Origin of the sequence: Bacillus aquiflavi, assembly GCF_019915265.1 — a bacterium.
In the GTDB taxonomy this organism is placed as follows: Bacteria; Bacillota; Bacilli; order Bacillales; family Cytobacillaceae; genus Bacillus_BT; species Bacillus_BT aquiflavi.
Genome location: NZ_CP082780.1, coordinates 2,249,186 through 2,306,856, shown reverse-complemented (window position 1 = coordinate 2,306,856; position 57,671 = coordinate 2,249,186). Strand labels below are relative to the sequence as shown.

63 protein-coding genes, 1 tRNA gene and 2 pseudogenes (1 of these 66 cut by a window edge) are annotated in these 57,671 nt (G+C 34.8%); 50 read left to right on the top strand and 16 right to left on the bottom strand.

Features of this window, described 5'->3' with window-relative positions:
* The first annotated feature begins 27 nt into the window (after positions 1-27).
* The 7 genes from K6959_RS11170 to K6959_RS11140 all read left to right on the top strand — a co-directional run bounded on the left by K6959_RS11170 (position 28) and on the right by K6959_RS11140 (position 7,948).
* On the top strand, positions 28-492 hold the full coding sequence (locus K6959_RS11170) for a YaiI/YqxD family protein (protein WP_223088367.1): 465 nt from the start codon (positions 28-30) through the stop codon (positions 490-492).
* Between the two features lie 43 nt (positions 493-535).
* On the top strand, positions 536-2,341 hold the full coding sequence (gene dnaG, locus K6959_RS11165; protein WP_163239428.1) for a DNA primase: 1,806 nt from the start codon (positions 536-538) through the stop codon (positions 2,339-2,341).
* Positions 2,342-2,386: 45 nt separating this feature from the next.
* Complete coding sequence (rpoD, locus tag K6959_RS11160) at positions 2,387-3,511, top strand: RNA polymerase sigma factor RpoD (protein WP_163239426.1); 1,125 nt, start codon at positions 2,387-2,389, stop codon at positions 3,509-3,511.
* 512 nt (positions 3,512-4,023) lie between these two features.
* Positions 4,024-5,166 carry an acyl-CoA dehydrogenase gene (locus K6959_RS11155; RefSeq protein WP_163239424.1) on the top strand — a complete coding sequence of 381 codons (1,143 nt, stop codon included), beginning with the start codon at positions 4,024-4,026 and terminating at the stop codon, positions 5,164-5,166.
* Positions 5,167-5,477: 311 nt separating this feature from the next.
* Complete coding sequence (gene cccA / locus K6959_RS11150) at positions 5,478-5,843, top strand: cytochrome c550 (protein WP_163239422.1); 366 nt, start codon at positions 5,478-5,480, stop codon at positions 5,841-5,843.
* A 276-nt stretch (positions 5,844-6,119) separates the two neighbouring features.
* Positions 6,120-6,833: a tRNA (adenine(22)-N(1))-methyltransferase gene (locus tag K6959_RS11145; protein ID WP_223086521.1), complete on the top strand. Its 714-nt coding sequence runs from the start codon at positions 6,120-6,122 to the stop codon at positions 6,831-6,833.
* The gene (locus tag K6959_RS11140; RefSeq protein ID WP_163239418.1) at positions 6,830-7,948 is read left to right on the top strand and encodes a Nif3-like dinuclear metal center hexameric protein; all 1,119 of its coding nucleotides are present in this window, start codon (positions 6,830-6,832) and stop codon (positions 7,946-7,948) included. Before K6959_RS11145 ends, K6959_RS11140 begins: the two co-directional genes overlap by 4 nt.
* Before the next feature lie 307 nt (positions 7,949-8,255).
* On the opposite strand, the gene K6959_RS11135 is transcribed toward K6959_RS11140, so the two are convergent.
* Together K6959_RS11135 and vrrA are read right to left on the bottom strand one after the other, a co-directional pair.
* Positions 8,256-9,197 (bottom strand): 4-hydroxy-3-methylbut-2-enyl diphosphate reductase, encoded by a 942-nt coding sequence (locus K6959_RS11135; RefSeq protein ID WP_163239416.1) that lies wholly within the window; start codon positions 9,195-9,197, stop codon positions 8,256-8,258.
* Positions 9,198-9,457: 260 nt separating this feature from the next.
* Positions 9,458-10,069 carry a VrrA/YqfQ family protein gene (gene vrrA, locus K6959_RS11130; RefSeq protein WP_163239414.1) on the bottom strand — a complete coding sequence of 204 codons (612 nt, stop codon included), beginning with the start codon at positions 10,067-10,069 and terminating at the stop codon, positions 9,458-9,460.
* Between the two features lie 199 nt (positions 10,070-10,268).
* On the opposite strand from vrrA, the gene K6959_RS11125 reads away from it, so the two are divergent.
* A complete protein-coding gene (locus K6959_RS11125; protein WP_163239412.1) occupies positions 10,269-11,585 on the top strand; it encodes a DEAD/DEAH box helicase in 1,317 nt (438 codons plus the stop codon).
* A gap of 24 nt (positions 11,586-11,609) precedes the next feature.
* On the top strand, positions 11,610-12,503 hold the full coding sequence (locus tag K6959_RS11120; protein ID WP_163239410.1) for a deoxyribonuclease IV: 894 nt from the start codon (positions 11,610-11,612) through the stop codon (positions 12,501-12,503).
* A 64-nt stretch (positions 12,504-12,567) separates the two neighbouring features.
* Here the strand turns inward: K6959_RS11120 and K6959_RS11115 are convergent, their stop codons facing one another.
* Positions 12,568-12,828, bottom strand: a complete 261-nt coding sequence (locus K6959_RS11115) for a DUF2624 domain-containing protein (RefSeq protein ID WP_163239408.1) — start codon at positions 12,826-12,828, stop codon at positions 12,568-12,570.
* Between the two features lie 177 nt (positions 12,829-13,005).
* Here K6959_RS11115 and K6959_RS11110 point away from each other — a divergent pair, with 177 nt between their 5' ends.
* Genes K6959_RS11110 through K6959_RS11100 form a run of 3 tightly spaced genes read left to right on the top strand, consistent with a single transcriptional unit; the run spans position 13,006 to position 15,062 of the window.
* Entirely contained in the window at positions 13,006-13,791 is a 786-nt protein-coding gene (locus tag K6959_RS11110) for a metal ABC transporter ATP-binding protein (RefSeq protein ID WP_223086520.1), read from the top strand.
* A complete protein-coding gene (locus K6959_RS11105; RefSeq protein WP_223086518.1) occupies positions 13,788-14,627 on the top strand; it encodes a metal ABC transporter permease in 840 nt (279 codons plus the stop codon). Before K6959_RS11110 ends, K6959_RS11105 begins: the two co-directional genes overlap by 4 nt.
* 21 nt (positions 14,628-14,648) lie before the next feature.
* A complete protein-coding gene (locus K6959_RS11100) occupies positions 14,649-15,062 on the top strand; it encodes a Fur family transcriptional regulator (RefSeq protein ID WP_163239402.1) in 414 nt (137 codons plus the stop codon).
* Between the two features lie 70 nt (positions 15,063-15,132).
* Here the strand turns inward: K6959_RS11100 and K6959_RS11095 are convergent, their stop codons facing one another.
* Positions 15,133-15,222, bottom strand: coding sequence for a YjcZ family sporulation protein (locus K6959_RS11095; RefSeq protein ID WP_163239400.1), 90 nt, complete (start codon positions 15,220-15,222; stop codon positions 15,133-15,135).
* 171 nt (positions 15,223-15,393) lie between these two features.
* Entirely contained in the window at positions 15,394-15,957 is a 564-nt protein-coding gene (locus K6959_RS11090) for a hypothetical protein (RefSeq protein ID WP_163239398.1), read from the bottom strand.
* 180 nt (positions 15,958-16,137) lie between these two features.
* Between K6959_RS11090 and K6959_RS11085 the strand changes: the two genes are divergently transcribed.
* The gene (locus tag K6959_RS11085) at positions 16,138-16,545 is read left to right on the top strand and encodes a DUF4190 domain-containing protein (RefSeq protein ID WP_163239396.1); all 408 of its coding nucleotides are present in this window, start codon (positions 16,138-16,140) and stop codon (positions 16,543-16,545) included.
* A 137-nt stretch (positions 16,546-16,682) separates the two neighbouring features.
* Here the strand turns inward: K6959_RS11085 and ispG are convergent, their stop codons facing one another.
* Together ispG and K6959_RS11075 are read right to left on the bottom strand one after the other, a co-directional pair.
* Positions 16,683-17,765 (bottom strand): flavodoxin-dependent (E)-4-hydroxy-3-methylbut-2-enyl-diphosphate synthase, encoded by a 1,083-nt coding sequence (gene ispG, locus K6959_RS11080; protein WP_223088365.1) that lies wholly within the window; start codon positions 17,763-17,765, stop codon positions 16,683-16,685.
* Positions 17,766-17,880: 115 nt separating this feature from the next.
* Complete coding sequence (locus K6959_RS11075) at positions 17,881-18,195, bottom strand: hypothetical protein (RefSeq protein ID WP_163239392.1); 315 nt, start codon at positions 18,193-18,195, stop codon at positions 17,881-17,883.
* Between the two features lie 104 nt (positions 18,196-18,299).
* On the opposite strand from K6959_RS11075, the gene K6959_RS11070 reads away from it, so the two are divergent.
* Entirely contained in the window at positions 18,300-19,517 is a 1,218-nt protein-coding gene (locus tag K6959_RS11070; protein WP_223086516.1) for an MFS transporter, read from the top strand.
* A 160-nt stretch (positions 19,518-19,677) separates the two neighbouring features.
* Here the strand turns inward: K6959_RS11070 and K6959_RS11065 are convergent, their stop codons facing one another.
* On the bottom strand, positions 19,678-20,442 hold the full coding sequence (locus K6959_RS11065; RefSeq protein ID WP_223086514.1) for a DUF1189 domain-containing protein: 765 nt from the start codon (positions 20,440-20,442) through the stop codon (positions 19,678-19,680).
* Between the two features lie 283 nt (positions 20,443-20,725).
* Here K6959_RS11065 and K6959_RS11060 point away from each other — a divergent pair, with 283 nt between their 5' ends.
* The 17 genes and pseudogenes from K6959_RS11060 (at position 20,726) to K6959_RS10980 (ending at position 38,055) form a co-directional block, all read left to right on the top strand.
* Complete coding sequence (locus tag K6959_RS11060; RefSeq protein ID WP_218943878.1) at positions 20,726-22,336, top strand: Na/Pi cotransporter family protein; 1,611 nt, start codon at positions 20,726-20,728, stop codon at positions 22,334-22,336.
* Positions 22,337-22,393: 57 nt separating this feature from the next.
* A complete protein-coding gene (locus K6959_RS11055) occupies positions 22,394-22,879 on the top strand; it encodes a DUF456 domain-containing protein (protein ID WP_163239386.1) in 486 nt (161 codons plus the stop codon).
* Positions 22,880-22,995: 116 nt separating this feature from the next.
* Positions 22,996-23,604, top strand: a complete 609-nt coding sequence (locus K6959_RS11050) for a superoxide dismutase (RefSeq protein WP_163239384.1) — start codon at positions 22,996-22,998, stop codon at positions 23,602-23,604.
* Positions 23,605-23,905: 301 nt separating this feature from the next.
* Positions 23,906-25,120, top strand: coding sequence for an MFS transporter (locus K6959_RS11045; protein ID WP_163239382.1), 1,215 nt, complete (start codon positions 23,906-23,908; stop codon positions 25,118-25,120).
* A gap of 94 nt (positions 25,121-25,214) precedes the next feature.
* Positions 25,215-27,332 (top strand): peptidoglycan D,D-transpeptidase FtsI family protein, encoded by a 2,118-nt coding sequence (locus tag K6959_RS11040; protein WP_163239380.1) that lies wholly within the window; start codon positions 25,215-25,217, stop codon positions 27,330-27,332.
* A 449-nt stretch (positions 27,333-27,781) separates the two neighbouring features.
* The gene (locus K6959_RS11035; RefSeq protein ID WP_223086513.1) at positions 27,782-28,723 is read left to right on the top strand and encodes a phosphate ABC transporter substrate-binding protein; all 942 of its coding nucleotides are present in this window, start codon (positions 27,782-27,784) and stop codon (positions 28,721-28,723) included.
* 84 nt (positions 28,724-28,807) lie between these two features.
* Positions 28,808-29,731: a phosphate ABC transporter permease subunit PstC gene (pstC, locus tag K6959_RS11030; RefSeq protein WP_223086512.1), complete on the top strand. Its 924-nt coding sequence runs from the start codon at positions 28,808-28,810 to the stop codon at positions 29,729-29,731.
* Positions 29,728-30,616: pseudogene (pstA, locus tag K6959_RS11025) on the top strand (phosphate ABC transporter permease PstA). Before pstC ends, pstA begins: the two are co-directional and overlap by 4 nt.
* A gap of 14 nt (positions 30,617-30,630) precedes the next feature.
* Complete coding sequence (gene pstB, locus K6959_RS11020) at positions 30,631-31,458, top strand: phosphate ABC transporter ATP-binding protein PstB (RefSeq protein ID WP_163239372.1); 828 nt, start codon at positions 30,631-30,633, stop codon at positions 31,456-31,458.
* A 13-nt stretch (positions 31,459-31,471) separates the two neighbouring features.
* Positions 31,472-32,248, top strand: a complete 777-nt coding sequence (gene pstB / locus K6959_RS11015; protein ID WP_163239370.1) for a phosphate ABC transporter ATP-binding protein PstB — start codon at positions 31,472-31,474, stop codon at positions 32,246-32,248.
* A gap of 14 nt (positions 32,249-32,262) precedes the next feature.
* Positions 32,263-32,922 (top strand): phosphate signaling complex protein PhoU, encoded by a 660-nt coding sequence (phoU, locus tag K6959_RS11010; RefSeq protein ID WP_163239368.1) that lies wholly within the window; start codon positions 32,263-32,265, stop codon positions 32,920-32,922.
* A 1,037-nt stretch (positions 32,923-33,959) separates the two neighbouring features.
* Positions 33,960-34,568, top strand: a complete 609-nt coding sequence (locus tag K6959_RS11005) for a hypothetical protein (RefSeq protein ID WP_223086510.1) — start codon at positions 33,960-33,962, stop codon at positions 34,566-34,568.
* Positions 34,569-34,641: 73 nt separating this feature from the next.
* Complete coding sequence (rpmG, locus tag K6959_RS11000; protein ID WP_163239364.1) at positions 34,642-34,791, top strand: 50S ribosomal protein L33; 150 nt, start codon at positions 34,642-34,644, stop codon at positions 34,789-34,791.
* 128 nt (positions 34,792-34,919) lie between these two features.
* Positions 34,920-35,489 (top strand): 5-formyltetrahydrofolate cyclo-ligase, encoded by a 570-nt coding sequence (locus K6959_RS10995; RefSeq protein WP_179958997.1) that lies wholly within the window; start codon positions 34,920-34,922, stop codon positions 35,487-35,489.
* Positions 35,479-36,279 (top strand): DUF92 domain-containing protein, encoded by an 801-nt coding sequence (locus K6959_RS10990; protein WP_246234463.1) that lies wholly within the window; start codon positions 35,479-35,481, stop codon positions 36,277-36,279. The genes K6959_RS10995 and K6959_RS10990 overlap by 11 nt, the downstream gene beginning before the upstream one ends.
* 134 nt (positions 36,280-36,413) lie before the next feature.
* Positions 36,414-36,590 (top strand): hypothetical protein, encoded by a 177-nt coding sequence (locus K6959_RS10985; RefSeq protein WP_223086509.1) that lies wholly within the window; start codon positions 36,414-36,416, stop codon positions 36,588-36,590.
* A gap of 292 nt (positions 36,591-36,882) precedes the next feature.
* Entirely contained in the window at positions 36,883-38,055 is a 1,173-nt protein-coding gene (locus K6959_RS10980) for a rhomboid family intramembrane serine protease (RefSeq protein WP_163239358.1), read from the top strand.
* Positions 38,056-38,082: 27 nt separating this feature from the next.
* Here K6959_RS10980 and K6959_RS10975 read toward each other — a convergent pair whose 3' ends face one another.
* Entirely contained in the window at positions 38,083-38,955 is an 873-nt protein-coding gene (locus tag K6959_RS10975; protein WP_163239356.1) for a hypothetical protein, read from the bottom strand.
* Between the two features lie 140 nt (positions 38,956-39,095).
* Here K6959_RS10975 and K6959_RS10970 point away from each other — a divergent pair, with 140 nt between their 5' ends.
* The 8 genes and pseudogenes from K6959_RS10970 (at position 39,096) to K6959_RS10940 (ending at position 47,130) form a co-directional block, all read left to right on the top strand.
* Complete coding sequence (locus K6959_RS10970; RefSeq protein ID WP_163239354.1) at positions 39,096-40,556, top strand: spore germination protein; 1,461 nt, start codon at positions 39,096-39,098, stop codon at positions 40,554-40,556.
* A 256-nt stretch (positions 40,557-40,812) separates the two neighbouring features.
* Positions 40,813-41,007 (top strand): YqgQ family protein, encoded by a 195-nt coding sequence (locus K6959_RS10965; protein ID WP_163239352.1) that lies wholly within the window; start codon positions 40,813-40,815, stop codon positions 41,005-41,007.
* A gap of 295 nt (positions 41,008-41,302) precedes the next feature.
* Complete coding sequence (locus K6959_RS10960; RefSeq protein WP_223086507.1) at positions 41,303-43,165, top strand: LTA synthase family protein; 1,863 nt, start codon at positions 41,303-41,305, stop codon at positions 43,163-43,165.
* A 131-nt stretch (positions 43,166-43,296) separates the two neighbouring features.
* Positions 43,297-43,716, top strand: coding sequence for a cytidine deaminase (locus K6959_RS10955; RefSeq protein ID WP_163239348.1), 420 nt, complete (start codon positions 43,297-43,299; stop codon positions 43,714-43,716).
* A gap of 167 nt (positions 43,717-43,883) precedes the next feature.
* Positions 43,884-44,147: pseudogene (locus K6959_RS19860) on the top strand (helix-turn-helix domain-containing protein); the annotation flags it as partial.
* Complete coding sequence (locus tag K6959_RS19855; RefSeq protein ID WP_374058336.1) at positions 44,132-44,314, top strand: hypothetical protein; 183 nt, start codon at positions 44,132-44,134, stop codon at positions 44,312-44,314. The pseudogene K6959_RS19860 and the gene K6959_RS19855, both read left to right, overlap by 16 nt.
* Before the next feature lie 293 nt (positions 44,315-44,607).
* Positions 44,608-45,795, top strand: coding sequence for a M14 family metallopeptidase (locus tag K6959_RS10945; RefSeq protein ID WP_223086506.1), 1,188 nt, complete (start codon positions 44,608-44,610; stop codon positions 45,793-45,795).
* A gap of 171 nt (positions 45,796-45,966) precedes the next feature.
* Complete coding sequence (locus K6959_RS10940) at positions 45,967-47,130, top strand: YqgU-like beta propeller domain-containing protein (protein WP_223086504.1); 1,164 nt, start codon at positions 45,967-45,969, stop codon at positions 47,128-47,130.
* A gap of 207 nt (positions 47,131-47,337) precedes the next feature.
* On the opposite strand, the gene K6959_RS10935 is transcribed toward K6959_RS10940, so the two are convergent.
* Both K6959_RS10935 and K6959_RS10930 read right to left on the bottom strand, forming a co-directional pair.
* A complete protein-coding gene (locus K6959_RS10935; protein ID WP_163239342.1) occupies positions 47,338-47,508 on the bottom strand; it encodes a DUF2759 domain-containing protein in 171 nt (56 codons plus the stop codon).
* Positions 47,509-47,569: 61 nt separating this feature from the next.
* Positions 47,570-48,076, bottom strand: a complete 507-nt coding sequence (locus K6959_RS10930; protein ID WP_223086503.1) for a hypothetical protein — start codon at positions 48,074-48,076, stop codon at positions 47,570-47,572.
* A gap of 117 nt (positions 48,077-48,193) precedes the next feature.
* Between K6959_RS10930 and K6959_RS10925 the strand changes: the two genes are divergently transcribed.
* A complete protein-coding gene (locus K6959_RS10925) occupies positions 48,194-48,826 on the top strand; it encodes an MBL fold metallo-hydrolase (RefSeq protein WP_223086501.1) in 633 nt (210 codons plus the stop codon).
* Between the two features lie 175 nt (positions 48,827-49,001).
* A complete protein-coding gene (locus K6959_RS10920) occupies positions 49,002-50,096 on the top strand; it encodes a class I SAM-dependent methyltransferase (protein ID WP_163239336.1) in 1,095 nt (364 codons plus the stop codon).
* Between the two features lie 52 nt (positions 50,097-50,148).
* Here K6959_RS10920 and K6959_RS10915 read toward each other — a convergent pair whose 3' ends face one another.
* The 3 genes from K6959_RS10915 to K6959_RS10905 all read right to left on the bottom strand — a co-directional run bounded on the left by K6959_RS10915 (position 50,149) and on the right by K6959_RS10905 (position 51,384).
* Positions 50,149-50,376 carry a DUF2626 domain-containing protein gene (locus K6959_RS10915; protein WP_163239333.1) on the bottom strand — a complete coding sequence of 76 codons (228 nt, stop codon included), beginning with the start codon at positions 50,374-50,376 and terminating at the stop codon, positions 50,149-50,151.
* A gap of 74 nt (positions 50,377-50,450) precedes the next feature.
* The gene (locus K6959_RS10910; RefSeq protein ID WP_223086499.1) at positions 50,451-51,152 is read right to left on the bottom strand and encodes a helix-turn-helix transcriptional regulator; all 702 of its coding nucleotides are present in this window, start codon (positions 51,150-51,152) and stop codon (positions 50,451-50,453) included.
* A 160-nt stretch (positions 51,153-51,312) separates the two neighbouring features.
* A tRNA-Gln gene (locus K6959_RS10905) sits at positions 51,313-51,384 on the bottom strand.
* A 205-nt stretch (positions 51,385-51,589) separates the two neighbouring features.
* On the opposite strand from K6959_RS10905, the gene comGA reads away from it, so the two are divergent.
* The 9 genes from comGA to K6959_RS10860 are packed head-to-tail and all read left to right on the top strand — an operon-like array spanning position 51,590 to position 56,273.
* Entirely contained in the window at positions 51,590-52,624 is a 1,035-nt protein-coding gene (comGA, locus tag K6959_RS10900) for a competence type IV pilus ATPase ComGA (RefSeq protein WP_163239327.1), read from the top strand.
* Positions 52,611-53,642 (top strand): competence type IV pilus assembly protein ComGB, encoded by a 1,032-nt coding sequence (comGB, locus tag K6959_RS10895; protein ID WP_223086497.1) that lies wholly within the window; start codon positions 52,611-52,613, stop codon positions 53,640-53,642. The genes comGA and comGB overlap by 14 nt, the downstream gene beginning before the upstream one ends.
* Before the next feature lie 12 nt (positions 53,643-53,654).
* Positions 53,655-53,966, top strand: coding sequence for a competence type IV pilus major pilin ComGC (gene comGC, locus K6959_RS10890; RefSeq protein ID WP_163239321.1), 312 nt, complete (start codon positions 53,655-53,657; stop codon positions 53,964-53,966).
* Positions 53,959-54,411: a competence type IV pilus minor pilin ComGD gene (comGD, locus tag K6959_RS10885; RefSeq protein WP_223086495.1), complete on the top strand. Its 453-nt coding sequence runs from the start codon at positions 53,959-53,961 to the stop codon at positions 54,409-54,411. The genes comGC and comGD overlap by 8 nt, the downstream gene beginning before the upstream one ends.
* On the top strand, positions 54,395-54,724 hold the full coding sequence (locus K6959_RS10880) for a hypothetical protein (RefSeq protein ID WP_163239315.1): 330 nt from the start codon (positions 54,395-54,397) through the stop codon (positions 54,722-54,724). Before comGD ends, K6959_RS10880 begins: the two co-directional genes overlap by 17 nt.
* A complete protein-coding gene (gene comGF, locus K6959_RS10875) occupies positions 54,678-55,145 on the top strand; it encodes a competence type IV pilus minor pilin ComGF (RefSeq protein ID WP_163239312.1) in 468 nt (155 codons plus the stop codon). Before K6959_RS10880 ends, comGF begins: the two co-directional genes overlap by 47 nt.
* The gene (gene comGG, locus K6959_RS10870; protein ID WP_163239309.1) at positions 55,142-55,522 is read left to right on the top strand and encodes a competence type IV pilus minor pilin ComGG; all 381 of its coding nucleotides are present in this window, start codon (positions 55,142-55,144) and stop codon (positions 55,520-55,522) included. The genes comGF and comGG overlap by 4 nt, the downstream gene beginning before the upstream one ends.
* A 14-nt stretch (positions 55,523-55,536) precedes the next feature.
* On the top strand, positions 55,537-56,073 hold the full coding sequence (locus K6959_RS10865) for a shikimate kinase (RefSeq protein ID WP_163239305.1): 537 nt from the start codon (positions 55,537-55,539) through the stop codon (positions 56,071-56,073).
* Between the two features lie 11 nt (positions 56,074-56,084).
* The gene (locus K6959_RS10860; protein WP_163239302.1) at positions 56,085-56,273 is read left to right on the top strand and encodes a YqzE family protein; all 189 of its coding nucleotides are present in this window, start codon (positions 56,085-56,087) and stop codon (positions 56,271-56,273) included.
* 591 nt (positions 56,274-56,864) lie between these two features.
* Here the strand turns inward: K6959_RS10860 and K6959_RS10855 are convergent.
* Complete coding sequence (locus K6959_RS10855; protein ID WP_163239299.1) at positions 56,865-57,659, bottom strand: YqhG family protein; 795 nt, start codon at positions 57,657-57,659, stop codon at positions 56,865-56,867.
* On the bottom strand, positions 57,637-57,671 hold the final stretch of the coding sequence (locus K6959_RS10850; protein WP_223086494.1) for a DEAD/DEAH box helicase. 1,636 nt of this gene lie beyond the right edge of the window; the window shows 35 of its 1,671 coding nt (coding positions 1,637-1,671); its start codon lies beyond the right edge, outside the window; its stop codon occupies positions 57,637-57,639. Before K6959_RS10850 ends, K6959_RS10855 begins: the two co-directional genes overlap by 23 nt.

Below are 57,671 nucleotides of genomic sequence, written 5' to 3'. Positions count from 1 at the left end.
AAGGAATACATGGAGTGATGTAGAATTATAAATGAACATGACATTCCGACTTTATTTGTTGATGCAGATGCTTGTCCAGTTAAAGCGGAAATTGTCGAAATTGGGAAATTATTTACAGTTGAAATCATCTTCGTAGCATCATATGCCCACATGATAAATGATACATTTACACAAAATTGGGTGTATGTAGACAATAGAAAAGAGGAAGTTGATCTATATATTTTAAATCATGTTAGTCATGGTGATATTGTCGTAACACACGATATTGGTCTTGCATCTTCTCTTCTTGTGAAAGAAGTTCATGTGCTATCCCCAAGGGGAATGTTATTTGAGGAAAAATTCATCTCTACAGCGCTACATATGCGTTATTTAGCTGCTAAGGCACGACGAAATGGTATTTATGGTAAAGGCCCAAAACGTTTTAATTTACAAGATAGAAAAAGATTTAAAGAACAATTAATAAAAATTTTGTCGGAAAAAGAAGGATTTTAATTTTTTTTAGCGAATATGTGAATTGTTAAATGGAGTTGTTTTCATGACAGAGCGGATTTCTGAAGAAAAATTAAGTGAAATTCGTCACTCAGTTGATATTGTCGATGTTATAGGTGAACATGTCCAACTAAAAAAGCAGGGTCGAAACTATTTTGGATTATGTCCTTTCCATGGGGAAAACACACCGTCATTCTCCGTTTCACCAGATAAACAAATTTTTCACTGTTTTGGATGCGGTGCAGGTGGGGATGTTTTTTCTTTTTTAATGGATATTGAAGGAATAACTTTTATTGAAGCTGTTCAAAAGCTTGCAAGTAAGGGAAACATTGATCTACCAACAATTTCTTCCTCCTTAAAGAAGGAAAGTGCTGTCTCAAAAGAAACAAAGCGAATGATCGAGGTTCATGAGCTATTGCGTAAATTTTACCATCATCTTCTTGTCAATACAAAAGATGGTCAACATGCTTTTGAATATTTACATGAAAGAGGATTTACAAAAGAATCACTTGAAAAGTTTCAAATTGGCTATGCTTTAGATTCATGGGATTTTATGACGAATTTTTTAACTAGACGAGGTTATTCTGTTTCTTTTTTGGAAAAAACCGGATTGATCATTAAAAGGGAAAAAACACAATCATATTTTGATCGTTTTCGAAATCGAATTATGTTTCCAATTATTGATCATAAAGGAAATACGATTGCTTTTTCGGGGAGGTCGCTGGGGACAGAAGAACCTAAATATTTAAACAGCCCTGAGACGGCAATCTTTAATAAGAGTAAAATTTTATACAATTTCCATTTAGCAAGGCAATCAATCCGTAAAACCGAGCAAGTTGTGTTGTTTGAAGGTTTTGCAGATGTAATCTCAGCATATAGTTCTGATGTTTTAAACGGAGTTGCGACGATGGGAACTTCTTTAACAGAAGCCCATGTAGCAACGATACGACGAAACAGCAACTTTGTAACAATATGTTATGACTCTGATCAAGCAGGAGTCGAAGCGGCATATCGAGCTGCCACCATGTTAGAAGAAGCTGGCTGTAATGTAAAAATAGCAATGCTGCCTGAAGGTTATGACCCTGATGACTACATTAAACAATACGGTAAAGATAAATTTCGAAACGATGTAATAGGGGCAAGTTTGACGGTTATGTCCTTTAAACTGCAATACTATCGGCGTGGAAAAAACCTTCAGAATGAAGGAGATCAGCTTCTTTATATAGAAGAGGTATTAAAAGAAATTAGTATGCTCGATAAGGCTGTTGAGAGGGATCATTATTTACGGCAGCTAGCGACTGAGTTTTCCCTTTCTTTAGAGGCATTAAAACAACAGCAGAGGCAAATATATTTTGCAAGAAAAAGAAACGGTGAAAAACAGAAAACATTACAAAAAGACATGTTTTTGAGCAGTCACCTAAATCAATTAAAACCTGCTTACCATACAGCAGAAAGGCATTTAATTGCCCATATGCTTCGAAGCATCGACTTAGCATATAAAGTACAACAACTACTTCAAGGCAATACTTTTAACATCGATGAACACCAAGCAATTTTCACATATTTACTCGGATTTTATGAAGAAGGACATGATCCGAATCCAAGTGCATTTATAACTTTTCTACAAGATGGTAAACTAAAAAGAATTGTTGCTAATATCGAAATGATGTCGATTAGTGATGAATTATCTGAGCAAGAATTATCAGATTATATTAAACAGGTGTTGAATTATCAAAAGATGTTAAAGATAAGAGAAAAAGAAGTAGAAGAAAAGGAAGCAGAACGTCAGAAAGATTTTTTAAAAGCTGCAACGATTGCGATGGAAATTATCCAATTAAGGAAATCACTATAAATAGTGGCAAGTTTTACTGTAATGATTTTGGAAGGAGGAGGACAAATGGCTGAAAAATCAGCGCATTCAAAAGAAATTGATTCTGAATTAACTTTTGAACAAGTGAAGGATCAATTGACTGAACTGGGAAAAAAGCGCGGTGACCTTGCTTATGAGGTAATTGCCGATCGTTTGTCCAATTTTGAACTCGATTCTCATCAAATTGATGAGTTTTATGAACACTTAAGTGATCAAGGTATTGAACTTACCGGAGATAATGAAGAGAGTGATCCGAATCACCAAGAGCTGTCGAAAGAGGAAGAAGAATTTGATTTAAATGATTTAAGTGTCCCCCCAGGTGTGAAAATAAACGATCCAGTACGAATGTATTTGAAAGAAATCGGTCGAGTGGATCTATTATCTGCTGAAGAAGAGGTCGAGCTTGCAAAACGAATTGAACAGGGTGACGAAGAAGCAAAGCGTCGTCTTGCTGAAGCAAACCTTCGTCTTGTCGTAAGTATTGCTAAGAGATATGTTGGACGCGGTATGCTTTTCTTAGATTTGATCCAAGAAGGCAATATGGGTTTAATTAAAGCTGTCGAAAAATTCGATTATGAAAAGGGATATAAGTTTAGTACGTATGCAACTTGGTGGATACGTCAAGCGATCACTCGTGCAATTGCTGATCAGGCAAGAACGATTCGTATTCCTGTTCATATGGTTGAAACGATAAACAAGCTTATTCGTGTACAGCGCCAATTATTGCAAGATCTTGGTCGTGAACCTACACCAGAAGAAATTGCTGAAGATATGGATTTAACTCCAGAAAAAGTTCGTGAAATTTTAAAAATCGCTCAAGAGCCAGTATCATTAGAAACTCCGATTGGAGAAGAAGATGATTCTCACCTAGGTGATTTTATTGAGGATCAAGATGCAACTTCTCCTTCAGATCATGCGGCCTACGAGTTATTAAAAGAACAGCTTGAAGATGTTCTCGATACTTTAACAGATCGAGAAGAAAATGTTCTCCGGCTACGCTTCGGCCTTGATGATGGACGTACTCGTACTTTAGAAGAAGTCGGTAAAGTATTTGGTGTTACTCGTGAACGAATACGGCAAATCGAGGCAAAAGCGTTGCGTAAATTAAGACATCCAAGCCGGAGTAAACGGTTAAAGGATTTTTTAGAATAAGTATTGATTGAACCAATCTAGCTCGAATTTTTTTCTTGACGCTTATAAGGTTCCATTTCCCCAAACGAATCAGATGTTTGTCAGTCGGGCGAATATTGTTTTATTAGCTTCAACAAAAAATGCGAGTGTGTTTGCTCACATCTAAGTTTACTTCTTACATATAGAAGTAAACTTTTTTTATCCTTTAATACCGCTATATACCAATTCTCCTACTTATTACTTTTACTGTTTTTATTTATTTTACTGAATAACTCTGTAGTTTGCAAATAGGTTATTGTACTCTTTTTTATTTTTGTAAAAAAGAATTGAGGTTAATGTTAACTAAATCAATAGATATCTCCATTCTTTTATATTAATAATAACTTAAATTGCCTATATTCTCAACTTATGGATTATATTATATTTGTATAATATGATATATTTAAAAATTTTTAAATGTTGAGAAAATTGTCCATTCCCACGTATAATTAATGATGGAAACGTATTCAAAAAAATTTGCTAGGGGGATGAAGATGAATTTTGATTTAACATCAGAACAAGAAATGATTAAAAGAACAATTCGAGAATTTGCTGAAGAGGAAGTCGCTCCTGGAGCTTTAGAAAGGGATAAGACAAAACAATTCCCTAAAGAAATATTTAAAAAATTAGCTGAAATGGGTATTATGGGTTTACCTTTTTCTGAAGAATATGGAGGAGGCGGTGCTGATACGGTAAGCTTTGCTATCGTAACTGAAGAATTAAGCCGTGCTTGTGGATCAACAGGAATTACGTACTCTGCCCATATTTCTCTTGGTGGTGCCCCCATCCATTTATTCGGAACAAAAGAGCAGAAGGAAAAATATCTTGTTCCAATTTGTACTGGTGAATCTTTCGGTGCTTTTGGGTTAACTGAGCCGAATGCAGGTTCAGATGCTGGGGGGACAAGAACGACCGCCGTTGAAAATGACGATGAGTTTATAATTAATGGAAATAAATGTTTTATAACGAATGCAAGCTATGCAAAGTTTGTTTCTTTAACGGCTGTGACAAATGAAAGGGATGGTCGCAAGGAAATAAGCGCTATAATTGTCCCAACAGATACCGAAGGTTTTACAGTCATTGATAATTATGAAAAAATGGGTTTACATTCATCAAATACAACTGAGCTTGTTTTAGAAGATGTTCATGTTCCAACAGAAAACTTACTTGGCAAGCGAGGTGAAGGCTTCAAACAATTTCTCGTAACACTTGATGGCGGAAGAATTGGAATCGGTGCAATGGCTGTAGGAATAGCACAGGCAGCGTATGAGAAAGCTCTCCAATATGCGAAAGAGCGAAAACAGTTTGGGAGATCGTTGTCTCACTTCCAAGCAATCCAATTTAAGCTTGCCGATATGGCAATGAAAATTGAACTTGCTCGGAATATGGTCTATAAGGCAGCATGGTTAAAAGATCAAGGCAGGCCGTTTTCAAAAGAGGCTGCAATGTGTAAATTATACGCATCTGAGATTTGTATGGAAGTAACTGATCAAGCTGTGCAAATTCATGGCGGATACGGATATATGAAAGATTATCATGTTGAGCGGTATATGCGTGATGGAAAGCTCTTAGAAATTGGCGAAGGTACTTCAGAAGTTCAGCGACTCGTTATTGCAAGACAAATTGGCTGTAAGTAAAAAGTGGGTAAAAATATTTTATTGTGATAGAATATATATGACCTTGAGAAGATTCTTTAGAATCTTCTCAGATTGTAGACAAAAGTTACCTAAATCACTGCACCTTTTGTCTACAATCTGAGATTTTTTATATACAAACGAAGTTTTATTTATAATTAAAGGAATCAGTCCATCAATTTATGTCTAATTTGTGAATTTCACATTACAAGTTTAGCAATAGGGCTTTTCCTACAACCTATTTTCAAGTACAATAGTAGTTGTTTGTATACATTATTAATTGATATATTTTATACATAAAGGGAGGTTAAATCATGAATCGCAACCCAGTTATTCCATACGTATGGATCATGGTTTTAGGAATTGGACTTATGATTGGACTAGGTTTTAAAGGTTTAGGAGACGCTGAGCAGCTTGCCAAGGAATTAGAAGGCGGTGAAGAAGCTGAGAAAACAGAAGAGGTAGCTGATGCAGGACCAGAAGATATCTACTCAGCAAAATGTCTTTCATGTCATGGAGATCAAAAGCAAGGCGGAGTTGGTCCTGCTTTAACAAACATATCTCTGTCTGAAGAGGAAGTTGCAGATGTTCTGACAAATGGAAGAGGAACAATGCCAGGTGGTTTAGTACCACCCGAGCAAGTTGATGCAATGGCAAAATGGTTACTTGGGCAAGAATAATTTAATGTCTAACATGAAAGTGTGAAAACTGTAAACAGTGAAATTTCACTACTTGTTATTGTTTTGGGCAGTACGATTCCCCACCATAAGAATAAAGGTGAGGGTCTTTACTGCCCTTTAAACAAGATAAATAGAAAAGTCCTTTGCTTTTGTAGAGGACTTTTTTTAATCTAAAAGTAGCAAGAATTCCATATTCTTTTTTTATGCTCGACGCCCCTGTATGAAAAGTGTAATTCATTTTTTTAAAAAAATTGTGATGTAGCGTGGTGATCATAATTGAATACAGAAAAACTTTCAGCTAGATTAGCAGCAGTTGCTAAATATATTCCTAAAGGCGCAAGATTGGCTGATATCGGATCTGATCATGCTTATCTTCCTTGCTACGCTGTTAAAGAGGAAATCGTACCATTTGCTATCGCAGGCGAAATTGCTGATGGTCCTTTTTTAAGCGCAAAGAAACAAGTAGAAAATGAAGGCTTAACGCAAAAAATTTCTGTCAGAAAAGGCGATGGATTAGCTGTAATTGAAAGAGGGGAGGTCGACTGTATTACAATTGCCGGAATGGGTGGTACATTAATTATAAATATTCTTGATCATAATAAAGAAAAATTACAGGAAGTTCAGCGAGTCATTTTACAGCCAAATATCGGGGCACGTTATATTCGTAAATGGTTCCTTGAGAATGGCTGGGAGCTCATCACTGAAGAAATTTTACAAGAAGACGGAAAAGTATACGAAATTTTAATAGGAGAAAAAGGGAATCCGTATAAACCATATGAACAAATGCTCGATTCTGGATTGTTACTCGGTCCATTTTTACAAGTTGAAAAAAATGAAGCATTTAAACAAAAATGGACAAATGAATTGATAACTTGGAGAAATGTATTAGCACAGTTAGACAAGGCAACAACCGAAACAGATGAGTTATTACAAAAAAAACAACAGCTTCATCATTATATTAAATTGGCAGAGGAGGCGTTAAACAAATGAAGAAAGTGAATGGACATGAAGTGATTCAGCTATTTGAACAATTCTCACCAAAAAAGTACGCAATGGACGGTGATAAAATTGGACTGCAAATTGGCCGTCTCAACCAACAAGTTGAACGAGTGATGATTGCATTAGATGTGTTGGAGGAAGTAGTGGATGAGGCGATAGAAAAAAATGTTCAGCTGATTATTGCACATCATCCGCTCATATATCGTCCTTTACAAAAAATCACTTTCGATTCAAGTTATGGAAAAATAATTGAAAAACTAATAAAAAATGATATTGCTGTTTATACTGCGCACACTAACCTTGATGTGGCAAAAGGCGGCGTTAATGATATGTTAGCTAATGCTCTCGGCCTAAAAAATATTGACCTGCTTGTTCCCACATATGAAAATGTGTTAAAAAAGCTAGTCGTGTTTGTCCCTGAACAAAATGCTGCTGAAGTGCGGCAAGCATTAGGAAAAGCAGGCGCAGGGGCGATTGGCAATTATAGTAATTGCTCATTCTCGTTACTTGGAACAGGCACTTTTTTACCGGGGGAAAATACAAATCCTCATATAGGAGTCCGCGGACAATTAGAAACAGTTCAAGAAGAAAGAATCGAAACAATTTATCCAGAGCATTTGGAAAAGAGAGTATTGGCCGCTTTATTAAAAGCACATCCGTATGAAGAAGTAGCCTATGATATATATCACCTTGAAAATAAAGGAGAGCAACTTGGTCTAGGTAGAATAGGATCATTAGAGAGCGAACTGTCTTTAAAAGAGTTTTGTGAACATGTGAAGACCGCGTTTGCCGTTTCTAAAGTACGTGTTGTCGGTAATTTAACCGCAAAAGTAAAAAAAGTAGCTGTTCTGGGCGGAGACGGGAATAAGTATTACTCACATGCGAAGTTTAAAGGTGCAGACGTCTATGTAACAGGCGACATGTATTATCATACTGCTCATGATGCTTTAATGGACGGATTGAATATTGTTGATCCAGGACATAATGTTGAGAAGGTAATGAAGCAAGGAGTAACAGAAGTACTTTTAAAGCTTTGTAAAGAAAAAGGGTATGATGTTACAATATTCCCATCGGAAATCGATACCGATCCATTTCAAACAGTGTAGCTTGCTTTTCGTGTAAAAATAACGATCGAATGTTAAACTATTGACACGCACGCTCGGATTGTTCGCTGGAAGGGGCTGTCCAAAAAGGACCAACACAATAAATTGGAAAGTCAAGCATGTTGGTATACAGCATGCTTGACGATAAAATGGGACATCCAATAGCCAAAAGTCGACTTATCGGCCCCCTTACTTTATGTTGCGAACTATGTCTGACAAGTGTTTTCAACGTCGTCTTTCAAAATATTTGCAGCAAAAGTTAACTTTGTTTACAAGCTATCATCCGATCTGAATCATGCTCGGATTTTTATTATGCTCTTTTAACTTTTGGCAGTATTTTGTTTAGTGGTACTTTTCGTTCACGAATCCATGTTGATTTATCATGTTCATTAAAATTTTCTAAAAAATGAATAACTTCTTTTGTAATTGGAGTTGGTGTTGATGCTCCAGCCGTTACAGCAACTGTTTCAATGCCTTTAAGCCATTCAATCTTAATTTCAGTTACGTCTGCAACACGATAAGCTTTTGTACCAGCTATTTCTTCAGAAACTTGGGCTAGGCGGTTAGAGTTATTGCTTTTCGGATCACCTACAACAATAAGTAAATCGGCATTTTCCGCTTGTTCAGCAACCGCTTCTTGGCGGACTTGAGTTGCTAGGCAAATTTCATTATGAACTTCAACATGGGGAAATTTCTCTTTTACTTTGTCCATAATATGAGAAACATCCCATTGACTCATTGTTGTTTGATTTGTAACAATCAGTTTATTGTTGTTTATTGAGAGCTCATCCACATCTTTAATTGTTTCGATTAGGTGTACATGGTTAGGAGCTACCCCAACAGCACCTTCAGGTTCTGGATGTCCTTTTTTTCCAATATACAGAATTTCATATCCTTGTCCAGCCTTTTCGAGGATCAAATCGTGTGTTTTTGTTACATCAGGACATGTTGCATCAATTGAGACGAGTCCTTTTTTCTTTGCAAGTTCTTTAACCTCAGGAGAAACGCCATGCGCAGTGAAAATAACCGTTCCACCCTTCACTTTTTCAATGATTTCTCTTCTGTTTTTACCATCAAGAGTGATAATACCATCTTCAGAAAAAGCATCGGTAACATGCTTATTATGGACAATCATTCCTAATATATAGATGGGTCTTGGCAATGACTTATCTAATGCTGCATTGCGGGCAATGACCATTGCATCAACGACACCGTAACAATAGCCTCGCGGTGATATTTTAATGACATTCATAATAGGCCTCCCAAAATAACAGAGCTAACTGCTCTAGAGACTGTTGACAAACGAACCTATGAACGAATGTTTTGCTCGTTTCTATCTTATGTTGCTCGCCATATTTATTTAAATATTGACATTGTCTACAATCCCAGAGTCTACTGCTCTTCTCTATAATTAACATTATATAAGACTTCCTATCATAATACAAAACCCAATCCCCATCTTGAAAATAGTAAAAGTAAATGAAGCACAACTTTTGCTAAATAATATTTGCTTTATATATAAAGCTTTGGCATAGATATTCCTTTTTCAATTTCTTCTTTTTCTTCCGTTTCTATTTGTTTTGAATTCTTTATTGTATTATCTTTTTTTTCATCTTTACTTTCATCTTTACTTTCATCTTTTGTTTCGTCTGTACTTTCATCTTTCTTTTCTTCTTCGGATGCATCTGGGGCATCTTTTAAGCCGCGAAAGAGCTTCCACATGGCAGGTAAATTTTTTACAAGTGGTCCATATTGCTGAATCATTGGTCCGAGAGATTGAGCAGTCTTTAGAACTTGTTGAGTATTATTTAAGAAACCACTTATGGCACTAGGGTTGCTTAAAGATTGTAAAAATGAACCGCCGCCTCCGCCTGTGCCAGCTGTTCTGCCTACAGGATTCATTCCAGCAACACCACTTGTTTTTCCACCTCCACCTAAAAGTCTTGATAGTAAGCCCCCACCTTGTTTTGTTTGCTGTGGCCCCCTGAATAAGCCTCCAGCCTGCTGCATACCTCTTGGATTCATTTGTTGAGCTCCTCCAAAGAGCCCGCGACCCATTCTATTGTTCATAAATGAAGGCATTGCGCCTCTTCCGTGAAATGGCCCCCTCTGTATTGGCGGCATGACAATAACCCCTTTCTTAATGCTCTTTTTTATAACGTATGCATTAGACGAAATTTTGTTTAGGTGGGAGCGGAAAGAAGTAAATGATACGAAGGCAAAATAAGATAAGTGGAGATTTAATAAAATCTCGATTATAATAACAAGATAGATTTGTCCAGTACAATGTGGCGTTTAAAATTTATTGATAGAGGGAGCTAACATGAACGAAACTAAATTCGAACGGTATTCATTTAAACCATTTATTATAAAAGCAATTAAGGAGCTTGGTTTTTACGAACCGACACATATTCAAGAAAGGCTTATTCCAACTGTACTAAAGGGTGAGAGTGCAATCGGTCAATCGCAGACGGGAACTGGTAAAACACATTCATATATATTGCCGATTATTGAAAAGATTCATTTCAATCAAAGTCATGTTCAAGCGGTTATAACAGCTCCGACTCGTGAGCTTGCTAATCAAATTTATCAAGAAATATTAAAGATTGTGAAGCATTGTCCCGAAGGAGAAGAAATCACAGCTCGATGTTTTATAGGTGGGACAGATAAGCTGAAAGCAATTGAAAAACTAAAAACACAACCTCATATCGTTGTTGGGACGCCTGGGAGAATTAACGACCTTATTCAAGAGCAGGCGCTATTTGTTCATACAGCGCAAACACTCGTCATCGATGAAGCAGATCTTATGCTTGATATGGGGTTTGTTGAGTCTGTAGATAAAATTGCAGCAAGAATGCCAGAACAGCTTCAAATTCTTGTTTTTTCAGCAACAATTCCTGAAAAATTAAAACCATTTTTAAGGAAATATATGAAAAATCCAAAATACACTCATATTGAACCGAAAAAGATTACAGCTGAAAAAATTGATCATTATTTAATCCCGCTTCGTCACCGTGAGAAAATAAATCTCGTTTACGATATACTTAAGACGATGAACCCATATTTAGCGATCGTGTTTACAAATACGAAAAAAATGGCTGATCATGTTGCCGATCGTTTAATTGAAAAAGGGTTAAAAGTAGGGCGTATTCACGGTGATTTAACTCCCAGGGAACGAAAAAAAATGATGAAGCAAGTAAAGGATCTGCATTATCAATATATTGTAGCAACTGATTTAGCGGCACGGGGAATTGATATTGAAGGAGTTAGTCACATCATTAATTTCGAACTGCCATCTGATTTAGAATTTTATGTTCACCGTGTAGGACGAACAGCTCGAGCAGGCTTTTCAGGAATGGCTGTAACAATGTATGAAGCTTCAGATGAAGATACGTTAAATCAGCTTGAAAAAATGGGGATTATCTTTAAAAACATCGATATTCAAAATGGAGAATGGGTCGAAATAGATGATCGGAACAGACGCAAAAAACGGAAAAAACGACATAATGAGTTAGATGAACAAACAAGAAATTTAGTGAAAAAGCCTTCAAAAGTAAAGCCGGGATATAAAAAGAAAATGAAGGAAGAAATTGAGCGAATAAAGAAGCGACAAAGAAGATTAGCGAGAAAAAATAAATAGTTGTTTGAGGGAGAGATTTTCATCATGTTAAAAATAGGTTCTCACGTTTCAATGAGCGGCAAGAAAATGCTGCTTGGAGCTAGTGAAGAAGCAGTTTCATACGGAGCAAACACATTTATGATCTATACTGGGGCACCCCAAAATACACGAAGAAAAAAAATTGAGGATTTAAATATTGAAGCTGGTCATAAACATATGGAGGAAAATGGAATAAACGAAATTGTTGTTCATGCACCTTACATTATAAATATTGGAAATACAACAAATCCAGATACTTTTCAATTAGGGGTTGATTTCCTCCGTTCAGAAATTAGTAGAACAGAGGCACTTGGTGCTAAACAAATAGTTCTTCACCCAGGTGCACATGTCGGTGCTGGCACTGAAAAAGGCATTAAACAAATTATTGCTGGCTTAAATGAAGTGTTAACTGGAAAAGAAAAATTACAAATAGCGTTAGAGACAATGGCAGGAAAAGGATCTGAATGTGGCAAGAGCTTTGAAGAGCTTGCGATGATTATTGATGGTGTAAATTATAATGACAAGCTTTCTGTATGTTTCGATACATGCCATACTCATGATGCGGGGTACGATATTGTTAATGATTTTGACAATATTTTGAATGAATTTGATAAAATAATCGGATTGGAACGACTGAAAGTACTTCATATAAATGATAGTAAAAATGAACGTGGCATGAGAAAAGACCGTCACGAAAATATCGGATTCGGTCATATCGGATTTAAAGCGCTCAATTATATTGTTCATCATCCACAATTGACCGACATAATGAAAATTTTAGAAACGCCGTACGTAGGAGAAGATAAGAAAAATAAAAAACCTCCATATAAGCATGAGATTGAAATGCTAAGAAATAGAAGCTTTAATGAAAACTTACTTGACGACATTATGCACGCTTAAAAATATTCAAATGAAAAAAGCTGATTTGAAAGAATTTTTTTCAAGTCAGCTTACAAATTTTTTATTACTTTGAAAATTGGAGAAATAATTGATTGACCTCTTTTGCAGTTTTAGGCCCGACAACTTTGGCAATTTCCTTTATAAGTCTTGTTCTTTCCATATCATTAAAAATGTTTACTTTTGATTCTCTTAAGTATTCAACAATTAAATTAGCCTGTTGCTTATTAACCGCTATGTTAAATTGCTTTGCATACTTTAACAATTCATCTGCTGTAACTGTACTAATTTTATGATTGACAATGTTTTCAAAAATTTTCTTGTTCATCTTTTTTATCACTCCTCGATAACACTGTATGAACCTAAGGGTAAAATCGTGACTTGGTTGATTTTTTATTTATGAACAAAAAAGCAGGTGATCGTAATTTACTTTTAATCGTAATTGTAGTATAATTTCAAGGATAAATCGGAATGATTCTTAATTTTATAGAATGGGGTGATGTAAGTGGAATCAGCCCGGACGATTGTACAAGTTTGCGACCTATCTTATCGATACGAAAAAGATTATGTACTTGAAAAAATAAATCTTACGATTAACGAAGGCGATTTTCTTGGAATTGTTGGACCGAATGGCTCAGGAAAATCAACGTTAATTAAGCTTATACTCAACTTATTAAAACTACAAAAAGGAGAAATCTTTTTATTTGGAGAAAAGATAAATCGGTTTAAAGATTGGGGAAAAATTGGTTTTGTTTCTCAAAAAGCAAATTCCTTTAATTCAGGTTTTCCTGCGACCGTTTTTGAAGTAGTTGCAAGTGGATTGACAAAAAAACTTGGACTTTTTCACCGCTTAAAAAAAGCTGATCGACAAAAAGTGATGAATGCAATTAAAGCGGTGGCCATGGAGCCGTTTGTAAAGAGAAATATTGGAGAGCTTTCAGGTGGACAACAACAGCGCGTATTTATCGCACGAGCTTTTGTAAGTGAACCGTTGCTATTAATTTTAGATGAGCCAACTGTCGGAGTAGATGCAAAAAATGTCCATGCTTTTTATGAAATGCTTCAACACTTAAACAAAAATTTAGGAATTACATTGCTATTAGTTACTCATGATATTGGCACAATTACAGATAAAGTTACTCACGTAGCTTGTTTAAACAAACATTTGCATTTTCATGGAAATGCAGCTGAATTTGAAAAGCAAAGATCGGATGGACTTTCTGATTTTTATGGACATGACGTTCATATACTTACGCATGAGCATGATCATCTAGAAGGAGTACGGCAATGATTAGTAATATTTTACAGTATGAGTTTTTACAAAACGCATTTATTACAGGGATCATCATCGGTGTTATTGCACCATTATTAGGTGTTTTCATTGTCGTCAGACGGTTGTCATTAATTGCCGATGCTTTAAGTCATGTAACTTTGGCGGGAATCGCAGCTAGTCTTTTTCTAGAAAAACGTTTTATGATGTTTACTGGGGTGAATCCTTTATATATGGGAATGGCCTTTTCAGTTGCAGGTTCGCTATTAATTGAACGGTTACGAACGGTTTATAAACACTATCAAGAGTTAGCAATTCCGATTATTTTATCAGGTGGTATCGGATTAGGGGTCCTCTTCATTTCTCTTGCCGACGGATTTAACACAGATTTGTTTAGCTACTTATTTGGCAGTGTCAGTGCTGTCGGGAGAGCAGATCTCGGAATTATCATTGTAGTTAGCTTACTTGTCATAGCAACTGTTTTTCTTCTTTATAAAGAATTATTTTTATTATCTTTTGATGAAGAACATGCAAAAGCGTCGGGATTACATGCAAAAACGATTCATTTTATTTTTATCGTGTTAGTTGCTTTAGTTATTGCAGTTTTAATGCGAATTGTCGGAATTTTATTAGTCTCTTCATTAATGACTTTACCAGTAGCGGCAAGCATGAGATTGGCTAAGGGATTTAAACAAACGATTTTTTTTTCAATTTTATTCGGGGAAATCGCAGTAACCGGGGGACTATTACTTTCGTATTATTTAGATTTAGCACCTGGAGGTACAATTGTTTTATTATCTGTTTTTATTTTAATCCTTGCTATTTTAACGAGAAAATATGTAATGGTACTTAAATAATTGAACTTAGAGGTGAGGCTAATGAACGTCAACGAAGCTCTAATTCTTTTAAAGAAAAACGGTTTCAAACATACTGGAAAAAGAGAGGAAATGCTGCGCTTTTTTGAAAGACATAATAAGTATTTAACTGCAAAAGATGTTTTAGAATACATGAAAAAAGATTATCCAGGTTTAAGCTTCGATACAATTTATAGAAATTTATCATTGTTTGTTGATCTAAATATTTTTGAAATGACTGAACTATCTGGAGAAAAACATTTTCGTTTTACATGTTCACCTGACCAACATCATCATCACTTTATTTGCTTAGATTGTGGAAAAACAAAAGAAATCGAAACATGTCCAATGAATAGTTTGCAGGAAGATTTAAGCGGTTATGATGTATCAGGACATAAATTTGAAATATACGGAAAATGCCCGGAGTGTTTACATTAGACCCTGTGAATATTTAATCTCACAGGGTTTTTAGTCTAAAATAATTAAAGGAAGTGAGTATAGTTAGCTTTTAATAAACAAATGCTGTACCAACAATAATGAGTAAAATGAACAGAACAACAATTAATGCAAAGCTTGATCCTTTTCCACCACCTGACATAATACGATCACCTCCTTTTTTAAGACTAATACATTTTATGAAAATATAATTCAGACGATAGGGACAAACATTGAGAAATAATTAAATTAATATAAATGTCTATAAAAAAAGGGCTTTCTTAAAAAGTCATTAGAAATCACTTTTTTAAGAAAGCCGTTAAAAATTAATTTGCTATTGATTTAACCAATAATCAACCCATAAAGCTGCCTCTTCCCAATCGTTTACACGAATGACGCCGTTTGGAATCGGATCTTGATTATAAGGAGTATTGAATAAAATAACTGGTATTTTGCATTCTTCATGTATGATGACTGCGTTATCATGCTTATCTTCAAAAAAAATATCGACATTATATCGTTTCGCCGTTTCGACTTTATCATGGGAGCCGATTAATTCAATATGATTGTATGATAGCTGATTTTTTAAAAACCATTCCTTTGTTAATTGAATAAGATGGGATCCGCGTGCACTTATAAAATAAAGTTCATGGGATATTTCCCAATTTTTCAACACTTCTTTTGCTCCATTAGCAAGAGGAGAATTTGCATAAATAGTGGCTTCAACAGAGGAAAACCATTTTGCAAACTCCTCCTCTGATACATTGACCAACGGTGTAAAATCATATTGTTTAATATCATTAAGTGTGATGTTTAAATTAAATGCATTATTTAAATAAGGAACAAAGGTCGATGGACATGTAACCGTTCCATCAATATCGATCCCGAATCTCTTCATTTTTCTTTCATCCCCCTAAAATTAAATCAATAAAAAGTGTACCATACTTTCATATTTCCTTGTATGAAATATTATCCCTATAAGGGCAAAAGATAACGAAGTGGGCAAACATTAACATAGTGATTTTCAACACATTCGCAAACAATAATAAGGCTCCTACATTGAAAGCGAGGGATCGATATGACAGATGAAAACCGCAATAATGAAGGAGAAAGAGATCTCCGACAGTATAGCGATGATAGTCGCTATGGTCATGCAGATTATGTTGAAGAAACTTCCGCTGAATTCGCTGCACCCGTTTATGCAGATCGAGAACGTGATAATGACAATGATAGAACCAATGACGATTATAACAAAAAGAGCATAGACGATAACGATATAAATGACAATGCGGGAAGAGGCTGGGGATATACTGCATTAATTCTCTCAATCCTTTCTCTTTTCACTTTGCCTGTGCTATTCGGAGGGGCAGGGATTGTGTTAGGTTTTATGGCCCGTAGAAGAGGAGCAGAAACTCTTGGTGTTTGGGCAATCGGGATTGGGGCAGTATCGATTATTATTGGTATATTTATTATGCCGTTTTTCTAACTCTTTTCAAAACTTGGAGCACTTTGAAAAGAAAAAAAGGCTTGGCAAACTGCCAAGCCTTTAGATTGTTAATAAACATTTTTTTGACGCTTTGTTGTTTACTTACATTTAAGTTTTATTCATCAATCTTATTTATTTTATTTAAAGTATTCTTCCGCAATTTTATCGATTTCTAACTTTAGTTCGTCCACCATCGTCTCCTCTGGTACTTTTCGAACAATTTTTCCTTTGCGGAACAAAAGTCCCTCGCCGCGTGCACCAGCAATGCCAATATCGGCTTCGCGAGCTTCGCCAGGGCCGTTTACAGCACAGCCGAGAACTGCAACTTTAATTGGGGCTTTTATTGATTGAATGTATTCTTCAACCTCATTTGCAATACTAATTAAATCAATTTCAATTCGACCGCAAGTAGGACAGCAAGTAGGACAGGAGATAAGTGTCGCGGCATTTGATGCAAGACCGAATGATTTTAATAATTCTCTTGCTACTCTAACTTCTTCAACAGGGTCAGCACTTAAAGAGACACGCAACGTATTTCCGATACCTTTACTTAAAATCGCTCCTAATCCAGCAGCACTTTTAACTGTTCCTGCAAACAATGTTCCTGATTCAGTAATTCCAAGATGAAGCGGATAATCAAACGCTCTCGCTGCTTTTTCATATGCTTCAATCGCAAGCCTCACATCAGATGCTTTCATCGACACGATTATGTCATAAAAATCGAGATCTTCCAAAATTTTAATATGGTATAAAGCACTTTCAACCATGCCATCAGCGGTTGGATATCCGTATTTTTCAAGAATTCTTTTTTCTAGTGAGCCTGCATTTACGCCAATTCGAATTGGAATTCCTTTTGCTTTCGCTGCATTTACTACCGCTTCGACTTTTTCTCGTTTTCCAATATTGCCTGGATTAATTCTAATTTTATCTGCTCCGCCTTCGATGGCTTTTAATGCAAGCTTATAGTCAAAATGAATGTCAACTACGAGCGGAATGTTAATCTGCTTTTTAATGTCTGCAATAGCATTGGCAGCTCGTTCATCTGGACAAGCAACACGTATAATTTGGCATCCAGCATCTTCTAGACGTTTAATTTCTGCTACAGTCGCATCAACATCATGTGTTTTTGTCGTTGTCATACTTTGAATGATTAATTCATTACTGCCGCCGATTGTTAAATTCCCAACCTTAATTGGACGGGTTTTAGTACGATGTATTATTTCACTCAATCGTGATTCGCTCCTTTAAGAGGGATTCAATTTTAATAGCCAATTTTATTGTAGCAATGAACGAGCGGAATTGACAAGGATTGAGCATACTAAATATAAATGGTTATTAGTAGCTTGGAAACTTATATGTTCTTCCAATTTGAATATCTTCAGGTTCAATTCCATTATTTAATTGCTGAAAATCAGCAATCGCTTCACTTATAGAAACTGAAAGAGATTGATTAAGTTTAGTTTCAATAATAGATAAAACTGTATCACCTGGAGTAACTTTCTTTTCAAAGTAGGGAATTTCAGTTGACTGTTGCTGAGTTTTTGCTTCTAGTTTTTGTTCTTTTATAAAAGGAAGTGTGCCGTAGGTTATGTCAAAGTAAATAGAAAAAACAATTAAAATTCCAAGGGCAATGATTGCAAGCTGCTTCATTATTAACCCTCCTTCATTATCGAGCTGAGTGATTGCTAATTAATACATATGTTTGTCCCATAAAATAATAGAACTAGTTTTTTTTTCGAATGGAGAATGGAGATATGAAATATGAGAATAAACTGTCGTTTTATATTGGGTTATTACCGTTTATTATGGTTTTAGGAAATTCGATGTTAATCCCAATTTTGCCTGAAATAGAAAGAGAGCTAATGTTGACAACTGTACAAACAGGAATGATTTTAAGTATGTTTAGCATTCCGGCTGCTATTGTTTTTCCTTTTATCGGTTTTTTATCTGATTGGTTTGGGCGGAAAGAAATAATTTTAATTTGTTTATCACTTATTATTGTCGGCAGTATTTTTTCTGGATTAAGCGCCCTGCTTTTTAATGGACAAACAGCGTATTACAGTTTATTGACAGGGCGTGTTATCCAAGGGATTGGAGCAGGGGGAACTACACCATTGGCAATGGCGCTTGTTGGTGATTTATTTATAGGCAAAAACAGAAGTAAAGTTCTTGGTATTTTAGAGGTATTTAATGGCATTGGTAAAGTTATTGCTCCTATTTTGGGCGCATTTGCGGCAATTTGGTCATGGTATTTAGCGTTTTTTATTTTTCCAATAACTGCTGTTATCTCATATACAGGAATCCGAAATTACGTAGGAGATAGCAAAAGTGGAGAAAATGTAAGCGGAATACGTCACTATGTAATGAGTTTGGCAACAGTATTTAAAAATAAATGGATGAAATTATTCCCACTTTATTTAATTGGTGGTGTAGGTTTATTTATTTTATTTGGTATTTTATATTATCTTTCGTTTTACATTGAGGAGACATATCGAATAGATGGATTTTTTAAAGGCTTTGTTTTTTTGTTTCCGTTAAGCTCGTTGACATTTACTTCATTTTGGACGGGAAAATATTTAGAGGATTCGTTAAATAAAATGAACAAGCTCTTCTTTTTAGGGATAGGACTAATGACCGTATGTTTCCTATTATTAATTTTTCTTCACTCTTTTTCTTTGCTTCTTTTTTTATTAACAGTTGCTTTTTCAGGTCTTGGATTTATACTGCCGTGTATTAACATGATGATTACGTCTCTTGTCGATGATGGAGAACGGGGCTTTGTCGTTAGTCTGTACGGGACAGCACGCTTTCTTGGAGTTGCTTTAGGCCCTATTGTGTTTGGAATTTGGATGGATGACATACCGAAAATGTATTTGTATTCATTTTTAATTTTAGTAGCTAGTTGTGTTGTTTTTATTTTAACAGTGAAGGAAGTACGAATTATTTTATTGGAATTTTTACATTTGAAATAGTGCGAGAGCGTCTAAAAATAAGTATTTTTAGGCGCGCAATCTCCTGAAAGTGGCGAAAGATTAGAAAAAAATCGTAAAAATATAAAAACAGGTGGAGATAAACGGCTCGTTTTTTTCCACCTGTTTTATTTTAGGGCTTTTGGACAGCCCCTTGATGTTGTTAGTGATTTGTGATTGATTTCTTTCGTTTAGGGACTTCTTTAATAGCTAAATATAGAATAGTTGTCGAAACGAGCCAATTAATTAGAAAGCCGTTAGGAATAGGTGTTTTTAAAAATGTCATGATTGTAAAGAATGTTGTTGGAATTGTAATACTATATGCAGCCATTCGCCATGTATGACGATACTGAAGAGGACTTTCAGTCATATTTTTTAAAAGCAACCCAATGAGCGCTAAAATTGATACTTCAATAAATTTAATCCCGCTTGCAAAAAGAAAAATAATTAATACCAAAATAGAAATGACGATTGGCAACACGGAATCTAGGGAGGTTATGAATCCCTCTAAATCATCTTTTGAGATTGTTGTATTTGAAAACATTGAATAAGAAGTAGCTTGTATTTGTCCAGCTGTAATAAACAAAAATTCATTTTGTAAAAGCGCAATAGCATGATCAGTATTTTCTAATGTTTTTCTATCAATTGTACCTGTGCTGTCGAAAATAATCGTTATTTCATCGTCATTGATTGTAACAGGCGTTTTTTTATCTGAATAAAGCTTACCATTCTCAATCGTAAAAGGAGGTAATTCGTCTTTAATCGTGTTTGAGATGGCAGTAATCCCCTCGAAAATCGTTTTTCCAAAATAATAAGAGATCGGAGTAACAGATAGAAGGGTAAGCAAAAATACGTACAGAATAGTTTTACCGATTCCTTGGAAACGGAAAGCTGCAATATCTCTCGGAGAATAAAAAAAACTTAACAAATTGTTTAAAAACGTTCATTATGACACACCCTTAAAAAGATTCACTTCTATTGTAGCTTCTACGGATGCTCCATACAAGTATAGAGTCTATGCATTACATAAAAATCAATTATTAATGTAACATAAATGTAATAAAACTGCTCTTTGTAAATTGTTTGTAAATTTTTTATTGCATATCTTTACTTTTATTTAGTAATTCAATCATAATTGTAGAGGTGTTTGGAGAAACATGTCGAATTAACTTTATAGGGGCTGAGTAATTGTGGAACTGAATGTTCAACAAATGCTGTTCGAATTTATCGGTGGCTTAGGAATTTTCCTGTTTGGAATAAAAGCAATGGGAGACGGACTGCAAAAATCTGCTGGAGACAAACTAAGAGACATATTAGATCGCTTCACAACCAATCCTCTAATGGGTGTATTAACAGGTGTTGTCGTTACTGTGTTAATTCAGTCAAGCAGTGGTACAACTGTATTAACAGTAGGATTAGTAAGTGCCGGTTTTATGACATTAAGGCAAGCAATCGGTGTCATAATGGGGGCAAATATTGGGACTACAGTTACTGCATTTATTATCGGGATAGACATTGGAGAATATGCATTACCAATATTAGCAATTGGTTCTTTTTTAATGTTCTTTTTTAAAAATAAAAAAGTTCACAACCTTGGACAAGTATTTTTCGGTTTTGGAGCGCTTTTCTTCGGTCTTGAATTAATGAGTGGCGGGCTGAAGCCATTACGTACTTTAGAGGCTTTCCAAGAGTTAACGGTTAATATGAGTTCACATCCAATATTAGGTGTTATTGTTGGAACTGTATTTACAGTAATCGTACAGAGCTCCAGTGCAACAATTGGTATTTTACAAGGGCTTTATGCAGAAAATTTAGTTGACTTAAATGCGGCTTTACCAATTTTGTTTGGCGATAATATAGGGACAACCATTACTGCATTATTAGCAGCAATTGGCGCAACGGTAACGGCGAAACGTGCAGCTGCAACTCATGTTTTATTTAATTTAATTGGAACAGCTATTTTTCTTATCATTTTAGGTCCTTTTACAAAATTCATTATTTATTTGCAATCATCGTTTGCATTAAACGAAAAAATGACGATTGCATTTGCTCACGGTATATTTAACACATCAAATACGATCATTCAACTGCCATTCATTGGTGTATTAGCATTTATCGTCACAAAATTAATTCCAGGAGAAGATTCTATTATTGAATATAAACCAAAGCATTTAGATCCCATCTTTATTGAACAATCCCCTGCTATTGCTCTTAGTCAAGCAAAGGAAGAGGTTATTCGAATGGGACAGTTTGCGATTCGTGGTTTAGAAGAGTCTAATAAATATTTAAATACAAATTTGCAAAAGCATTCTGACACGTCGATGCAGCTTGAAGATGCGATCAATAACTTAGATCGGAAAATTACTGATTATTTAATTTTGCTGTCATCAACCTCTCTTTCAGGGGCTGAGTCAGAGAAGCATTCATTATTAATGGATACCGTTCGTGATATTGAGAGAATTGGTGATCATTTTGAAAATATTATTGAGTTAGTTGAATATCAGCTGGCGAACAAAGTCAAAATTACCGATTCAGCTATGAACGATTTGGATGAAATGTTTTCCTTAACTGTATCAACTGTCCAAGAAGCGATTGAAGCTCTAAACGAAAATAGTAAAGAGATTGCCGAAAATGTAATGAAAAAAGAAGAGAAAATTGATAAAATGGAAAGAAAGCTACGGAAGCAGCATATTTTACGTTTAAATGAAGGAATTTGCACTGGTCAGTCTGGAATTGTATTTGTAGATATTATTAGTAATCTTGAACGAATTGGTGACCACGCTGTAAATATAGCTGAAGCCGTATTAGGTGAGAGACATTAAGGCATAATGTAAAGCAAGGGGAACCCTTGCTTTAATATTTTTCTATAGAGGTGACGAATGGAGTTATTATATTGGGTTATCATTATCCTATTATTTGTGATCGCTTATTTTGGGTTAGTGTATCCGATTATTCCAAGTGTTCTATCTATTTTTGCAGGCTTTTTATTATATGGAATCTTATTCTCTTTTGCTCCTTTTTCCTGGCTGTTTTGGCTAGTGCAAAGTTTATTTACTGTATTGCTATTCGGTGCTGATTACATTGCAAACATGATTGGTGTAAAAAAATATGGCGGCTCAAAAGCGGGCGTTTGGGGCAGTACGATTGGACTTTTGGTAGGTCCTTTCGTTATTCCAGTAATCGGGATTTTAATAGGACCGTTTATTGGGGCCGTTGTTGCTGAGATTTTAGTTGAGAAAAAGGAAATCAAAGATGCAGTTAAAATCGGTTTAGGTTCAGTTGTAGGCTTTATTAGCAGTGTTTTTACAAAAGGGATCATTCAAACAATTATGATCGGCTACTTTTTAATCGTTGTATTATTGTAGGTGTTAACGCAAAATATTAAAATGCATTTCAATTGAAATGAATAACCAACTTTGGTAATGTTAAACTAAAGAAGATACAAGTGTGTATCACTTTAATACATAAGGAGGAATTGAAAATGGCATTTGAATTACCAAAATTACCTTACGCTTACGATGCTCTGGAACCTCATATCGATAAGGAAACGATGAACATTCATCATACGAAGCATCATAACACTTATGTAACAAATTTGAATAATGCGTTAGATGGAAATGCAAGCCTCCTAGAAAAATCAGTTGAGGATGTAATCGCAAATTTAGGGGCTGTACCTGAGTCAGCTCGCACTGCAGTAAGAAATAATGGTGGCGGACACGCTAATCATTCGTTGTTTTGGCAGGTTATTAGCCCAAATGGCGGCGGAGAACCAAAGGGCGAGTTACTAGAAGCAATAAACAAACAGTTTGGCAGCTATGAAAGTTTTAAAGAAGAATTTTCAAAGGCGGCTACGACTCGTTTTGGCTCCGGATGGGCATGGTTAGTTGTTAATAATGGCGAACTTGAAGTAACAAGTACACCGAATCAAGATTCTCCCCTTATGGAGGGAAAAACACCGATATTAGGGCTTGATGTATGGGAACATGCTTATTACTTAAAATATCAAAATCGCCGTCCTGAATATATTAATGCTTTTTGGAATGTTGTAAATTGGAATGAAGTGGCAAAACGATACAGTGCTGCAAAATAATCATAGCTATAATTGCACCACAATAAGTGTGCCATTTGTTGCTAATGGGCAAACAAAGTAAATACTTAAAGGAAACGCTCTCAAACTGATTGAAAACGCTTATTAGTCAAGGCACGTAGCACAAGGCGGAAGCGAATAGAACTTGCAGTTTGTCAACAGTCTGAACGGCACCACTCATAGTGTGTGCTGTTTTTTTTTTTGACTTAAGCATTTGTGTTAAGGCTTTAGTTTAATGTTACAATATATGAATAAGAACATTTCTTTTGTTTAAAACTAGCCCTAGACAAAGGGGCGTTTTTTTATGAGCAAAATGGCAAAATTGTTTGGAGATGTTGAGTTAACTAAAGATTTAACATTGCTATTGTTAATCGGAGGACTGTATTCATTAAGTGTTGCATTGTCAAATACTTTTGTGAACATTTATTTGTGGAAGCAGTCTGGGCAGTTTGTTGATTTAGGTTTATATAATTTGTCAATTGTTGTCATGCAGCCGCTTACGTTCATTTTAGCCGGAAGATGGGCAAAGAAAATTGACAGGGTGATTGTTTTAAGGATTGGCGTTATTTTTTTAGCTTTGTTCTATTTAACTGTTTTATTGATCGGAACGAATGCATCAAACTTTTTGCTATTACTCGGGAGCTTACTCGGAATTGGCTACGGTTTTTATTGGCTTGCATTTAATGTGTTAACGTTCGAAATAACAGAACCGGAAACAAGGGATTTTTTTAATGGCTTTTTAGGAATATTAACGTCTGCTGGAGGAATGATTGGTCCAATTGGAGCAGGGTTTATCATATCTCAGCTTGAGAAGTTTACAGGCTATACCATTGTTTTTGGATTATCGCTTACGCTATTTTCTTTAGCTGTTTTTTTAAGTTTTTTCTTAAAGCGACGTCCTGCTAAAGGAGACTATTGTTTTAAGCGAATTATTGCAGAGCGTAGGAACAATGACAACTGGCGTCTCATAACGAATGCCCACTTTTTTCAAGGGCTGCGGGAAGGGACGTTTTTATTTGTCATATCAGTATTTGTCTTCATATCAACTGGAAGTGAACTCGCATTAGGGACGTTTGGGTTGATTAACTCCGGAATTGCTTTTTTAGGCTACTATTTTGCTTCAAGATTAATTAAAGAAGATCAGCGGAAAACAGCAATTCTTATTGGAGGGATTATTTTATATTTATCCATTTTTTTAATTGTCTTTGAATTAACCTTTACAAAGCTGCTTATCTATGCGGGAATTATTGCTGTCGCTTATCCAATCTTACTCGTACCATACTTATCGATGACGTATGATGTAATTGGCAGGGGATGGAGAGCGGCTGAAATGAGAATCGAATATATCGTTGTGAGAGAGTTATTTTTAAACTCGGGAAGAATTGTCTCTATTATTGCCTTTTTAACAGCTGTTACTTTTTTTAATGAGCAAAAAAGCATCCCGATTCTGCTATTATTTATCGGAGCAGGACATACTTGCATTTATTTTTTTATTAGAAAAATTAAATTAGCAGGGTAATGCTTAAAAATGATAAAAAGTTTACAAAACAACAGCCGATAATTTACAATAGGGAGAGTGAGATTTGTTTTGGGAGAGAAGGTGTGGATGAATATTGGAAAAGAAGAAAAAAAAGAAAAAGCAAATTCCGTTCCGAATAAATTTGCTTTTCTTTGCAGTTTTTATATTATTCTCGATTCTCATCTTACGGCTTGGAGTTGTGCAAATAGTAAAGGGGGAAGATTATAAACGAAAAGTCGAACGGACAGAAGATATTGTCGTCAATACTCCCGTTCCCCGCGGAAAAATGTTCGATAGAACAGGAAAAGTTATCGTCGATAACACTCCAAAAAATGCGATCACATACACGCAATATAAAGGTGTAAAACGAGAAAAAATGTTAAAGGTTGCAGAACGGTTAGCTAAAATAATCGATAAAGATACATCTAAAATTACAGAGCGGGATATGAAAGATTATTGGATTCTTAAAAACCCGGAGCGCGCTAAGAAGAAATTAACGAAAGCGGAAATGAGCGATGAAAAGTTAGAAGAAAAGGATTTATATAAATTACAGCTCGAACGGATTACAGAGAAGGAACTGAAAGAGTTAACTAAAGAAGACTTAAAAGTGTTAGCAGTTTATCGAGAGTTTATAAGCGGCTATGCGCTTACTCCGCAAATTGTTAAAAATGAAAACGTTACGCCTGAAGAGTTTGCACTCGTTAGTGAAAATTTAGAAGTATTGCCAGGTGTCGATACGACTACTGATTGGGATAGACATTACATATATGGGGATACACTTAAAACTGTATTAGGAAATGTATCTTCTTCTGACGAAGGATTGCCTATGGATCAGCTTGATCATTTTCTTTCACGAGGTTATAACCGAAACGACCGAGTTGGAAAAAGCTATATTGAACTGCAATACGAAGAAGTGCTTCACGGTCAAAAAACAAAGGTAAAAAACATTACGAAAGGGAATGATGTGCTTGAAGCAGAGACATTATCTGCAGGGCAGCGCGGTAAAGATCTCGTTCTGACCATTGATATGGATTTGCAACTAGCTGTTGAAAAAATTATCGAAGAAGAGCTGCTAATTGCAAAAAGACAATCTAATACTCAGCTGCTAGACCGTGCTTTCGTTGTATTAATGGATCCGCATACTGGAGAAATATTAACGATGGCCGGCAAACAATATACAAAAAATGAAAAAACCGGTCAAATGGAAATGCGTGACTTTGCTTTAGGAAATATTACAACGTCTTATAATGTCGGCTCAGCTGTAAAAGGAGCTACAGTATTAACCGGTTTTAAAACAGGAGCCATTAAACCTAAGCAGGTGTTCAATGATACTCCGATGAAAATAAACACATTAATAAAAAAATCTTACAGTAATTTAGGACCACTTAATGATATTGATGCTTTAAAGCGTTCTTCTAACGTATATATGTTCCATATCGCTATAAAGATTGGAGAAGGTCGTTATCAATACGGTCGTCCACTGCCTATTAACACGAAAGCATTTGATATTATAAGAGATTCATTTAGTGAATTTGGGCTTGGGGTAAGAACGGGAATTGATTTACCGAATGAAACCCCTGGCTTAAAGGGACCAGATACATTACCTGGTTTCCTGCTCGATATCTCAATTGGGCAGTATGATACGTATACGACGATGCAACTTGCTCAATACGTTTCTACAATTGCAAATGGTGGTTACCGTGTGCAGCCACATATCGTAAAGGAAATCCGCGAGCCTATGATAGAAAACAATGAACTTGGACCAGTTGTAGAAACGATAGGACCGACGATTTTAAATCATGTAGATTTAGAGCAAGAGTGGATCGATCGTGTACAAGAAGGGTTTCGGAAAGTAATGCAAGAAGCGGGCGGAACTGCGGCTAGAAATTTCAAAGGGAAGCCATATAACCCAGCGGGAAAAACAGGAACTGCGGAAGCTTTTTACGACGGGCCGGAAAGAGCAAAATTTAAAGAACCGCCTGAAGTAATGAATTTAAGTTTAGTCGCATACGCACCCCACGATAATCCAGAAGTGGCAATGGCCGTCTTAATACCGTGGGCGTATCAGGCAAGAAGCGGGCATACAGCTAATTTGACAATTGGAGAGCGTGTTTTATCGACTTATTTTGATCTTAAAAAACAACGGCTAGAACAAGGAGAGTCCGCAGGGAATACGGTTCAAGCAGAGCAAACGGCTAATGAAGGAAATTAAACATATTCTATTCAAAAACTCACCGAGCTTCAGTTTTTCGGTGAGTTTTTATTATTTTCCAGCTGCTTTTGTCAAAATTTAAGCAATGGATTGTATAGTTTAACAAAGTATATCAACAGTTGACGTTATTTTTTTATAGTAAATTTTTTTTAAAAAAAGACTTCTTAATTTATACCTCTAGACTGCTTCATGAGATTTATTTCAGATGGAACTATAATCTCAATCTCAATTTATACCTTCAAAAAAATTATATTTAATCTTCAGCAACAATCTTAGAATTAACATCACATTCCTATCTTAACTCTTTAAGTTTACTGCGATTTCCGGACGTCTTTACAAATATTTCACACAGTTTAACAATAGCTTTACATTCTATTAAAACGTTATTAATAGATTAAGATTATTCTTTTACTTGTAGGGACAAACAACTTTAGGAGGAATAAGAAAACATGAAAAGCTTTAAACAATTAGCTTTACTATTTTTCGTTGCGGCATTTGCCATTATTGCTGCAGGATGTGGCGGGGATTCTAAGGCAGAAAAGAGCAACAACTCTAATAGTGCAAACAATTCAACTGAAGAGAATAAATCAGAAGAGAAAAAAGAACTATCTGGTTCGATCGTTATCTCTGGATCAAGTGCAATGCAACCACTAGTTGCGGCAGCCGCTGAAGAATTTATGGCTAAGTATCCAGATACAGACATCCAAGTTAATGCTGGAGGTTCAGGTACTGGTCTTTCACAAGTGGCTGAAGGATCGGTTGATATTGGTAACTCTGATGTTTTCGCTGAAGAAAAAGAAGGAATTCCTGCAGAGGAGCTAGTTGATTTTAAAGTGGCGGTTGTCGGAATGACAGCAGCTGTTAACCCTGAAGTCGGCATTAAAGATATTTCAAAAGAAGATTTAAAGAAAGTCTTTACTGGAAAAATTAAAAATTGGAAAGATCTTGGCGGAGCTGATCAAGAGATTGTGCTTGTAAATCGTCCTGACTCATCAGGAACACGTGCTACTTTTGTTCAAAATGCTCTTGATGGCGAAACACCAGCAGAAGGAATTACTGAAGATTCCTCAAATACAGTTAAAAAGATTATTAGTGAAACAGAAGGGGCAATTGGTTATCTTGCATTCTCATATTTTTCGGATGATAGTGTAACAGCATTATCGATTGATGGTGTTGAAGCTACTTCTGAAAATGTTCAAAATGGTACTTTCCCAATTTGGGCATACCAACATTCTTATACAAAAGGCGAGCCTGAAGGATTAGTAAAAGAATTTTTAGATTACTTAATGGATGAGGAAACTCAAACAACAATTCTTCCTGAGCAAGGCTACATTCCTGCAACAAAAATGGAAGTTGAAAAAGATGCTGAAGGAAACGTAACAAAAAAGTAATTTCTGTCAGCAGGAAATAAATTTACAAGGGGAATGAAATATACGTTCCCCTTGTTTACTTTTTAGTTAGAGGGGATTGTTCATATGGAAAAAACGATTCCAGCCAAACATAGACTGATCAAATCAAACAAAAACTGGCTGAATGGCGAACGAAGAGGGAAAATACTTGTCACTTTATGTGCATTGATTATGATTACAGCAACCCTCTCGATCACGATATTTTTAGGTTCAAAAGGAATCCAATCTTTTACAAAGGGTGGTATTAGTATTGGAGAATTTTTAAAGAGCAAAGATTGGGATCCAACAAATAGTGAGTCACCTAAATATGGAGCCGCTCCATTTATTTTTGGCTCTTTTGCAGTTACTTTATTATCAGCACTTATTGCTGCTCCACTCGGAATTGGCGGTGCCATATTTATGACGGAAATCGCTCCGGAATGGGGGAGAAAAATATTACAACCTGTTATCGAGTTATTAGTTGGTATACCATCAGTTGTTTATGGTTTTATCGGTTTGACAGTACTTGTTCCATTTATTAGGGAGTACTTTGGAGGATTAGGTTTCAGTCTACTTTCAGGAACGATTATATTATCTATTATGATTTTACCGACAATTACATCGATTGCAACGGAAGCAATGAGATCACTTCCAAGTAATTTGCGCGAAGGATCATATGCTTTAGGAGCAACGAGATGGCAAACGATAAGAAAAGTTCTTATTCCAGCTGCTTTGCCAACGCTTTTAACAGCAATTGTTTTAGGAATGGCAAGAGCTTTTGGAGAGGCATTAGCGGTGCAAATGGTGATAGGAAACACAAGAACTTTACCAGAAGGGATTTTAGACCCTGCCGCTACATTAACAACGATTATCACATTAAATATGGGTCATACAACGTACGGAAGCGTTGAAAATAATACCCTTTGGTCGATGGGACTTATTTTACTTATTATGTCATTTTTGTTTATATTACTAATCCGATATTTATCTGCTAGGAGGAAGATCCAATGAGCAGCAAGAATGCAGATCGGATTGCAACAGGAGTTTTCGTTGCAATAGCTGTTATCTTAATTACGTTACTTGTTTCTTTATTTGCATATATTATTGCGAATGGTTTTCAAAAATTAACTTTTGATTTTTTGACTACACCGTCAAGCTCTGTTAGAGCAGGAGGCGGAATACGTGATCAATTGTTTAATTCTATTTATATTTTGTTTATTACGATGCTTATCGCTGTCCCGCTTGGTATTGGTGGCGGAATATACATGGCTGAATATGCGAAACCAGGGAAAATTACAAATATTATTCGTTCATGTATAGAAGTATTAGCTTCTTTACCTTCCATTGTTATCGGAATGTTTGGTTTATTAGTATTTGTTAATATTACAGGCTGGGGGTATACGATCATCGGCGGTGCTCTTGCTTTAACAGTTTTTTTATTTGCCTGTTATCGTTCGCGTGAGTGAAGATGCGATCAGATCTGTTCCCCGAGAGTTAAAAGAGGCAAGCCTAGCACTAGGGGTCACTCATTGGTCAACGATTAAGACGGTATTACTTCCAAGTGCATTTCCTGCGATATTAACAGGGACAATCTTAGCTTCTGGCCGTGTGTTCGGTGAGGCAGCTGCATTGTTATTTACTGCTGGACTATCAACACCTCGGCTCGATTATATGAATTTAAATCCATTTTCAGAAACTTCACCGTTAAATATTTTTCGCCCGGCGGAAACATTAGCGGTTCATATTTGGTCTGTTAACACTCAAGGATTAATACCAGATGTGAAAGAGGTTTCAAGTGGAGCTGCCGCGGTGCTTGTTTTAACTGTACTAATATTTAACTTACTTGCAAGATGGATCGGTTCACTTATTCATCGCAAAATAACAGCTGCAAAATAAAGGCGGGTGAAAATATGGTAACAGCAGTAAAAGAAAGACCTAAAAGTAAAGACTTACATGAAATAGTTGTTAATGTAAACAAAGAACGTGAATTGATTTTACAAATTCAAAACGTTTCTATTTATTATGGACAAAAACAAGCAGTCCGAAGTATTAATATGGACATTGAAAAAAACTCTATAACTGCCTTGATAGGTCCTTCGGGTTGTGGTAAATCCACTTTTCTCCGCAGTATAAATCGAATGAATGATTTAATTGAGGGAGCGAGATGTGAAGGAACAATTAAGTATGATGGGATAAATATTCTTGATGAACAAATTGATGTTGTTGCTTTAAGAAAAGAAATCGGAATGGTGTTTCAAAAGCCAAACCCCTTTCCGAAATCTATATATGACAATATTGCTCACGGATTAAGATTTTCAGGAATTAGAAAAAAAAGTATTCTTGATGGCATTATAGAAGAAAGTTTGCGAAGGGCAGCGATTTGGGATGAAGTAAAGGATAGACTTCATAAATCTGCCTTATCCCTATCAGGGGGGCAGCAGCAACGGCTTTGTATTGCTAGAACGATTGCAATGAATCCGGCTGTTCTTTTACTTGATGAACCATCTTCAGCATTAGATCCAATTTCAAATGGGAAAATAGAAGAATTATTAATTGAATTAAAAAAAGAATACTCTATTGTTATTGTTACACATAATATGCAACAGGCTTCACGGATTTCTGATCGAACAGCCTTTTTCTTAAATGGAGATTTAATTGAATATGATAAAACAAATAAAGTTTTCACAAATCCGTCAGAGAAGAAGACGGAAGAATACATTACTGGCCGGTTCGGATAAGGAGTGAACAACTTTGGAAACTTTAACAGCTGTTGGTAATGAAGTGTTTCAAGTTAAAGATTTCAATTTATGGTATGGTGAACATCATGCATTAAAAGATATTAATTTTTCCATTCGCCAAAATGAAATAACAGCTATAATCGGACCGTCTGGGTGTGGAAAATCGACGTTTATTAAAACGTTAAACTTAATGTGTAAAATGGTGCCAAGTGTAAAACTGTCTGGTGCGATTATGTATGATCAGCAAAATATTGTAACGGATAAAGTTGATCTTGTAGAGCTTCGAAAAAAGATCGGTATGGTTTTCCAAAAGGGAAATCCATTTCCGCAATCAATTTATGATAATGTTGCATACGGACCCCGTATTCACGGAATGAAGAAGAAAGCGGTTTTAGATGAGATCGTTGAACAAACTTTAAAAGACGTTGCACTTTGGGATGAAGTTCATGATCGGTTATCTGCTCCTGCTCTCGGCTTATCAGGAGGACAGCAACAGCGTTTATGCATTGCAAGAGCATTAGCTACAAAACCAGATGTATTATTAATGGATGAACCGACATCAGCGCTTGATCCTATTTCAACATTAAAAATTGAGGAATTAGTTTTACAGCTTAAAAAAGATTATACGATAGTTATGGTCACTCATAATATGCAACAAGCAGCTCGTGTTTCTGATCAAACAGCTTTTTTCTTAATGGGTGAGCTAATTGAGGTTGATCATACGTTAACGATATTCTCAACTCCGTCTGATAAACGAACAGAAGACTATATTTCCGGGCGATTCGGATAATTTGAGGTGAAAACATGAGCACAAGGTCCAATTTCGATCAAAATTTAAAAGAATTAAAAGAACAAATTCTAAATATGGCTGAAGAAGCGAAAAAAGCAGTAACAAAATCAATGCTGGCGTTGAAAAATCAGGATTTTATCATCGCAGAAAAAATTATAGACAACGATATAAAACTGAATAAAATGGAAGAAATTATTAATGAAAAAGCAATCTTCCTTATTGCAACTGAAGCACCTGTAGCAGTTGATTTACGAAAAATCATTACCGCTATTAAAATTTCATCGGAAATAGAAAGAATCGCGGATATGGCTGTAAACATTGCGAAATCGACATTGCACATCGGTCACGAACAGTTAATGATCCCGATAGAAAAAGTCGAAACGATGATGGGGATTGCTTTAAAAATGTTCTCAGACTCAATGATTGCATATTACGGTGAAGATGAAGAATTTGCAAGACAATGTGCCAAAAAAGATGATGCAGTCGATGAAATGTATGGAGAGCTTATAACAGAAATGATCGTCAATACTCCTACTCACCCTAAAGCAAGAAAGCAAATTACTCAGCTAGGGTTTATTTGCAGGTATATTGAACGGATTGCTGATCATGTTACAAATATATCAGAAAACGTAGTTTATCTTGCAACAGGTAGGCAGTCAGGATTAAACGTATAAAATAAGTTTAGTTCAGATAGAAAAATCAGTAGTTGGTGATTTCAGACCGTTGACAAATGCTCGCATTCTCGTTTGCTTGAACATCATTGTATGCCCAATGAACGCCTGTTCTATTCACTTCAGCCTTGACTGACAGGCGTTTTCAAGTCTGAGAATCGATTCAATTTATTTGTCTACAATCTCAAATCAGCTGTTGCTGATTTTTTTTCATTATGATCGTTTATCATTTAGTTCTAAATAAAATTCATAACAAATTGAATTTAACTTCTAGTGTGCAATTAATTTGTTCCTCCTCAACAGAAAATCAGTTCATCACCGTAACATGGGGTTTTATTCTGATAAAAAGTAAACAATTTTAACAGATAAAAAGCGAAAATTCAAGTATCGTAATTGTTGATTGGACAAATCATGATAGGAGTTTTCGCTTTGACCCCAAGTTTAACAAACATCTGAATATCATCATCCATTATTTGATTTTTATGCCTTCTATTAAGGAGCTTGGATTTTTCCAGTTCAAGCTCCTGCGGTGTATTTTATGCCCGAACTGTCATGAAAAAATCCAGCGACATAACCGCAAGATACGTCGTTTTCGTCACGTAACGCCAGGCATATTAGAATGCTTTAAGTTGAACTCTCTTGTACCGAGACAAGGCTGTTTGAATTGCGCTTATACGTTGATATATGATGATGGCTAGGGCCTCTCGGTATTGTCAGTCGTGAATTTGCTCGTTATCTTCGATTTTGGTGATTAATCATAAATAAACAGTCATGCATTATTTAAATTATCCTTTGTTAAATGATGTCTATTCTTTACGTTTTTTCATATAAAAAATGTCGTTTTTTCTTATGAATGACCTTACCATAAAAAAAATAAAAATTTTTTTTCTTGATATTACTTGAGCAGATGAATATTATGCATATTCCGACAAAATACATTTATTGTTTGTTAGCGTTTTCAATGCTAACATGTATATAAAAAGAATATATTAATAGTTTGTAATATTTATATTTAATTCATGAAGAAAGGTGTAATGATCATGAAAATAAATGCTTCTATCTCATGTAAAGACACGAAACAGAGTGATGACTTATATAAATTAAAAAAAGTGCCCGGAATTTGGATAAGCGGTAAAACATTTTGGTTTGATAATGAAGCAGAGAAGCTGTTAACAGAAGAAATGCTTTCAATTAAAATAAAACGGCCTTATCTTCATTCAAATATTCATTTTTTTGAAACGTATATAACAAACCACCTCAATGAGGCTCGCAATCTTAAACTATTATTTGCCCATCACCATTTGTATAGTGCAAAAGACCATTTCACCTTTGTATCTCCTGTTGAAGATGTTATCTTTCACCTTGCTGACAATATCGTCTATTTAGTTAACGGTCGGCACAAGAGACAATCTTTTAAACAATGCTCTGTCCAACCATTTTGGAATTTTAAAACAGAAGATATTTGGAGAAATTATAGGCGGGGAACGTTACGTTATCAGCCTATGGCAAAAGGGGCAACGGTTAGTTTGTTTGCAATGAACGTTTCAATGTTACCTAGAGAAACAACTAAAGGAAGTGCATGGGTTATATTTGGCAAGTCAAAAGAAACGCTGGCTAAGCTCAATAAAGCAGTTTTAAAATCGTACTAGCATTTAAAATAAAAAAATGCTATTATAGAAAAGTCGTACAGTGTAGCATGATATAGTTTGGAGGGAAAGATACATGCGTGTGAATATTACGTTAGCTTGCACTGAGTGTGGAGATCGTACTTATATTTCATCAAAAAATAAACGTAACAATCCAGATCGTCTTGAGCTTAAAAAGTATTGTCCTAGAGAGAAGCGTGTTACTACACATCGTGAAACAAAATAAGCAGTGGGAATGCTTCCTGCTGCTTTTTTGCTGTTTATAAATGATGAAGTCGACTAATCATAAAGGAGCATAAATAAGACGCTTTTTTTACGTCTATCTATGCCTTTAAATACTTTAAGGTGGGAATCATGATGGATAAGAAATTAGTGCGTGCTGAATTAACAGGACGGCTGAAAGAGCTTTCAAAACCTGTCTATGAAGATCTGTCTTATCGAATAGCCAATCAACTGTATGAAGATCCTTTATGGAAGAGCGCTCAAGTTATTGGGATTACTGTCTCTCGATTTCCCGAAGTAGATACATATCAAATTATTCGTAAAGCATGGGAGCAAAAGAAAAAGGTTGTCATTCCAAAGTGTGATCCAAAGACGCGGGGAATGACGTTTCGGATGTTGCAACGCTTTAATGAACTTGAATCTGTTTTTTTTGGATTGTATGAACCGATTGAGAATAGAACAATTGCCGTAAAGCCTAATGAGATTAACCTTCTTATTGTTCCCGGAGTTGCATATACAAGAGACGGCTTTAGAATAGGATTTGGCGGGGGGTACTACGATCGATTTCTGGAAGGTTTTAAAGGTGACACTCTTTCATTAGCGTTTAGCTTTCAAATTGTTTCTAAGCTACCGCTTGAGGAACATGATTTGCCTGTTTCAAAAATTATTACGGAAAATGAGGTTATTTCAGTTGTCTATTGAGCAGCTGTTCATTTGTTTATTTATTATTTTTACTGTATTAGTCGGTTATTTCGTCCATTCATTAACGAAGACTGGGGCGATAGCTGCTGCTATTGTCGGTTTTTTTGTTGCAAGCGGATTTGGAATTAACGGTTTACTTTTGCTTGGTTCATTTTTTGTCAGCTCGAGTTTGCTATCTAAATTTAAAGCTACGCAAAAGGTAAGTCTTTCACAAATCGTTGAAAAAGGAGAAAGAAGGGATTGGCAGCAAGTCTTTGCAAACGGGGGAGTTGCCGCTGTTGCTAGTTTGTTATTTTTTTATACAGAAAGTATGCTTTTTCACATGACGTTTTTAATTGTCGTTGCGAGCTCAAATGCAGATACGTGGGCTTCTGAAATAGGGGCATTAAGTAAGCAAAAGCCTCTTACCATTAAAGGCTTACAAAAGGTTGAAAAAGGAACATCTGGAGCGGTTAGTCTCCTTGGAACTGTAGCTGCCTTTTTGGGCGCGTTATTTATTGCCATTGTAGCTCTATTCCTCTTTAAAGGAATAGATGGAAAGGTGATGATTTTTATTATGTTATTTGGCTTTTTAGGCAGTGTAATTGATACACTTTTTGGTGCTTTTCTCCAAGTAACATACAAGTGTAGAAAGTGTGGGCTAATAACGGAAAAAAAGCAACATTGTGACAGGGAAACAAAACAAATCAGCGGCTTTTCCATAGTAAATAACGATGTCGTTAATTTTTTATCAGGATTAATTGCTGCAGCTGCAGGTTCAACAATTTATTTTATGAGTGAGTTTATTTGAATAGTGGCAAGTAAGTAATTATTTTATCTCGTTACGCTTATTTTTCCTACTTAAACGTCCTTCCTTTTTTGTTTGGTTATTTTTACATAAAATCAGTTGTTTCTTCCCAAACTAACATGAAGGAGGGATAAGTAATGCGTCAATTTATGAGATTTTTCATTTTTTTTACCGGGATTTTTTTCGTTTATCGATATCGTTATCAAATCATGAATATTGCTCTGGGAAATATTTTATTAAGACGGATGTTAGTTAGCTCTGTAATGAGGGTTCCAGGAGTTAGAGAAAGAATGATGCAAAGTATTTTTAGATAGGCTATGTTATGAACATTGTTGATTCGTGGCTTCATCTCATCAGAAGGACCTTTCAAAAGTGTGAGACTGCAGTCTCACACGAATGAGCTTAAAACAACAAAATGTGCTTTAGATATATACAAAAAAAAGTTTTGTAAAAGGACCTATGCGGTCTTTTTATTTTTTTACGAGTGAAATTAACGATTCCCTTTACATCTGATCATTTCTTTGTCTATAGTAAAAAGGAAACAGTTTAAATAGCATTTATCAGGAAAATAAAATGAACTCTCAAAATAAGAAAGTAGGGGGAAAATTGAGTTTTAGAGAGGACTACCTATTTTGGAGGTTAGCTCATTACTTTGTTTCTGTCGGTGAGTATAGAATTGTCCAATTATCCAAGGATCAAAAAGAATTATGGCTAGAAAAGATTGAGAATAAGAAATATCAAGTTATTCGCTTGTTGCGATATGATATTGATTGGAGCAATTGGATGCAAAGAGATATTGAATTAACAGCAGCGAATGGTGAACAGATTAGAAGACAGTTAGCAAAAAGAAATATGAACGTTCTTAATCTTTACGTCAGTACATATCTTCCCGTTGATGATTACGAGTATCGTATCTCAAAACCATTTGTAAATCCAAATAACAGCAAAACTAATGTAACAACAGTTATTTTTGATCGGAACGGCTATAACGATGCACTTGGCCGTTTAACAGAATTATTGCAAACAGATGTCTCATTTACGTTAAAGAATGAATATGAAGAGCAGGAAATTGAAGCTGTGAAACAAGCTACACTAGCACAAATAGTCATTAAGGCTAAATCTGAGCAGGAGCTTTTTAAATATGGGAAACCGTTTTTTACTTATATTTTTATCGCTATTCAAGTTGTGATGTTTTTATTGCTGGAGCTAAATGGGGGAAGTGTAAATATTTCTACCCTTATTCACTTCGGAGCAAAATCTAATCCGCTTATTATCGAGGGCGAATGGTGGCGCTTTTTTACTCCAATTGTTCTTCATATAGGTCTTTTGCATTTATTAATGAATACTCTTGCCCTTTATTATCTTGGAATCGCTGTTGAACAGATTTTTGGAAATTTTCGCTTTTTGTTTATCTATTTGTTTGCTGGATTTGCAGGTTCTTTAGCGAGTTTTGTTTTTAGTCCGAGTATATCTGCAGGAGCTAGTGGTGCTATCTTCGGCTGTTTTGGAGCTTTGTTGTATTTCGGTGTTATTTATCCGCGTCTTTTTTTTCGCACGATGGGAATGAATATTTTAATCATCATTGGAATTAATCTTGTTTTCGGTTTTACTGTTCCAGGTATTGATAATGCTGGACATATTGGTGGATTACTTGGTGGTTTTTTAGCAACGGGTATCGTTCATTTTCCCAAAAAAAGAAAGCTTTTATCCCAGTTGTTTTTTTTAATTACTGCCGCAATCGTTACTTTTGTTTTTCTGCAGATCGGTTACAAAAGCTAACCTCAACATTCCATTGGAAATAAGATTTTAAAGAGTTTGACGGAGAAGAAATGATTCTCCGCTTGCCGACTCAAAAATGATTAGTAAATGTGTTCGATCTTTAGCAAATAATAATAATGGGATGGTACTATTCAGAGAATCAATGATTGTACCATCGTCTTTTTTAATTCCTAGGAAATAATTTTTATAAAGCCCCTCCCATAATTGTCCAATAATTCGTTCCGACTCTTTAATTGTAAAACCGTGTAATGGTTTATGATTATATTTTATTAAATCAGTTAGCGGAATGATATGATATGCTTTTTCATTAATTGAAAAAGCTTTAGCTGCTTTCGAAATTATTTGTTTTTGCAATTCATTATTCATGTTGTCTAAAAGCTTCTCCCAGTCTCGTTCTATTTCGGTTGCCGCTTTTTTAAAAGACAATAACGGACTGAATAATGAGTTAATGACATATAACTCCTCAGCAGACATCGTATGAGCACTCGTGATTTTTTCTCCAGCTTCATGAATTTCCGAATAGTGAAATGTAATAGCTTGAACATGACTACTTTCTTTTTCGCTTATTTTTTTCTGTTGTTTTATTTCTGTTGTATTTTGCTTCCATTTTCCCATTTTTTCTTTCAGCCGGCCATTGATAAAAAGCAATGCCATATCTTGGCGCAAATAAGCCTTTTCATTTAAAGCTGAATGAACTTGCCAAAACAAAGAGTAACCCCCATCACTTTTATAATCGAGTATATTGATAGACGTTTTGGCTGTTTCATAAGTAACTAACTGATTAATAGGAAAATAGATAATACTTTCTTCAATTTTTTTATCAGGTGTTCTAATGAAAAAAATGATGATCAATATTAAAGCTGATAGAATGACGATAAAATAGAACTGACAGCGCTTCATTCATGTTCCCCTCTTTATTCAAAGTTTGTCCCTTTACAAAATGATATGCTCATCCAATTTGTTAAATACCTTTAAGGAGTATGTTTTTATAAAGGGATGTCAATTATGGAAATTAGTACCTTTGAGATTGAGGTGGGCAAATGGAAAAGATCGAAAAGCAACAAGTTTCACAAAAAATAAATGAAAATATTCAATATTTACGCCATGCCCTTGGAGTAGAGAAAAGTTTTGATGTCATTCAGCTCGATGTTGAGTATGCTGAAAGAAAAATGGCATTATTCTTAATAGATGGATTAATTAAGGATGATATACTTCATTATTTAATGACATTATTAGCTAGTTTGGAAAAGGAACAGCTAGAGAAAGATCCCCTTGAAAAGCTTGTGAAAAAATATATCCCATATGTTGAAGTTGAAGCGATAGATGATTTAAACGCTGCAGTTGATGCGGTGCTTGCTGGTCCAACCGCTTTAGTAGTTGATGGTATTGATAGGGTTATTTTAATTGATGCTCGAACATACCCGGTAAGAGGACCAGAGGAGCCAGATATAGAACGGGTTGTCCGCGGCTCACGCGATGGATTTGTCGAGACGCTTGTTTTTAACACTGCGTTAACGAGAAGAAGAGTTCGAGATAAGACACTGCGTATGGAATATATGCAAATCGGACGTCGTTCAAAAACCGATATTGTTGTTTGTTATATTGAAGATATTGCTGATGAGGAGATGGTTGCTAAGCTAAAGGAAGCTTTATCGAGGATAGATACGGATGGTTTGCCAATGGCGGAAAAAACGGTTGAAGAATTCATTTCCGGAAGACATTGGAATCCCTATCCGTTAGTTCGATATACTGAGCGCCCTGACACAGCCGCTACGCATCTTTATGAGGGACATGCATGTATCATTGTTGACGGATCACCAAGCGTCATTATTACGCCAACTACATTTTGGCACCATTTACAGCATGCTGAAGAATATCGAAATAAGCCATTAATTGGGGCTTATTTACGATTTGTTCGATTTTTAGCTGTTTGGGCGTCAATTTTTTTGTTACCCTTATGGTATTTATTTGCTGCGAATCCTCATTTATTACCTGAGGCAATTTCGTATGTTGGCCCAAATGAACCGGGAGAAATCCCGCTGTTTATCCAATTTTTAATCGTTGAAGTGGGAATTGATATGTTAAGAATGGCTGCTATTCATACACCAAGTTCATTAGCAACTGCCCTTGGACTAGTAGCTGCATTAATGATTGGCCAAGTTGCTGTTGAAGTAGGGTTACTATCAAATGAAGTGATTTTATATTTATCAATTGCTGCTATTGGAACTTTTTCAACGCCAAGTTATGAAATGAGTCTTGCTAATCGAATGATTCGCATTGGCTTATTAGTTGTTACAGCAATATTTCATGTATATGGGTTTGTCATTGGAATTGCGCTTTGGTTAATTATGCTTATAAGGATGAAATCATTCAGTGTTCCATATTTGTGGCCGTTTATTCCATTTAATTTACGGGCAATGCGCGATGTTATTATTCGCTCACCGATTCCGCTTAAAAACCGTAGACCGCGTATTTTAAAACCTAAAGATCCCGATCGATAATCTGAAGATAAAAAGATGCACCTTTCAATTTTGAGACAAAGTCAATATATGAATGATTTTTTTCACTATCAAGGCGGAACGCAAATAGAACAGTTTTTTATAAACTGATTTGTCAACATTTTGAAAGATTCATTTGCCCTTTTTTATATTTACTATAATTAACATGATGTAAAGGTTGAGACTAATAATGATTTAAATTATAATGATATATTAGAGTATGTTCATTTTTACACATTCTTATTTTGTGAGGGCAATGATGAAAACGATTTATGATGTTCAAAAATTATTACAAAGATACGGAACCTTTATTTATACTGGAGATCGCTTGGCAGACCTGGAATTAATGGAATCAGAAATAAAAGAACTTTACAATTCCAAACTAATCGAGACAAAAGTTTATCAAACAGCTTTATTGTTGTTACGACATGAAATGCAATTAAAAGAAAAATGAAATATACAAGACTAATTTTCAAAAAGTGGACAAACTTGAAACCTTTTAGAGCTTCAATCGTCTAATGTATATAGAAGCCAGTTTGTAAGGAAAATTAATCTTAATTTGAGCAAATTTCCGAATAGATTAAAAGGTTGGTGGAAACGTAAATTTCTGCAGAAAAATGAAATAAAAACAATGTTGCTTTTTTGTAAAAAAAATATTAAGATTATGTATGTTTAGGTAAATATTTACCTATTAATGTAAAGATGAAGAAAAAATCCCGTTTTATTATTGACTAGGGAGGCATTAAGTGATGCGGAGTTTAAAATCTTCAAAGGTTTCATTATTTGTAGTCGCAACAGTATTACTTTGGTTAAAAAAGTATATTGTCTATAAAACTAGCTTTGATATTAAAATTGAGAATTGGAAACAAGAGTTTATTTTGTTTATCAATCCGTTAAGCTTTTTAATGTTTATTTTTTGTATAGGCTTGTTTATAAAACAGAAAAATAGAAATCGTTATATTATAATTACAAGCTTTTTACTTTCATTTGTTTTTTTTGCGAATGTTATGTTTTATCGCTTCTTTAATGATTTTTTAACGCTTCCAGTTTTATTTCAAACGAGTAATATGAGTGATTTAGGCAGCAGTGTGACTGAATTGCTGCAAGTAACAGACTTTCTTTATTTTGTTGATTTTATCATTCTTGTGCTCATTTTAAAGTATAAGCCAAGTTTTATTGTGAACCGAGAGTATTCTAAAGTTGGCAAACGTGCATTTTTCCTCGTTGCAATTGCCATTACATTTTTCAATTTAGGTTTGGCTGAAACTGAGCGCCCACAATTACTAACTAGAACGTTTGACAGGGAGATGCTCGTTAAAAATATCGGCACATATAATTATCATATTTACGATGCGTTTCTTCAATCGAAGACAACTGCACAACGTGCATTAGCAGATGGGAGCGAATTAGTAGATATTGATAACTATGTTCAAGCTAATTATAAAGGTCCTAACGAAGATCTTTTTGGTATATCAAAAGGCAAGAATGTTATTTTAGTATCAATGGAATCTCTTCAAAGCTTTGTCATCAATGAAAGAGTAAACGGTCAAGAAATTACACCGTTTTTAAATCAATTGATAAAGGAAAGCTATTATTTTGACCAGTTTTATCACCAAACAGGTCAAGGAAAAACATCTGACTCAGAGTTCATTGTAGAGAACTCGTTATATCCATTAAGCCGCGGTGCTGTGTTTTTTACTAACTCTGGAAATAAATATACGGCAACACCAAAAATTTTAAGTGAAAATGGCTATTTCACTGCATCATTGCATGCTAATAATAAAAGCTTTTGGAATCGCGATATTATGTACCAATCTCTTGGATACAACCGCTTTTATTCAATGACAGACTATAATATTAATGAGGAAAATTCAATTGGCTGGGGCTTAAAGGATATTGACTTCTTTGAACAGTCGATTACTCATTTGAAGGAAATGCCAAAGCCTTTTTATGCAAAATTTATTACACTTACTAATCATTTTCCATTTGTTTTAGAAGAGGAAGATCAATTTATAGAACCTTATGACTCAAATAATAAGACTGTAAATAATTATTTTCCTACAGTTCGATACATGGATGAGTCATTGAAAATTTTTGTTGAACGTTTAAAAGAAGAAGGTATTTATGAAGATTCAATTTTAATTTTCTATGGAGACCATTATGGAATTTCCGAAAATCATAATAAAACAATGAGTGAATTTTTAGGTGAAGAAGTTACACCATTTGTAAGTACTCAATTACAGCGTGTTCCATTGATTATCCATATACCTGGACAAAAGGGAGGAACAATTTCGAATGTTTCTGGTCAGATTGATTTAAAGCCGACGATCCTTCATTTGTTAGGTATTGATACGAAACAAGATATTCAATTTGGTTCTGACTTGTTTTCAAAAGAAAGAATGAATTTTGTTGTTCTTCGTGATGGCAGCTTTATTACGGATGACTACGTATACACCCGGGGAGTATGCTATGACAAAAGTACGGGAGAACCAACAGACGAAAGCTCATGTGAGCCATACATGGAAAAGGCAAAAAATGAGCTTGAATACTCAGATAAAATTATTAATGGAGATCTTCTTCGATTCTATGAAAATAGTGAGTATCGCAAATGATTTAAAGCAAAGATAAATATTTAAAAAAATCAATGGCTGGCTTAACGGATCATAAAGGGTCATTTTGTAGAACAACAACACAGCTTAGTCAATCCTAGACAGAAAATATATTATTTACGAGGGAAATAATAATGGACATTGAAAAACGATTATATAATTCGGCAGTTGAATTAATTAAAGAAAGATATCCCTCTAACTGGGGTGGTGCAGCAGCAATAGCACTAGAGGACGGTACAATTTTGACAAGTATAGCACCCGAAGTTATTGTTGCTGCAACGGAACTCTGTATTGAAACAGGAGCAATTCTGGAAGCTCATAAACTTGATAAAAGAGTAACTCATTCAATATGCGTTGTACGAGATGATGAAAATTCGGATTTTAAAGTATTATCCCCGTGTGGAGTATGTCAAGAAAGATTAATTTATTGGGGACCAAATGTAAAGGTAGCAGTTACTGTACCTGGAAAAGATTTAGTTTTTAAGTCTTTATCAGAGGTACAGCCTTTTCATTGGACTGCTGCTTATCCAGATGAAGAGTTATTTAATGAGTAAAACTGCGTAATCGGGCGCGATTGGTGAAGATACAAGAGAATTTTGTGGCGCATCAGGGCAGCAACAAAATGTTGCGCCTTGATGCGCCTTTAACTATCTTTACTTTAGCTATTCATCACAATAATACTGGAGATAAGAAACTGATATAGGAAAGGGCGACGAACAACGTGCTTTTTGGAGATAAATTAAAAAGGGAAAGAGAAAAAAGAGGTTGGTCACAAGATTACCTTGCTGAAAAAATATATGTTAGTCGTCAATCAGTTTCAAAGTGGGAAACAAATAAAAACTATCCCAGTATCGAAGTGATTATTAATTTAAGCGACTTATTTAATATCACAATCGATGAACTATTAAGGAGTGATGAGGGCTTGAAAGAAAAAGTAATTCAAGATAGTAAAGGATCGGTAAGTTTGAATTGGAAAACACACTTTTAACTGGTTTAGGCATCATTATAGGGATTATAATTGTCAGCTTAATCAAGCATGGAGGAATTGATTGGTTATCCATCAGCCAGTCAATAGTTGCAACAGCAGCTTTCCTTTATCTTATTACCCTTCTTTTTCCGCAATGGAGCCGAGAGAAAGAAACGAAATATTAGTTAAGATGTTCTGCAAACGGGCACGATTGCAGAACACGAGAAGGACAGCATTCGCTGTCTTTTTTTCTTCCAAAAGTGAAACTTGCTGCAGAAGAAAATATGTGGCAATTGTCAACGGTAAATGTCTGACTGATCAAACGATCAATTAAGCCAGTTTTTATCTAATTTTCCTACAGCATTTCCCTCGTTTATTTCACTAATTTGAATGTTCTAATTCATTAAATGAAGCATTATCTCAGCATATTTCCTTTTATCCGTCATAATTTAATAAGTGATGGGAAGGGGGAAGATAAATGAAAGTAAAGATTCGTTCCGGCGATACGTTTTGGTATTATAGCCAATTATTTTTAGTGAATGTTCAGCTCATTATTGATTCTAATCCTAATTTAAAAAGCTCTTCGCTGCCCGTTGGACAGGAAGTAAATATTCCTGGATTTATTACTCAACAATATACAATTAAACGAGGAGACACGTTTTGGAAGCTCGCTGCGGCACGACATATCTCAGTTGATGCGTTGCTCCTTCTGAATCAAACAAAAAATCCGAATTTACTTAAGCCTGGTGATATTATTTTACTGCCAAAAAGAGTTACGTACTTTGTAGTAAATGGGAAAATAGAATACAACTCTACGAAACTGCAGGAAGATTTAGTTAAGTTAAAGGAAATATATCCTTTTATTACAGAAAGATCAGTTGGTACATCTGTTTTAGGGAAACCGCTCCATGTAATTAAGATTGGTAAGGGACCAAAAAAAGTACAAATAAATGCCTCATTTCATGCAAATGAGTGGATTACGACACCGATACTAATGAGATTAGTTAATGAATATGTACGATCACAAACAAATAATTATCCAATTCGTGGATTGAATCCGCTGCCACTTTATCATCAAGTAGAATTAACAATTGTTCCAATGGTGAATCCTGATGGCGTAGATTTAATATTAAACGGTCCTCCTTCTAAAATGAAAGATGAAGTGATAAAAATAAATAAAGGCAGTACTGATTTCTCAGGATGGAAAGCGAATATTCGTGGTGTTGACTTAAATAATCAATACCCGGCAAATTGGGATATTGAAAAAAAACGAAAAGAGCCGAAGCAACCCGCTCCACGTGATTATCCAGGAGATGCCCCTTTAACTGAACCGGAAGCAAAAGCAATGGCTGATTTAGCTCGGAGTGGTCGCTTTGATAAAATGCTCGCTTTTCATACACAAGGAAAAGAATTTTATTGGGGCTATGAAGGTTTCGAACCTCCACAATCAAAAGTGATCGCTACAGAATTCGAACGGGTGAGTGGATATCGTGCAATCCAATATGTAGATAGTCATGCAGGGTATAAAGATTGGTTTATACAGGAATTTCGCAAACCAGGTTTTACAATTGAACTTGGGAAAGGTGTTAATCCCTTGCCTTTATCTCAATTTGATGAAATTTATCAAGAAGTGCTTGGTATATTTCTTGCTTCTCTTTACATGTAACGTATATATTAAAAATATAACCAAATTATTTCTATTATTTAAAATAAGCCGATCAACGGCTTATTTTAAATTTATAAAGTTACATTTAAAACAAATTTGAAATAATTGAAACATTTATGTGTATGAATCGTGTATAATATATATATGTATGTGAAAAAAGGAGGTACGGAATTGGTTTACTCAAGAAAAACGGGTGATTGTAATAGACAATTTAAGACTTTTATATTTATTTTAACCTTTTCCGTATTGGTTTTAGCAGGATGTAAACAAGATAAGCAAATTTTATTACAATCACCGTCAAATAATAAAGATGAGAATATTGAACAGGAAACACGAAATAATAGAGTTTTTGATGAGGCACTTTACAACTCATTAAAAATACAAGAGGGTCAGTTTTATAAAATAGTAGGTTGGTTAAATGATGATACTATTTTGTATTTAACAAATTTAAGCAATGGAACAAATGTATATACATATAACATTTTTTTAGGAAAAAGTGAACTGCTTTATAATAGTAAAGCACCAATTGCTTATACGGAAATTAGCCCATGGAAAAACAATATTTTAATCCATTCTGCTCCGTCTGAATATTTAGCTATCGTAACTGTCATTGATCAAACGGGAAAGCTATTAGCATCTGAACAGTTAGAATCAGCTGAACTTTCATTTGCATGGAGTTCTTTTAATGAAAATAAGATATTAATTTCAACGTTTAATGAAGACTGGTCATTTAAAATGAGCCTTTGGGAAATTAATAAGCAAAAGCTTTCAGCTGTTTCGTTAACCGAACCGTTTGTTCAATGGATAACAGATAAGGAAGTAGGCTATTTAAAATGGGATCACGAGACTCCTGCTTTAACAGCTCCGTTCGTGAGAAAAAACATTAAAACGGACGAAGAAAAGCTCGTGCCTTCTGAAGCGATCCATTTTCATTCTTTCGGAGACTATCTATTAGCTATTTCAGTAAATCATAGTGAAACAGACAAGGCGGAATATATAATTTTTGATAAAAAGCTCAAAAAGCTACTTTCGTTTAAAATCCCACATTTATCAAGATATTCCGATTGGCTTATTCCTTATTATGATATTGATGAAAAGGAGCAAAAATTTTATACATTTCGACCAAAATATAGTAAAGAAGAAGAAAATTATCGCGATGATTTTCTTCTTGTAGCATATGATCTCATTACTGGAAAAGAGGAAACCGTAATAGAAGGTCTTAATAATGAGCCAATCAGCGTTTCACCGGATGGAGAATATATTTTATATGGTTATCAATTTGAGAAGTTAATTAATCTAAAAACGCAAGAAGTAATAACGATTATTGAGAAGTAATAATAGACAGGTGACAGAAAAAGCTGCTGCAAAAACGGACTTTTGACAAACGCTCATCTTTGCATGCGCTTCGTTGTAAGCTCATAAACTCCTGTTTTATTCACTCCCGCCTCAATTTTTAAACTAGTACGATAAAATCAAAATATTATTTTTGTCAACAACACAAAACGGACTGTCTTTTTGACAGTCCATTTCTGCATAAATAAGTTAGGCTACAGGATAACCTGATTTTAATACAGTCATAAAAGTAAACCAACCAAATACAGCTAAAGTTCCAATTCCAAAAAATGCACCGAGGAAATTTTTGTTTTTTAATGCACTAATTGAACCGAAAGCTGCCAATATCGTTACTAATCCAAAAATAATGACCAGTCCCATTTTATAGCCCCCTTTATCATCACACTTTATGTAAAGTATTGTACTATTTTTTACGTCTGTATTATATTTTATCCGTTTTTTTTTTTTTTGATTTGTCGAGATGTAAAAATGACACTTCTATGGCGTAAGCTTTTACAAGCCTAATTATGAACTGAACATGCTGCTGGGGAACAAAATAAATAGGCCTTTCAGATTCATAAGTAACAGCGATTAAATATTCATCAATTTCGAATTGTGCCATTTGCTGTGCTGTTTGTTCTCCTTTTTCATAATAATAAGCAGCAATCATTTCTTTAAATAAAAAGGCTTCATCATCTGTTTTTTGAATTCCATAATCAAAGAATAACTCACCTTGTTTATATTTATGTATATATAGTAGCTCATGATTAGCTTCATAAGCTGTTCCAATGTTCAGTAACTCTTTTGCCAGTAGAGCATCGTCAACGTATTGATAAATATATAATAAATCATTTTGAAAAAAAATATTTGTTTCTTTCTGTAAAAGGTCTTTAAAATCGTCCATTTCCTCAAGTTGATTACTTGCTTCAACACCATATAATATATCCATTATATTACCTCGCATTATACATTTTTGTAACAGCTATTGTAAGCTTGAAGGCTTTTTGAACAGCTATTAATAGTGTAAAATAAATATACCAATGTTAGCAATTAGGAGGTACTTATTATGAAATGGAAACAAATTCCTTTAGGACCTTTACAAACAAATTGTTATGTCCTAGTAAAGGAAAATAAATGTTTAATTGTTGATCCCGGCGGAGAAGAAGAAAAATTACTTTCATACATGAAAAGCGAACAACTTATACCAAAGGGGATATTTTTAACACACGCACATTTTGATCATATTGGGGCAGTAGATAAAGTTAGGGAATACTTCAACATTCCAGTATATATTCACGAAAAAGAAGCAGACTGGCTCGTAGATCCTAAATTGAATGGCTCGCAATTATTCCCAGTAGGTGTATTAATTCAAACTAAACGTGCAGACAAGTTAATTACTAAAGAGGAGACAATTACAATTGAAGAGTTTTCTTTTCAAGTTTTTGAAACTCCAGGTCACTCCCCAGGAAGTGTTTCATTCTATTTTGCGACTGAAGGCATAGTAGTATCGGGTGATACTTTATTTAATGGCAGTATTGGACGCACTGATTTACCAGGAGGTAATCATGAGCAATTGTTAAATAGTATTCATGAGAAACTGTTAACATTAAGTGAGAAAACTCTAGTGCTACCTGGACACGGACCAATTACAACAATTGGTACTGAAATGGATGTAAACCCGTTTTTAAACGGTTTTTAAACTCGTAAAATTCATCAATTAGCAATTAGCAAAAAAAACCCATCTCAAATGAGAAGGGTTTTTCTGGGGGATGTTCTATTTCATAAAACGGGAGGGGATAAAAGTTAAGCTACTAATTTTACATTATAACAAAGTTACCAATGTGTCAATGATGAAAAGATAAAAAGGAGCAAAAATGATTAATTTTTTGAGAAATATTATCGTTAGTAGATCATCAAAAATGCTGTCTTATGCTGAATTTATCTCCTTAGTGTTATATCATCCAATTTATGGTTACTACATGCGGAAGCGAATAAAGATCGGCTCTGAAGGAGATTTTATTACTTCAAGTAATGTTTCTGATATTTATGGGAGAACGATCGCTAAATGGTATGCGGCAATCGTTGAAGAGTATGGGATAAACCCACAAATTTGTGAGCTTGGTGCAGGCAACGGACGTTTTGCTAAAGCATTTATTGACGAATGGCATGAAAAATATCGTCAACCGCTTCAATATTATATCCTTGAAACGAGTCCATATCACCGTGAACTTCAACGAAAGAGTTTATCTTTTGGAGAGACGGTAAAACAAATTGAATCATTCGATGAAATCACACCCTTTTCAGGCTTAGTTTTTTCCAATGAATTGTTTGATGCTTTGCCTGTTCATGTTGTAGAAAAAAAGCAAGGACAGTTATTTGAAGTAATGATAGGCATGGAAGGAAACGAGCTTGTAGAAAAAGCGGTTATTTTACAAAATGAACAGCTTTTATCTTTTTTAAAAAAATATCAACTTACATTAAATGAGGGTCAGCGGATTGAAATACCTCTTGAAATGGAGAGGTTTTTAGAAAATATTGCGAAATCTCTCGAAAAAGGATTAGTTGTGACTGTTGATTATGGTTATACAACTGAGGAATGGATGGATATTTCTAGAAGAAACGGCAGTTTAAGAGGCTATTATAAACACCAATTAGTTAAAAACGTTCTCGAAAGACCAGGTGAGATGGATATTACGAGTCATGTTCATTTTGATGCATTGATTCAAAAAGGAGAAGAAGTAGGTTTACATTTTTTAAGTAAGCAAAGACAAGACGAGTTTTTATTATCAACTGGTATTTTAAACGAGCTAACCGAACATCATGATCCAAATCCATTCTCACAAGTAAGCAAACGTAATCGAGCCATTCGCAGTTTAATTATGCCCGGCAGTATGAGTTCTTTTTTTCATGTTATTATGCAACAAAAAGGATATTCTTTTAAAGTTGACGATCTATTTAAATGTTCATAAAAAAAAAGCAACGTTTATTCGTTGCTTTTTTAAGGACTTGTTTCAGCTGTTGTCAGACCATCATAAAGGTAGTCCAATACGTGAAACCTGCAAAGAAGATTGTTAAGTATGCTCCGAAAAGATAAAGGTACATACGCTCGGACAGCTTTAAATAACTTAACAAAAGAAAAAAGCCTGTTTGCCCAAAGAATATTAATGATGTTGTATACATGTCACCTAAATAAAACATTACCGCAAATATTCCTGTCCAGAATCCTAACACTCTGTACATGCGATCCATATGTATCCCTCCTTTTGTCCATCAATTAATTATTATAGAATAAACTACGCTTAAATGTAAATAACACTTTATTTCTACTTTGTGACTAATGCTTGATATGAACAGGATTCACAGCCACTAAAGATATTCTCTTTCTCAATTAATTCAACCGATTTAAAGAGAACATCAAACATTCCTTTTAAAAATTCATAATGCATATTACAGACTGTTTCTTGATAGTCTGCGGCAACTTCTTTAAAAGGACAGTTGTAAATATGAAAATAAATTTTTGTCTGTTCTTCATTCGTATCGAATTCAGGATAAAAACCTGACAAAGTTGCTGCGCTTTTAAGCATGTTCAGTTTTTGTTCAAAACTTAATTCCTCTTCTAAAAGAGAATGTCTGTGCAATTCTTGCTTAATCATTTCAATACCGTATTTTTTACCGGTTTCATAAAGTGCCTTTTTTCCTTCTTCGCCTAATGACATAAGAGTTTGTAAGGCAATTTTTGAAAGTAGCTGGTAATCGCGAAACGGAAAATGGAGTTGGATAACGTCATCAGAGAGACGGTATAATCTGCTCGGTCTGCCGCCTTTTCCAGTTTTCCTTGTTTCTGAAACAAGCATATTAACATCTTCAAGCTTTGATAAATGTAGCCTAGCAACATTTGGGTGGATATTAAAGTGTTCTGCTATTTCTTGTACTGTAACATCTTTATGATGGTTTGTAATGTATTGATAAATATAAAAACGGGTTGGATCTGATAATACGTTTGTAATCTTCAATGTTTGTTCCATGTCTGCTCACCTCAACCACATTGTTCATTCCATTATAATACAGTCGGCACTACAAAGGAATGAGGTTTTCACTATAAACACTATATGTTTAGAAAGTGTTCACAATTACATGTGTATTAAAGTAAAAATTATCATGAAATTGGTATTTAAAGATTAATTATTGGGCTAGCTGGATTCGAACCAACGCATCACGGAGTCAAAGTCCGTTGCCTTACCGCTTGGCTATAGCCCAACGATGAGAGTGAAACGACAATTAGTTAGGGGACTAATTGTCGTTTCACTAAATGATCTCCATTTGATTGAAGAAGTTCAATGATCATATTATATGATCTGAAAAAAAATTTATACGAAAAAATGTCAACTGAGCAGGATTTTTTTTACTTACTGTCGAATAAGTCGAGTGAACAAATATTTTAGAAAGGATGTGTACGAAAAATTTGAACTGGATTGAACAATTAGCTGATAAAATTATAACGGATGCCTTCAAAAAGGAAACGACAGACATTCATATTATTCCGCGAAAAAAAGACACGCTGATTCAATTTAGAGTAGTAAACAAATTAATTCCGTATCTTTATTTACAGCGAGAGGAATGTGATCGGCTCATTTCTCACTTTAAATTCCAAGCAGCAATGGACATTGGAGAACGAAGGCGGCCGCAAAGTGGCGCTTATACAAATTATGTTGATGGTCATTTAATTAGCATGCGTCTTTCAACGCTTCCTACAGCTTATAATGAAAGCCTCGTCATTCGCCTATTGCCCCAGTCTAAAAAGGATCCACATCATCTTTCTTTGTTTCCTCAAACAACTCGGAAAATCCTAGCTCTTTTAAAACATGCCCACGGTTTAATAATTTTTACAGGTCCAACAGGTAGCGGCAAAACGACAACACTTTATTCACTTCTGAATGAATCCTCTCGTATTTTCAATCGCAATATCATTACACTAGAAGATCCAGTTGAAAAAAATTATGACAATGTTTTACAAGTTCAAGTAAATGAGAAGGCTGGAATTACGTATTCCACAGGTTTAAAAGCAATTTTACGGCACGATCCTGATCTGATTATGGTTGGTGAGATCCGTGATGCAGAAACGGCGCAAATTGCCGTACGAGCTTCACTTACAGGTCATTTAGTTCTCTCTACAATGCACACGCGAGATGCAAAAGGGGCAATTTATCGATTACTTGAATTTGGTGTTAATTGGATTGAAATCGAACAAACTTTAGTAGCGGTGACAGCACAACGATTAGTAGAGCTAGCTTGTCCGCTGAGCGAAACGGTGAAAAGAGCAGCTGTATTCGAGATTTTGTATGGGAGGTCTCTAGTTGAAGTTTTACGGGAAGCGAAAGGGGAGAAGGTTGATCTTCATTATGAGAAGTTAAAGGATATTATTAAAAAAGGAATCGCGCTCGGATTTATTAAAGAGTCAGAGTATGAACGTTGGGTGTACGAATATGAGAAGGTATAAATGGTCTATTAGGGAACAAGCAAATTTTTTAAAATATACTGGAGAATTAATCGAAAGAGGTTATCCCTTATCAGAAGCAATTGAGTCCCTAACATTCCAATTAAAAGAAAAACGAAAAAAAGAAATAGGCGATTGTTTAGAATTTTTAAAGGAAGGCCGTTCATTTAGTTATATTTTAACGAAATTAGGGTTTAAAGAAGATTTAATCGGTTATGTATTTTTTTCTGAACAGCACGGCGGGCTAGCAAATGCACTTCAAGACGGAAGTGAAGTAATGCTAAAGAGGCGGAAGGATATCGAAAGACTATTAAAACTTCTCTATTATCCCCTCATCCTCATTTTCATTACAATTCTATTATTTATTGCTGTGGAAAATATGTTACTGCCCCGATTTACATCATTATTTAACACGCTTCAGCTTGAAGCTAACTTTTTTATGATTTTTGTAAAAAGCTTTGCTGAAGTGTTGCCGATTATAGTCCCCGTTAGTTTCATAATCATCTTGCTTTTCCTTAGTTATTACGTTTTATTTTTTCGTAAGCTTCCATCACTTCAGCAAAAACAGTTACTTGTTAGACTCCCATTTAGCGGCTCATTTTGCAAATTATTGTATACACATTACTTTGCCATACAATTAAGTTATCTTTTGTCAGGAGGTATACCGATATACGACGCATTAATAATATTTGAAAAAAACAAAAAACAGCGTTTTTATCATGAAATTGGCATGAGAATAAGACAACAATTAGTGAAAGGAGAAAAGTTAGAGAAAATTTTTTCAGCCTATTCTTTTTTTGAAGAAGAACTTTCAAAGATTGTGGCCCATGGTCAAAAAAATGGAAAGCTTGATAAAGAACTATTTTTTTATAGTCATTACTGTTTAAGAAAGCTAGAGGAAAAAACGGAAAAAGGATTAAAAGTTGTTCAGCCTGTTTTATATTCGACTATCGGGCTGTTAATTATCTCGATGTACTTAGCAATTCTTTTGCCGATGTTCCAATTACTTGACGGATTTTAGGAGGATGAAACAATGAGAAATATATTAAATAATGAGCGAGGGTTTACATTAATTGAAATGATGATTGTTTTGCTCGTCATTTCAGTGTTGTTAATTATTACAATTCCTAATGTTGCCAAGCATAGTAAGAATATTAATAACAAAGGTTGTTCAGCGTTTGTAAAAATGGTTGAAGCCCAAGTGCAGGCCTATGAAATTGATCATAATAAAAAGCCAGTGTCGATTGATGAGTTAAAAAGGGCGAATTACATTAAACAAACAACCTGTTCAGATGGAAGGAAGCTCTCGATTGGCACGGACGGGGAAGTAAAAATAAATGATTAATAAGATTCAACGTTCAGCAGGGTTTACTTTAGTAGAAACATTATTTGTTTTAAGTGTCTTTTTTTTGATTGCCTCTATTACTGTCTTCTTGTTAAAACCTCATTTTACAAAAATTGAAAAAGAGTTTTTCTTCTCCAATTTAGCTGCCGATTTATATTACGCTCAAATATATGCGATCGCTCATCAAAGCGAAGTGACAGTGAATTTTTTGCCAGATCAACAATTTTATTATTTTCGTTCACGACATCATCAGAGGCATTTATTAAAAAGAACCTATTCTAAAGAAATTCTTATTTATGAAGGGTCCATTAATTTAAATTTCCGTTTTCTTGCAGATGGAAATATTAACAAATTTGGTTCGTTTTTCATTCGCATTCATGATAACCGGTATAAACTTACCTTTTTATTAGGAAAGGGAAGATTTTATGTTGTTAAAGAACGATAATGGCTTTTTTTTAGCAGAACTGTTCCTCTCTTTATCTACACTCCTGCTCGTATGCAGTATTTTAGTTCCTCTTTACATCGATCTAGTTGCTAAACGTGAGCAACTAGAAATTGAACATGAAGCAGTTCAGATTTTATATGAGGAATTAATTTCTGAAAAAGTGGAACAAACGACGAACCATTTTAAAACGATTATTAAAAACGGAATAGAGTATGAATTTGTTCGCCGTCCTACTAACAGTGGTGAAATGGAGGTATGTATTCGCTTTGACATTTATTCAAAAGAGAAAGAAAAATGTGAGCTTACAAACTGAGCAAGGTTTTACTATGTTAGAAATGTTATATGCTTTTTTCGTTTTTTGTATCATCATGTCTTTGATGCCTTTAATCTTAAAAACTATTTTTACTAGTGGAATCGACAACCGATTGCAACGGTTGGAGTGGGAAGTTTTTATTAGTCAAGTAAAGAAGGAGATGAGAATGATTGATAATTTATATATATTGAATGGTCAATTATTTTTAAAAGAAGGGGAAGAAGTGATCTCCTATGAAAAATATAAAGATAAAATTCGTCGTCAAGTAAATATGAAGGGACATGAAGTTATGCTGCAAAAAGTAAAGTCAATGAAATTTGAACAAATAGTAAATGGAGTGAAGCTTACTGTTACCGATTTAAATGATCATGTTTATGAAGTAATGCTTCGATCCTATATCGATTTGGAGAATGAGCAATGATTAACAATGAAGAAGGATTTACGTATCCAGTTACTTTTATTTTATTACTGCTCATGTCTCTTTTCCTTGCTTATTATTCTGAGCAATTTGTTCTAGAGAAAAAATTTTTTGCAGAATCAGAAAAAATATTTAAACAAGAGTATTATATGCTGCATGCTGTAAAGGAAATGGAGCAAGCCTTACAGGAAGATGAAAAATTGAATAATGGAACGTTTAGTTATACAAATGGGACAATTACTTATAACGTAAAAGAATTTACCGAACAATTATTACAAGTTTCCTTAGTAGGTAAATTAACAACGAATGAGGAGTGGACAGGATATGCTGTTTATGACAAAGAGAAACAAAAAATGATAAAATGGTTTGAAAGAAGATAACAGGAGATTAGATGATGAAATCTATTTATTTAATTGGATTTATGGGAGCAGGTAAAACAACTATAGGACGGGAGCTTGGACAAGCTATACATTATCCCGTGATTGATACTGATGAAAAAATTGTTTTGACAGAGGGGAGAGAAATAAATAACATTTTTTCAACTTTCGGAGAGGCTTATTTTCGGAAGCTTGAGACAAAAATATTAAAATCACTGCCAGTATGCGAACATATTATTACAACTGGAGGGGGGATTGTTTTAAACGAAGAAAACCGGAAGTGGATGAGGAAGCATGGAACTGTGTTATTTTTATATTGTGAACCCGAAGAAATTTTACAGCGACTTGAAAATGATATAACTCGTCCATTATTAAAAAATAATAAAAAAGAAGCAGTTTATAATTTATATAAACAACGGCTCCCTATTTATAAACAAACAGCTCATTATACAGTGGATACAACTCAGAAAAGCATTTCTGAAATTGTTTCTGAAATAGAGACTCGATTGAAGACTGCTTCGGGTGGACATACTTATAAAAAGACTAAAAAGTAGGTGTGTCCCCATTGAATTCAAATGAGTATGTAAAATTTATGACAAAGACAATTGTTCAATATATTGATCAGCCGCGTGAAGAGCGCAAACAGCAACGTTTAATGAAAAAGCAAACAAAGGAACCATTTTTATATAAATGGTTTGGCTTAATTCCTTATGCGATTTTATTTATGTTGAAACGGAATAAAGAAAAGAAGTAAGATGTGTACTTCATTTCTACTGTAGAGTGATTAGAAAAGCAATTGATGTATGATCGAATGAAAAATTCTAAAACACGATGTTTATCATTTAGTAACCGCTGTCAACTAGATGATAGAATAATGCAACAAAATGGAGTAAAATTCTCTTTCGAAAATGCCATTAGGTCTATTCCAAATATTATCGAGGAAATAACTAATAAAACCGGTTTATCGTAAAGATCTTATCCGGAAAAACAACGGGGGTATCCAATAAGTCGATTTTCTGTATTGGACGCCCCCTTTTTATGTTAAGCATGCTGATAAATCAACATGCTTGATTTCAATTTTTACTGTATTTGTCCTTTTGGGACAGCCCCTTGTTGAATCAACCTTAAAAATATTTAGCAATATTAGAAAAAAAAGTATAGCTAAATCTACTTCACATGATGATGTTCCCCGTTCCATTTATCTGATACAAGATTCTTTTAAGCCTTAAACAGAGAGGAAAAAGTTACAGGAATGTATCCCCGCAGTAGAAGAATCATACCCGGGATGCCCAATAGAAGAAGGCAAGTGTTTGTCAAAGATGTTTCAAAAACGGGTTAAACTAGTTTATGAAATAGCTGTTTTTGTTAAGTAAAATAATCCGCCATTAATGATTGAGATCATTATTTTTGGTTCATATTGTTCTTGTAAGGCTGCTTTTTCATTTTCGTAGCCTTCTCCCTTATCGTCAACCTCTTCATAAAAATGTTCTAGCAATTGCAAATCTTTATCCCAACGGCTTTTGGCATCATTAGCCCATGAAAGATCTTGTTTTTCAAGCTCTTTACGAAAATATTTCTCAATTCTAAGTAGACCACTTCTCGGTTTCACTAATGGAGATAGTGTAAATGCATAATCAGGTATTTTCGGTGTTAATGAAATTTCTTTCAGTTTATCGTGAAAGTCTTCCACTAAATATCCGTTAATTAGCTGTAAACCGATTGATTTAAATACATCTTTTTTTCGATCACATTTATAAGAAATTTTCACGTTTAAACCGAGCCAAGGGAATAAAGGTGTTTGCTTGAAGTGATGATCATGGCTTTCATATAATCTAATATAACCTGCTAAATTTTTAGTTGATTGAAATATTTGGTGAAGTCGGGGCGATCCGAAATGGACCACCTCACCATTTATTTGTTTAGGAACTTTTTTTTGGTTTGTAATAAGTGTAAGTTGCATTGGCTGCGGAATACCACCTGTTTTTTCTAGGTAATGCCAGTAAAATGGCCGATTCATTAATTCTTTATCAAGTTCCACTGTCAGTTGAACCGTTAAATAACCTAAACCCCGATCTACAATTTCACAGCCGTTAGCGTTAAAATAACGTTCCAAAAACCTATGAATTTCCTGTTGCTGCATGGCTTTCGCTCT

Bases quoted from the DNA above. Each gene is read 5' to 3' on its own strand.
- dnaG (WP_163239428.1), top strand. From the start codon at position 536: ATGACAGAGCGGATTTCTGAAGAAAAATTAAGTGAAATTCGTCACTCA.
- rpoD (WP_163239426.1), top strand. From the start codon at position 2,387: ATGGCTGAAAAATCAGCGCATTCAAAAGAAATTGATTCTGAATTAACT.
- K6959_RS11155 (WP_163239424.1), top strand. From the start codon at position 4,024: ATGAATTTTGATTTAACATCAGAACAAGAAATGATTAAAAGAACAATT.
- cccA (WP_163239422.1), top strand. From the start codon at position 5,478: ATGAATCGCAACCCAGTTATTCCATACGTATGGATCATGGTTTTAGGA.
- K6959_RS11140 (WP_163239418.1), top strand. From the start codon at position 6,830: ATGAAGAAAGTGAATGGACATGAAGTGATTCAGCTATTTGAACAATTC.
- K6959_RS11135 (WP_163239416.1), bottom strand. From the start codon at position 9,197: ATGAATGTCATTAAAATATCACCGCGAGGCTATTGTTACGGTGTCGTT.
- vrrA (WP_163239414.1), bottom strand. From the start codon at position 10,069: ATGCCGCCAATACAGAGGGGGCCATTTCACGGAAGAGGCGCAATGCCT.
- K6959_RS11125 (WP_163239412.1), top strand. From the start codon at position 10,269: ATGAACGAAACTAAATTCGAACGGTATTCATTTAAACCATTTATTATA.
- K6959_RS11120 (WP_163239410.1), top strand. From the start codon at position 11,610: ATGTTAAAAATAGGTTCTCACGTTTCAATGAGCGGCAAGAAAATGCTG.
- K6959_RS11115 (WP_163239408.1), bottom strand. From the start codon at position 12,828: ATGAACAAGAAAATTTTTGAAAACATTGTCAATCATAAAATTAGTACA.
- K6959_RS11105 (WP_223086518.1), top strand. From the start codon at position 13,788: ATGATTAGTAATATTTTACAGTATGAGTTTTTACAAAACGCATTTATT.
- K6959_RS11100 (WP_163239402.1), top strand. From the start codon at position 14,649: ATGAACGTCAACGAAGCTCTAATTCTTTTAAAGAAAAACGGTTTCAAA.
- K6959_RS11095 (WP_163239400.1), bottom strand. From the start codon at position 15,222: ATGTCAGGTGGTGGAAAAGGATCAAGCTTTGCATTAATTGTTGTTCTG.
- K6959_RS11090 (WP_163239398.1), bottom strand. From the start codon at position 15,957: ATGAAGAGATTCGGGATCGATATTGATGGAACGGTTACATGTCCATCG.
- K6959_RS11085 (WP_163239396.1), top strand. From the start codon at position 16,138: ATGACAGATGAAAACCGCAATAATGAAGGAGAAAGAGATCTCCGACAG.
- K6959_RS11075 (WP_163239392.1), bottom strand. From the start codon at position 18,195: ATGAAGCAGCTTGCAATCATTGCCCTTGGAATTTTAATTGTTTTTTCT.
- K6959_RS11070 (WP_223086516.1), top strand. From the start codon at position 18,300: ATGAAATATGAGAATAAACTGTCGTTTTATATTGGGTTATTACCGTTT.
- K6959_RS11060 (WP_218943878.1), top strand. From the start codon at position 20,726: ATGCTGTTCGAATTTATCGGTGGCTTAGGAATTTTCCTGTTTGGAATA.
- K6959_RS11055 (WP_163239386.1), top strand. From the start codon at position 22,394: ATGGAGTTATTATATTGGGTTATCATTATCCTATTATTTGTGATCGCT.
- K6959_RS11050 (WP_163239384.1), top strand. From the start codon at position 22,996: ATGGCATTTGAATTACCAAAATTACCTTACGCTTACGATGCTCTGGAA.
- K6959_RS11045 (WP_163239382.1), top strand. From the start codon at position 23,906: ATGAGCAAAATGGCAAAATTGTTTGGAGATGTTGAGTTAACTAAAGAT.
- K6959_RS11035 (WP_223086513.1), top strand. From the start codon at position 27,782: ATGAAAAGCTTTAAACAATTAGCTTTACTATTTTTCGTTGCGGCATTT.
- pstC (WP_223086512.1), top strand. From the start codon at position 28,808: ATGGAAAAAACGATTCCAGCCAAACATAGACTGATCAAATCAAACAAA.
- pstB (WP_163239372.1), top strand. From the start codon at position 30,631: ATGGTAACAGCAGTAAAAGAAAGACCTAAAAGTAAAGACTTACATGAA.
- phoU (WP_163239368.1), top strand. From the start codon at position 32,263: ATGAGCACAAGGTCCAATTTCGATCAAAATTTAAAAGAATTAAAAGAA.
- K6959_RS11005 (WP_223086510.1), top strand. From the start codon at position 33,960: ATGAAAATAAATGCTTCTATCTCATGTAAAGACACGAAACAGAGTGAT.
- rpmG (WP_163239364.1), top strand. From the start codon at position 34,642: ATGCGTGTGAATATTACGTTAGCTTGCACTGAGTGTGGAGATCGTACT.
- K6959_RS10995 (WP_179958997.1), top strand. From the start codon at position 34,920: ATGATGGATAAGAAATTAGTGCGTGCTGAATTAACAGGACGGCTGAAA.
- K6959_RS10985 (WP_223086509.1), top strand. From the start codon at position 36,414: ATGCGTCAATTTATGAGATTTTTCATTTTTTTTACCGGGATTTTTTTC.
- K6959_RS10975 (WP_163239356.1), bottom strand. From the start codon at position 38,955: ATGAAGCGCTGTCAGTTCTATTTTATCGTCATTCTATCAGCTTTAATA.
- K6959_RS10970 (WP_163239354.1), top strand. From the start codon at position 39,096: ATGGAAAAGATCGAAAAGCAACAAGTTTCACAAAAAATAAATGAAAAT.
- K6959_RS10965 (WP_163239352.1), top strand. From the start codon at position 40,813: ATGAAAACGATTTATGATGTTCAAAAATTATTACAAAGATACGGAACC.
- K6959_RS10960 (WP_223086507.1), top strand. From the start codon at position 41,303: ATGCGGAGTTTAAAATCTTCAAAGGTTTCATTATTTGTAGTCGCAACA.
- K6959_RS10955 (WP_163239348.1), top strand. From the start codon at position 43,297: ATGGACATTGAAAAACGATTATATAATTCGGCAGTTGAATTAATTAAA.
- K6959_RS10945 (WP_223086506.1), top strand. From the start codon at position 44,608: ATGAAAGTAAAGATTCGTTCCGGCGATACGTTTTGGTATTATAGCCAA.
- K6959_RS10935 (WP_163239342.1), bottom strand. From the start codon at position 47,508: ATGGGACTGGTCATTATTTTTGGATTAGTAACGATATTGGCAGCTTTC.
- K6959_RS10930 (WP_223086503.1), bottom strand. From the start codon at position 48,076: ATGGATATATTATATGGTGTTGAAGCAAGTAATCAACTTGAGGAAATG.
- K6959_RS10925 (WP_223086501.1), top strand. From the start codon at position 48,194: ATGAAATGGAAACAAATTCCTTTAGGACCTTTACAAACAAATTGTTAT.
- K6959_RS10920 (WP_163239336.1), top strand. From the start codon at position 49,002: ATGATTAATTTTTTGAGAAATATTATCGTTAGTAGATCATCAAAAATG.
- K6959_RS10915 (WP_163239333.1), bottom strand. From the start codon at position 50,376: ATGGATCGCATGTACAGAGTGTTAGGATTCTGGACAGGAATATTTGCG.
- K6959_RS10910 (WP_223086499.1), bottom strand. From the start codon at position 51,152: ATGGAACAAACATTGAAGATTACAAACGTATTATCAGATCCAACCCGT.
- comGB (WP_223086497.1), top strand. From the start codon at position 52,611: ATGAGAAGGTATAAATGGTCTATTAGGGAACAAGCAAATTTTTTAAAA.
- comGC (WP_163239321.1), top strand. From the start codon at position 53,655: ATGAGAAATATATTAAATAATGAGCGAGGGTTTACATTAATTGAAATG.
- comGD (WP_223086495.1), top strand. From the start codon at position 53,959: ATGATTAATAAGATTCAACGTTCAGCAGGGTTTACTTTAGTAGAAACA.
- comGG (WP_163239309.1), top strand. From the start codon at position 55,142: ATGATTAACAATGAAGAAGGATTTACGTATCCAGTTACTTTTATTTTA.
- K6959_RS10865 (WP_163239305.1), top strand. From the start codon at position 55,537: ATGAAATCTATTTATTTAATTGGATTTATGGGAGCAGGTAAAACAACT.
- K6959_RS10855 (WP_163239299.1), bottom strand. From the start codon at position 57,659: ATGCAGCAACAGGAAATTCATAGGTTTTTGGAACGTTATTTTAACGCT.